At 75.8% G+C, this 57,671-nt stretch carries 25 protein-coding genes and 2 pseudogenes (2 of these 27 running past the window's edge); 13 read left to right on the top strand and 14 right to left on the bottom strand.

Going from position 1 to position 57,671, the window contains the following annotated elements; all coding sequences use genetic code 11:
- From AD017_RS25815 to AD017_RS25805, 5 genes and pseudogenes are all read right to left on the bottom strand, one after another.
- A protein-coding gene (locus AD017_RS25815; RefSeq protein ID WP_060575835.1) for a type I polyketide synthase crosses the window boundary here: on the bottom strand, nucleotides 1-738 show its 5' end (the start). 15,528 nt of this gene lie to the left of the window's left edge; 738 of the gene's 16,266 nt are visible here — the first part of the coding sequence; its start codon is at nucleotides 736-738; its stop codon lies off the left edge, out of view.
- Between the two features lie 20 nt (nucleotides 739-758).
- Nucleotides 759-22,865 carry a type I polyketide synthase gene (locus AD017_RS25810; protein WP_168172827.1) on the bottom strand — a complete coding sequence of 7,369 codons (22,107 nt, stop codon included), beginning with the start codon at nucleotides 22,863-22,865 and terminating at the stop codon, nucleotides 759-761.
- 12 nt (nucleotides 22,866-22,877) lie between these two features.
- Nucleotides 22,878-23,111 (bottom strand): annotated as a pseudogene (locus tag AD017_RS37525) (hypothetical protein); the annotation flags it as partial.
- A gap of 141 nt (nucleotides 23,112-23,252) precedes the next feature.
- Nucleotides 23,253-29,399 (bottom strand): annotated as a pseudogene (locus tag AD017_RS36565) (type I polyketide synthase); the annotation flags it as partial.
- A 139-nt stretch (nucleotides 29,400-29,538) separates the two neighbouring features.
- Complete coding sequence (locus AD017_RS25805) at nucleotides 29,539-30,573, bottom strand: GDP-mannose 4,6-dehydratase (protein ID WP_010232889.1); 1,035 nt, start codon at nucleotides 30,571-30,573, stop codon at nucleotides 29,539-29,541.
- Between the two features lie 292 nt (nucleotides 30,574-30,865).
- Between AD017_RS25805 and AD017_RS25800 the strand changes: the two genes are divergently transcribed.
- The 9 genes from AD017_RS25800 to AD017_RS25760 all read left to right on the top strand — a co-directional run bounded on the left by AD017_RS25800 (nucleotide 30,866) and on the right by AD017_RS25760 (nucleotide 42,186).
- Nucleotides 30,866-32,620 carry an ABC transporter ATP-binding protein gene (locus tag AD017_RS25800; protein ID WP_060575834.1) on the top strand — a complete coding sequence of 585 codons (1,755 nt, stop codon included), beginning with the start codon at nucleotides 30,866-30,868 and terminating at the stop codon, nucleotides 32,618-32,620.
- On the top strand, nucleotides 32,598-34,460 hold the full coding sequence (locus AD017_RS25795) for an ABC transporter ATP-binding protein (protein ID WP_060575833.1): 1,863 nt from the start codon (nucleotides 32,598-32,600) through the stop codon (nucleotides 34,458-34,460). Before AD017_RS25800 ends, AD017_RS25795 begins: the two co-directional genes overlap by 23 nt.
- A 30-nt stretch (nucleotides 34,461-34,490) precedes the next feature.
- Nucleotides 34,491-35,339 carry a metallophosphoesterase gene (locus AD017_RS25790; RefSeq protein WP_060575832.1) on the top strand — a complete coding sequence of 283 codons (849 nt, stop codon included), beginning with the start codon at nucleotides 34,491-34,493 and terminating at the stop codon, nucleotides 35,337-35,339.
- A complete protein-coding gene (locus AD017_RS25785) occupies nucleotides 35,336-36,007 on the top strand; it encodes a 4'-phosphopantetheinyl transferase (protein ID WP_010243779.1) in 672 nt (223 codons plus the stop codon). The genes AD017_RS25790 and AD017_RS25785 overlap by 4 nt, the downstream gene beginning before the upstream one ends.
- Nucleotides 36,008-36,048: 41 nt before the next feature.
- The gene (locus tag AD017_RS25780; protein WP_060575831.1) at nucleotides 36,049-37,476 is read left to right on the top strand and encodes a glycosyltransferase; all 1,428 of its coding nucleotides are present in this window, start codon (nucleotides 36,049-36,051) and stop codon (nucleotides 37,474-37,476) included.
- Nucleotides 37,477-38,593: 1,117 nt separating this feature from the next.
- Nucleotides 38,594-40,000, top strand: coding sequence for an NAD(P)/FAD-dependent oxidoreductase (locus AD017_RS25775; RefSeq protein ID WP_060575830.1), 1,407 nt, complete (start codon nucleotides 38,594-38,596; stop codon nucleotides 39,998-40,000).
- A gap of 136 nt (nucleotides 40,001-40,136) precedes the next feature.
- Nucleotides 40,137-40,919 carry an enoyl-CoA hydratase/isomerase family protein gene (locus AD017_RS25770; protein ID WP_060575829.1) on the top strand — a complete coding sequence of 261 codons (783 nt, stop codon included), beginning with the start codon at nucleotides 40,137-40,139 and terminating at the stop codon, nucleotides 40,917-40,919.
- A 59-nt stretch (nucleotides 40,920-40,978) separates the two neighbouring features.
- Nucleotides 40,979-41,722, top strand: coding sequence for a 3-oxoacyl-ACP reductase FabG (fabG, locus tag AD017_RS25765; protein WP_010234003.1), 744 nt, complete (start codon nucleotides 40,979-40,981; stop codon nucleotides 41,720-41,722).
- Entirely contained in the window at nucleotides 41,719-42,186 is a 468-nt protein-coding gene (locus AD017_RS25760; protein ID WP_060575828.1) for a MaoC family dehydratase, read from the top strand. The genes fabG and AD017_RS25760 overlap by 4 nt, the downstream gene beginning before the upstream one ends.
- 191 nt (nucleotides 42,187-42,377) lie before the next feature.
- Here the strand turns inward: AD017_RS25760 and AD017_RS25755 are convergent, their stop codons facing one another.
- Genes AD017_RS25755 through AD017_RS25725 form a run of 7 tightly spaced genes read right to left on the bottom strand, consistent with a single transcriptional unit; the run spans nucleotide 42,378 to nucleotide 52,668 of the window.
- A complete protein-coding gene (locus tag AD017_RS25755) occupies nucleotides 42,378-43,517 on the bottom strand; it encodes an ABC transporter substrate-binding protein (protein WP_060575827.1) in 1,140 nt (379 codons plus the stop codon).
- Between the two features lie 46 nt (nucleotides 43,518-43,563).
- Entirely contained in the window at nucleotides 43,564-45,309 is a 1,746-nt protein-coding gene (locus tag AD017_RS25750; RefSeq protein WP_082538303.1) for an iron ABC transporter permease, read from the bottom strand.
- 3 nt (nucleotides 45,310-45,312) lie between these two features.
- The gene (locus tag AD017_RS25745; RefSeq protein ID WP_082538302.1) at nucleotides 45,313-46,518 is read right to left on the bottom strand and encodes an ABC transporter ATP-binding protein; all 1,206 of its coding nucleotides are present in this window, start codon (nucleotides 46,516-46,518) and stop codon (nucleotides 45,313-45,315) included.
- Between the two features lie 45 nt (nucleotides 46,519-46,563).
- Nucleotides 46,564-48,690 (bottom strand): acetate--CoA ligase family protein, encoded by a 2,127-nt coding sequence (locus AD017_RS25740; RefSeq protein ID WP_060575826.1) that lies wholly within the window; start codon nucleotides 48,688-48,690, stop codon nucleotides 46,564-46,566.
- Nucleotides 48,687-50,102: an MmgE/PrpD family protein gene (locus AD017_RS25735; protein ID WP_010225721.1), complete on the bottom strand. Its 1,416-nt coding sequence runs from the start codon at nucleotides 50,100-50,102 to the stop codon at nucleotides 48,687-48,689. Before AD017_RS25735 ends, AD017_RS25740 begins: the two co-directional genes overlap by 4 nt.
- Nucleotides 50,099-51,247 (bottom strand): acyl-CoA dehydrogenase family protein, encoded by a 1,149-nt coding sequence (locus AD017_RS25730; protein WP_010225723.1) that lies wholly within the window; start codon nucleotides 51,245-51,247, stop codon nucleotides 50,099-50,101. Before AD017_RS25730 ends, AD017_RS25735 begins: the two co-directional genes overlap by 4 nt.
- Nucleotides 51,248-51,303: 56 nt before the next feature.
- Nucleotides 51,304-52,668: an MmgE/PrpD family protein gene (locus AD017_RS25725; RefSeq protein ID WP_060575825.1), complete on the bottom strand. Its 1,365-nt coding sequence runs from the start codon at nucleotides 52,666-52,668 to the stop codon at nucleotides 51,304-51,306.
- A gap of 247 nt (nucleotides 52,669-52,915) precedes the next feature.
- On the opposite strand from AD017_RS25725, the gene AD017_RS25720 reads away from it, so the two are divergent.
- Together AD017_RS25720 and AD017_RS25715 are read left to right on the top strand one after the other, a co-directional pair.
- Complete coding sequence (locus AD017_RS25720) at nucleotides 52,916-53,617, top strand: GntR family transcriptional regulator (RefSeq protein WP_010242450.1); 702 nt, start codon at nucleotides 52,916-52,918, stop codon at nucleotides 53,615-53,617.
- 9 nt (nucleotides 53,618-53,626) lie between these two features.
- Nucleotides 53,627-54,850, top strand: coding sequence for an MFS transporter (locus AD017_RS25715; RefSeq protein ID WP_010242452.1), 1,224 nt, complete (start codon nucleotides 53,627-53,629; stop codon nucleotides 54,848-54,850).
- 33 nt (nucleotides 54,851-54,883) lie between these two features.
- On the opposite strand, the gene AD017_RS25710 is transcribed toward AD017_RS25715, so the two are convergent.
- The gene (locus AD017_RS25710) at nucleotides 54,884-55,246 is read right to left on the bottom strand and encodes a cupin domain-containing protein (protein ID WP_029240046.1); all 363 of its coding nucleotides are present in this window, start codon (nucleotides 55,244-55,246) and stop codon (nucleotides 54,884-54,886) included.
- Nucleotides 55,247-55,424: 178 nt separating this feature from the next.
- Nucleotides 55,425-56,324, bottom strand: a complete 900-nt coding sequence (locus AD017_RS25705) for a LysR substrate-binding domain-containing protein (protein WP_060575824.1) — start codon at nucleotides 56,322-56,324, stop codon at nucleotides 55,425-55,427.
- A gap of 122 nt (nucleotides 56,325-56,446) precedes the next feature.
- Here AD017_RS25705 and solA point away from each other — a divergent pair, with 122 nt between their 5' ends.
- Nucleotides 56,447-57,640, top strand: coding sequence for an N-methyl-L-tryptophan oxidase (solA, locus tag AD017_RS25700; RefSeq protein ID WP_227012585.1), 1,194 nt, complete (start codon nucleotides 56,447-56,449; stop codon nucleotides 57,638-57,640).
- A protein-coding gene (locus AD017_RS25695) for an aromatic ring-hydroxylating dioxygenase subunit alpha (protein ID WP_060575822.1) crosses the window boundary here: on the top strand, nucleotides 57,633-57,671 show its beginning. It continues 1,161 nt past the right edge of the window; 39 of the gene's 1,200 nt are visible here — the first part of the coding sequence; the start codon lies at nucleotides 57,633-57,635; its stop codon lies off the right edge, out of view. The genes solA and AD017_RS25695 overlap by 8 nt, the downstream gene beginning before the upstream one ends.

Below are 57,671 nucleotides of genomic sequence, written 5' to 3'. Positions count from 1 at the left end.
GCCGGGCGTCGACATGACGTTGACGCCGCCGGCCAGCGCCAGGGAGCACTCGCCGTTCCGGAGGGACTGCACGGCGAGGTGCAGCGCGACCAGCGACGACGAGCAGGCCGTGTCGACGGTGAGCGCGGGCCCCTCCAGCCCCAGGGTGTAGGACAGCCGCCCGGACGCGGCGCTGGCGGCGATACCGGTGCCGACGTCGCCGGTCGCGTCGTCGAGCGAGCGGACCAGCAGGTAGGCGTAGTCCTGCCCGTTGGTGCCGATGAACGCGCCGGTGCGGCTGCCGCGCAGCCGTCCGGCGTCGATGCCGGCGCGCTCGATCGCCTCCCAGGCGGTGGTCAGCAGCAGCCGCTGCTGCGGGTCCATGGTGACGGCCTCGCGCGGCGAGATCCCGAAGAAGCCGGGATCGAAGTCGGCGACGCCGTCCAGGAACCCGCCCCGCATGCTGATCTCGGTGTCCCGGGCGTCGGTGCCGCCGGAGTGCAGCGCGTCGAGGTCCCAGCCGCGGTCGGTGGGGAACCCGGAGATCACGTCGGTGCCGCCGGCGACCATGTCCCACAGGGCCTCGGGCGAGTCGACGCCGCCGGGGAACCGGCAGCCCATGCCGACGACGGCGATCGGCTCGGTGGCCGCGGCCTGCAGCATGCGGTTCTGCCTGCGCAGCCGGTCGGTCTCCTTCACCGCGGCGCGCAGCGCGGTGACGACGTCGTTGCCACCGGCGGGTGCGTGGTTCTCGTTCATCGTCTGCTTCCTCACTCGCGCTACAGGTCGTCGGACCGGCCGTCGAGGGCGGCCCGCACCAGGTCGTCGACGGACATCGCGTCGACCTCGGGGCCGCCGGGACCGCTCCCGGTGTCGTCGTCGCCGGCGGGGTCCTCGCCACGGCCGGTGAGCCGCAGCAGCGGCTCCAGCACGCCGAGCTCGCGGAGCCGTTCCAGGGGCACGGTGGCGAGCGCGGCGCGGATCTCGGCCTCCTCGCCACCGGTGCCGCCGGCGTCGGGGTCGTCGCCGGCCAGCTCGTCGAGCAGGTACCGGGCGACGGCGGCGGGGGTCGGGTGGTCGAACACCAGCGTCGCCGGCAGTCCCAGGCCGGTGGCGGCGCCGAGCTGGTTGCGCAGCTCGACCGCTCCGAGGGAGTCGATGCCGAGGTCGCGGAAGGACCGTTCGGCGCCGACGTCGTCGGTGCCGGGGTAGCCGAGGACCTGAGCGGCACGGGTCCGCACCAGGTCCGCGACGGTGTCCAGCCGCCGTGCGGGCGGCAGCGCCGCGAGCGTCGCGGCGAGGTCGTCCTCCCCCGCGCCGGGGCGGGGCCCCGCCTGCCCGGCGACGAGCTCGGCGTAGCCGGGGAACTCGCGCAGCAGCGGGCTGGGGCGGGTGCCGCCGAACGCGCCGGCGAACCGGTCGAGCTCGACCTCGGCGACGACCGCCGTGGGCGCCGTCGCCGCGACCAGGCGGAGCATGGCCTCCACCGCCAGCGCCGGGTCCATCGCGCCGATCCCGGTGCGGCGGGCCGCGTCGTCGGCGGAGCCGTCGCCCGCCATCCCGCCGCCGCCCCAGACTCCCCAGGAGATCGAGGTGGCCGCGGCGCCGCGGGCCCGGCGCTGCTCGGCGAGCGCGTCGAGCACGGCGTTGGCGGCCGCGTAGTTGGCCTGGCCGGGGTTGCCGACCGCCGAGGACGCGGACGAGAAGAGGACGAACGCCTCCAGGCCGGCGCCGGCGGTCAGCTCGTCGAGCAGCAGCGCGGCGGTGACCTTGGACCGGAACACCTCCTGGTAGCGCTCGGGGGTGAGGCGGTCGAGGATCCCGTCGTCGAGGACGCCGGCGGCGTGCACGACGCCGGTCAGCGGCCGGTCGGCGGGGATCGCGTCCAGTACCGCGGAGAGCTGCTCCCGGTCGGCGGCGTCGCACGCGGCGACGGTGACGCCCGCGCCGAGCGCCTCCAGGTCCGCACGCAGCGCGTCCGCGCCCGGTGCGTCCGGGCCGCGGCGGCCGAGCAGCACCAGGTGCTGCGCGCCGTCGGCGGCGAGCCGCCGCGCCACGTGCCCGCCGAGGGCGCCGGTGCCGCCGGTGACGAGCACCGTGCCGCTCGGCGTCCACGCCGTCGTGTCCTCGCTCGGCGGGGCCGGGACGAGCCTGCGGGCCAGGATCGCGGAGCCGCGGACGGCCACCTGGTCCTCGCCCTGCTGCGTGCCGTCCGGGCCGTCCGTGCCGGCGAGCACGGCGCCGAGCGCCGCCGCGGCACGCGGGTCGGGGTCCTCGGGCAGGTCGGCCAGGCCACCCCAGCGCTGCGGGTACTCCAGCGCCGCGACCCGGCCCAGCCCCCAGATCCCGGCCTGCAGCGGCCGGGCCGGGCGGTCGGAGCCGCCGGTGGAGACCGCGCCGCGGGTGACGCACCACAGCGGGGCGTCGACGCCGGCGTCGCCGAGCGCCTGCAGCAGGCCGGTGGTGAGCCCGATCCCCTCGGGCACGTCGCCGGTGAGGTCGTCGCGCAGGGCGAGCAGCGACACGACACCGGCGACCGGGGTCCCGGCGGGCAGCTGCGCGGTGATCGCGGCGGCCACCTCGGTCCGGTCGGTGGACCCGGTCGTGACGGTCACGACCTCGGCACCGCCGGTACCGATCCCTGCGAGCACCGTGGTCACCCACGGGTCCCCGGCGGCGCCGTCGGGCAGCACGGCCAGCCAGGTGCCCTCGGGTGTGCGGCGCTGCCCGGCGGCGGGGCCGGTCAGGCGCTTCCACACGATGCGGTGCCGCCAGCGGGCCAGCCGCGCCTCGTCGGCACGGCGGCTGCGCCAGTCCATCAGCGCGGGCAGCACCGCGGACAGGGCCGCGCCCTCGACGTCGAGCTGCGACTCCAGCGCGGAGAAGTCCTCCTGGGCGACGGCCTCCCAGAAGGCGGCGTCGATCTCGTCGGGTGTGCCCGGGCCGGCGGGTGCGGCGGCGCGGGTCTCCTGGCCCGGCATGACGTCCGGCCAGAACCGGCCGCGCTGGAACGGGTAGGTCGGCAGGTCGGCCCGGCGGGTGTCGTGGCCGGCGAAGAACGCCGCCCACCGCGGGCCGGCGCCGTGGGTGTGCAGCCGGGCGAGTGCGGCGACGAGCGTCGCGTCCTCGTCGCGGTCGCGGCGCAGTGCGGGGACGGCGACCGCGTCCGGCGCGCTGCGCGGCACGAGCGCGGACAGCACGGCGTCCGGGCCGAGCTCGAGGAACGTGGTGACGCCGCGGGCGGCGAGTGCCCGGACGCCGTCGGCGAACCGGACGGTGCCCCGCACGTGCCGCACCCAGTACTCCGCCGAGCGGAGCTCGTGCGCGGCGGCGACCTCCCCGGTCAGGTTGGACACCACCGGGATGCGCGGCTCGTGGTAGTCGAGCCCCTCGGCGACCGTGCGGAACTCCGCGAGCATCGGGTCCATCCGTGCCGAGTGGAAGGCGTGGCTGACCCGCAGCCTGCTGGTGCGGCGGCCCCGATCGGCGAGGACGCCGGCCAGTGCGGTCACGGCGTCGTCGTCGCCGGAGAGGACGACCGAGCCGGGCCCGTTCACCCCGGCGACCGCGACGCCGTCGGTGAGCAGCGGGGTCACCTCGTCCTCGTCCGCCTCGACGGCGACCATGGCGCCGCCGGCCGGGAGTGCCTGCATGAGACGGGCGCGGGCGGCGACCAGCCGGCAGGCGTCGTCGAGGTCGAGGACCCCGGCGACGTGCGCGGCGGTGATCTCGCCGATCGAGTGCCCGGCGACGAAGTCCGGGCGGACCCCCCAGGACTCGACGAGCCGGTACAGCGCGACCTCGACCGCGAACAGCGCCGGCTGGGTCGCGCCGGTCTCGGCGAGCGCGTCCGCGTCGGTCCCCCACACGGTCTCGCGCAGCGGCCGGTCGAGGTGACCGTCCAGCCGGGCGAGCACCGCGTCGAAGGCCTCGGCGAACACCGGGTGCCGCTCGTACAGCTCGCGGCCCATCCCGGGCCGCTGGGCGCCCTGCCCGGAGAACAGGGCGGCGCTGCGGCCGCTGCGCTCCAGGCGGTGCGTGGCGACCTGCGGGGCGGTGCCGCCGTCGGCGACGGCCGTGAGCCCCGCGACGAGCTCGTCCCGCCCGGTGGCGGTGACCGCGGCCCGGTGGTCGAACGCGGCCCGGCCGGTCGCCAGTGCGTGGGCCAGGTCGAGGCGGCGCAGCTCCGGGTGCTCGCCGAGGTGGGCGAGCAGGGCGCGGGCCTGGGCCCGCAGCGCGTCGGCGGACCGGCCGGACAGCAGCACCGGGACGGCGGCGCCGTCGTCCGGGGTGCCGTCGGCGGGCGCGGGGAGCTCCGTGTGCGGGGGCTGCTCCAGGATCGCGTGGGCGTTGGTGCCGCTCGCGCCGAACGAGGAGATCCCGGCCCGGCGCGGGCGTCCGGTCTCGGGCCACCCGGTGTGCGCGGTGAGCAGCCGGGCGTCGCCGGCGGTCCAGTCGACGTGCGACGACGGGTTCTCCGCGTACAGCGACCGCGGCAGCACGCCGTGCTGCATGGCGAGCACCATCTTGATGACGCCGCCGACGCCGGACGCGGCCTGGGTGTGGCCGATGTTCGACTTCAGCGAGCCGAGCAGCACGGGCTGCTCGCGGTCCTGCCCGTAGGTGGCGAGCAGGGCCTGCGCCTCGATGGGGTCGCCGAGGGTGGTGCCGGTGCCGTGCGCCTCGACGGCGTCGACCTCGGCCGGGGCGAGCCGGGCGTTGGCCAGTGCCTGCCGGATGACGCGCTGCTGGGCCGGGCCGCTGGGTGCGGTGAGGCCGTTGGAGGCGCCGTCCTGGTTGATGGCCGAGCCGCGCAGCACCGCGTGGATCCGGTGACCGCGGCGGCGGGCGTCGGACAGCCGTTCGACGACGAGCATGCCGACGCCCTCGGACCAGCCGGTGCCGTTCGCGTCGTCGGAGAAGGCGCGGCAGCGCCCGTCCGGCGACAGCGCGCCCTGCGCGCTGAACTCGACGAAGCCCACCGGGGTCGCCATCACGGTGACGCCGCCGGCGAGCGCGATCGAGCACTCCCCCGCCCGCAGCGCCTGCGCGGCAAGGTGCAGCGCGACCAGCGACGACGAGCACGCGGTGTCCACCGAGACCGTGGGCCCCTGGACGCCGAAGGTGTAGGCGACGCGGCCCGACAGCAGGCTCGCGGACTGGGCGGTCTGCCACTGCCCGGCCTCGGCCGGCGGCCGGTAGTCACCGGAGCCGCCGCCGACGAACACGCCGTACTCGGCGCTGCCGCGCAGCGAGGCCGGGTCGATGCCGGTCCGCTCCAGGGCCTCCCACGAGGTCTCCAGCAGGATCCGCTGCTGCGGGTCCATGACCAGGGCCTCGCGCGGCGAGACGCCGAACGGGCCCGGGTCGAAGTCGGTGGCGTCGTACAGGAACCCGCCCTGGGTGGTGGCGCTGCGCCCGGGGCCGTCACCGGCGAGGGTGTCGAGGTCCCAGCCGCGGTCGTCGGGGAACTCCCCGACGGCGTCGACGTCGTCGGCCATGAGGCGCCACAGGTCCTCCGGCGACGCGACGCCGCCCGGGTACCGGCAGGCCATCCCGACGATGACGATCGGGTCGTCCGCGGTGGCGGTGGCGAGGGGGGCGACGGGACCGGCGGCCGCGGCACCCCCGCCGAGCAGCTCGTCGCGCAGGTGCGCGGCCAGCGCGGCCGGGTTCGGGTGGTCGAACACCAGGGTGGCGGGCAGCGCGACGCCGGTGACGGCGGTGAGCTGGTTGCGCAGGTCCACCGCGGTGAGCGAGTCGAAGCCCAGGTCCCGGAAGGGCAGGTCGGGCTCCAGCGGCTCGCCGCCGTCCGTCGTGTCCAGGCCGAGCACGGTCCCCGCCTTCGCGGTGACCAGGTCGAGCAGGATCGCGTCGCGCTCGGACTCGGGCTGCTCGGCGAGCCACTGCCCGTACCCGCTCGCGGCGGCCTCGCGGCCGGCCCGCTCGCGGGCCGCGCCGGACAGCGCGGTGCGGGCCTCGGGGAGCGCGTCGAACAGGGTGGTGGCGCGGGCGTCGTGGTGGGCCGGGGCGAAGGTCTCCCAGCGGACGTCGGCCACGGTCTCGGCGGCCGACCCGTCGGCGACGGCGCGGCCGAGCGCGGCCATCGCCGCGTCGCCGTCCATCGCGGGCAGGCCGTTCATCCGCAGGTGGGCCGCGGTCGAGCGGTCGGCGAGGTCGGTCCAGGCACCCCAGGCGACGGCCGTCGTGGGGACACCGTGGCCGCGCAGGGTGCGGGCGACGGCGTCGAGGTGGGCGCCGGCGGCGGCCTCGACGGCCCGTCCGCGCACGCCCCAGACCCCGGCGATCGAGCCGAACAGCACGACCGCGTCGAGGTCACGGGCCGCGTCCCCCGACGTGGTCGCCGTGGTGAGTGCCGTGGTGAGCGCCTCGACGGACGCGAGGACCTCCGCGAGGTCCCCGTCGCCGGGTGCCCCGCCGGCGTGGACGACGGCGGTCGGCGCCCCGGGCCCCCCTGGCGCACCGTCCAGCAGTGCGGAGAGCGCTGCCGGGTCGGCGGGATCGGCGTCCGACACGGTGACCGCCGCGCCCAGCCCCTCCAGCTCGGCGGTGACGGCGTCGGTGTCGACGTCGCCGTCGGCGGCCGGTGCGGTGAGCACCAGGTGCGTGGCGCCGTCGGCGGCCAGCCGGCGCGCGGCGCGGCGGCCCAGCTCCCCGGTGCCGCCGACGACGAGCACGGTGCCCCGCGGGCGCCAGCCGCCCGCGGCCGTCCCGGCGGAGCCACCGGCACCGCCCGAGCGGACGAGTCGGCGTGCGTAGGCGCCGGTGGCGCGCACCGCGATCTCGCTCTCCCCGCCCGGGCCGGCGAGCAGCGCGGCGAGTGCCGCGGCGGCCGCGGCGGTCACCGGGCCGGGACCCGCGGGCAGGTCGGCGAGGCCGCCGAACCGCTGCGGTGCCTCCAGCGCGGCGACCCGGCCGGTCCCCCACAGCGCGGCCTGCCCGGCGGCGGGGGTGGTGCCCTCCGCGGCGACCGCGCCCCGGGTGACGCACCACAGCGGGGCGTCGATCCCGGCCGCGAGCAGCGCGTCGAGCAGCGCGGACGGGTGGGCGACGACCGGGGGCAGTCCGGTGGTCCCGGCCGCGAGCAGCGACACCACCCGGTCCGGGGCCGCTCCGGCGCCGGCTCGCGCGGAGAGCACGGCGAGGTCGTCGCCGACCGTCACGGCGTCCCCGTCGAGTGCGGTCACCACGGCGTCGGCCCAGCCGTCGTGCCCGGCGGGCACGAGCACGAGCGTCCGCCCGGCGACGGTCACGTCCGGGGTGCGGACGGGGGTCCAGGTCTCGCGGTAGCGCCAGGACGCGGCCGCGGACTCCGCGCCGTGCCGGCGCCGCCACGCGGACAGCGCCGGGACCATCGTGGCGAGCGTGTCGCCGTCGACGCCGAGCGAGCCCGACAGGCTCTCCAGGTCCTCCCGCTCGACGGCGGCCCAGAAGGCCGAGTCGGCGGGGTCGGCCCCTCCGGTGGCGCCGGCCGTGGCGCCGGGCTCGGGCCAGTAGCGCTCCCGCTGGAACGGGTAGGTCGGCAGCTCGACCGGGCGGCCGCCGGGGAGCACGGCGGTCCAGTCCGGACCGGCGCCGTGCACGTGCAGGGTCGCCAGCCCGTCGAGCAGTGCGGTGCCGGCGTCGCGGTCGCGCCGCTGGAGCGCGACGACGACCGGTGCCGGGCCGTCGGCCGCGGCCACCGCGTCCAGGGTCTGCTGGGCCGGGGCGAGCAGCGCGGCGTCGGGGCCGATCTCGGCGAACGTCGTCGCGCCGGCGTCGTGCAGGGCGCGGACGGCGTCGGCGAACCGCACGGGTTCCCGGACGTGGCGCACCCAGTAGCCGGGCTCGCCCAGCTCCGGTCCGGCCGGGGCACCGGTGAGGGTGGAGACCAGCGGGATCCGCGGCTCGGCGACCGTGATCCCGGAGACCGCGGCGGCGAAACCGTCGAGCATCGGGTCCATCAGCGGCGAGTGGAACGCGTGGCTGACCCGCAGCCGCCGGGTCCGGCGGCCGTCGGCGGCGAGCCGGTCCGCGACCGCGGCGACCCCGTCGGCGTCGCCGGAGACGACCAGCGAGGCGGGCCCGTTGACCGCGGCGATCGCGACGCCGTCGCCCAGCAGCGGGGTGACCTCGTCCTCGGCCGCCTCGACGGCGGCCATCGCGCCCCCGGCGGGGAGCGCCTGCATCAGCGACGCCCGCGCCGCGACGAGCGCGCACGCGTCGTCGAGGGAGAGCACGCCGGCCACGTGCGCGGCGGCGATCTCGCCGATGGAGTGCCCGGCGACCAGGTCCGGGGTGCGGCCCCAGGACTCCAGGAGCCGGTACAGCGCCACCTGGACGGCGAACAGCGCCGGTTGGGTCGTGCCGGTCTCGTCGAGCCGGTCGGCCGCCGCCGAGCCGGGCTCGGCGAACAGCGCGTCCCGAAGCGGCGCGTCGAGGAGCACGTCGAACCGGGCGAGGATCTCGTCGAGTGCCTCGGCGTAGGCGGGGTGGCGCTCGTGGAGCTCGCGGCCCATCCCGGCGTGCTGCGCGCCCTGCCCGGAGAACAGGAACGCGGTCCGGCCGGGGGTGCGGGGCGCGGTGCCGCGGGCGGCCTCGCGGATCCCGTCCGGCCCGGCGAGGAGGACGGCGCGGTGGCCGAACAGGGTGCGGCCGCGGGCCAGGGTGGCGGCGACGTCGGTGGCGGTGTGCGCACCGGCGTGGGCGACCACCCGGTCGACCTGCTCCTGCAGCGCCGCCGCCGAGCGGGCGGAGACCACCCACGGCACCTCACCGGGCAGGTCGGCGGCGGTCTCCGGGGCGGGCGGTGCCTGCTCGACGATCACGTGCGCGTTGGTGCCGCTGACGCCGAACGCCGAGACACCGGCCCGGCGGGTGCCGCCGGTCTCCGGCCAGTCCCGGGCCTCGTCGAGCAGCGCGACGGTGCCGCCGCTCCAGTCCACGTGCGACGACGGCGTGCCGGCGTGCAGCGTGCGGGGCAGCGTGCCGTGCCGCATCGCCAGCAGCATCTTGATCACGCCGGCGACGCCGGCGGCGGCCTGGGTGTGGCCGATGTTCGACTTGACCGTGCCCAGGTGCAGCGGGCGCGCGGTGTCGCGGTCGCGGCCGTAGGTGGCGAGCAGGGCCTGGGCCTCGATCGGGTCGCCGAGGGTGGTGCCGGTGCCGTGCGCCTCGACGGCGTCGACGTCGCCCGGGGTCAGCCCGGCGTCGGCCAGCGCCTGCCGGATGACCCGCTGCTGGGACGGCCCGCTGGGCGCGGTGAGCCCGTTCGAGGCACCGTCCTGGTTGACCGCGGAACCGCCGATCACGCCGTGCACGCGGTGGCCGTGGCGGAGCGCGTCGGAGAGCCGCTCCAGCACCAGCATGCCGACGCCCTCGGACCAGGCGGTGCCGTCGGCGTCGTCGGAGAAGGGCTTGCAGCGCCCGTCCGGGGCGAGGCCGCCCTGGGTGGAGAACTCGACGAACGAGTCCGGCCCGGACATCACCGACACGCCGCCGGCGACGACGAGGTCGGTCTCCCCGGCCGCCAGCGCGCGGCCGGCCCAGTGCAGGGCGACCAGCGACGACGAGCAGGCGGTGTCGATCGTGACGGCCGGCCCCTCCAGGCCGAGTGCGTAGGACAGCCGGCCGGACATGACGCTGCCGGAGTTGCCGGTGGCGGCGTAGCCGGAGACGTCGTCGGAGGAGCGGCGCAGCAGCGTCGCGTAGTCCTGGCCGTTGGTGCCGACGAAGACGCCGGTGTCCGAGCCGCGCAGCGTCGCCGGGTCGATCCCGGCCCGCTCGAACGCCTCCCAGGTGGTCTCCAGCAGCAGCCGCTGCTGGGGGTCCATGGCGAGCGCCTCGCGCGGGGAGATGCCGAAGAACCGGGCGTCGAAGTCGGCGACGCCGTCGAGGAACCCGCCCTGCAGCGTCGCGGAGGCGCCGTCGCCGAGCGCGGCGAGGTCCCAGCCGCGGTCGTCGGGGAAGGCGGTGATGCCGTCGCCGCCGCCGGCCACGAGCTCCCACAGGTCGTCGGGGGTGCGGACGCCGCCGGGGAACCGGCAGGCCATCCCGACGACGACGATCGGGTCGTCGCCGGTGGCCGTCGCGGCGACCGGGCCGCGCTCGTCGGGGAGCGTGCCGAGCAGCTCGCCGAGCAGGAACCCGGCCATCTCCCGCGGGGTCGGCTGGTCGTAGACCAGGGTCGCGGGCAGCGACAGACCGGTGGCGGCGTTGAGCGCGTTGCGCAGCTCCAGGATGGTCAGCGAGTCGAAGCCGAGGTCGCGGAACGCGCGGTCGTCGTCGACGGTCCGCGGGTCGGCGTGCCCGAGCACGGCCGCGACCTGGGTGCGCAGCACGTCGAGGACGACGCCGAGGCGCTCGTCGCCGGGCAGGGCCGCGAGCCGGCCGCGCAGGCCGGTGCCGGTGTCGCCGCCGGTGGTGGGGCCGGCGAGCCGCGCGACCTCGGGGAGGTCGGCGACCAGCGGCATCGGGCGGACGGAGCCGAACGCGCGCAGGAACCGTTCCCAGTCCATGTCGGCGATCGCGACGGTGGTCTCCCCGCCGTCGGTGCTCGCGTCGACGGCCCGCAGCAGCGCGGACGCGGCCGCCTCCGGGTCGAGCGGCTCGAACCCGCCGCGCCGCACCCGGGCGGCGACCTCGGCGGCGTCGGCGACCATGCCGGAGCCGTCCCACGGCCCCCACGCGACCGACAGCGCGGGGAGGCCGCGGGCCCGCCGGTGCTCGGCGAGCGCGTCGAGGTAGGCGTTCGCGGCGGCGTAGTTTCCCTGCCCGGCGGCGCCGATCGTGCCTGCGGTCGAGGAGAACAGCACGAACGCGGCGAGCCCGGCGTCGCGGGTCAGCTCGTCGAGGTGCTGGGCCGCGACCGTCTTGGCACGCAGCACCCCGCCGTAGCTCTCCGGGGTGAGCGCGTCGAGCACGCGGTCCTCGAGCACGCCCGCGGTGTGGAACACCCCGACCAGCGGCAGGCCGGCGGGGACGTCGCCCAGCAGCGCGGCCAGCGCGTCGCGGTCGGCGACGTCGCAGGCGGCGACGGTGACGCGGGCGCCGAGCTCCTCCAGCTCGGCGCGCAGGGCCGCGGCGCCGGGGGCGTCGGGCCCGCGGCGCCCGGCGAGCAGCAGGTGCGCGGCGCCGTCGCGGGCGAGCCGCCGTGCGACGTGGCCGCCGATCCCGCCGGTCCCGCCGGTGATCAGGACGGTGCCGGCCGTGGCGTCGAACGGGGTGGAGGTGCCGCCGGTGCGGGCGGGGGCGTGCACGAGCCGGCGCAGGAAGACGCCGGACGGGCGCACGGCGACCGCGTCCTCGCCGTCGGCCGCCGCGAGCACGCCGCGCAGCCGCCGGGCGGCCTGGGCGTCGATCGCCGGGGGCAGGTCGACGGTGCCGCCGATCCGGCCGGGCAGCTCCAGCGCCGCGGTCCGCAGCAGACCCCAGGCGGCGGCCTGGTCCAGCTCGGTGACCTGCTCGGAGCGGCCGACGGCGACGGCGCCGCGGGTGACGGTCCACAGCGGACCGTCGACCCCGGCGTCGCCGAGCGCCTGGACGGCGGTGGTGGTCAGCGACAGCGCGGCGGGCACGCCGGGGTGCCCGGCGTCGCCGTCGGCGAGCGGCAGCAGCGACAGGACGCCCGCGAACGCGGGGCCCTCCCCCGCGGCCGCGGTGATCGCCGCGGCCAGCACGGCGCGGTCGGTGCCGGTCACGGTGACGCGCTCGGCGCTCCCGGCGCCCAGTGCGGCCTCGACGTCGGCGGCCCAGGCGGCCGTCGCGCCGTCGCGGTAGCCCTGCGGGACCAGGACGAGCCGGCGCCCGTCGAGGTCGCCGCCGGCCGGGGACCCGGTGCGCGGGGTCCAGGTGATCCGGTAGCGCCACCCGTCGCGGGTGGCCTGTTCGCCGCGGCGGCGGCGCCAGGCGGTCAGCGCCGGGACCATCGCGGAGACGGTGGCGTCGTCCAGGCCGAGCGAGCCGACGAGTCCCTCGACGTCGTCGCGCTCCACGGCGGCCCAGAACTCGGCGTCGGCCCCGGTGCCCTCCGGCGCCGGGCCGGCCGCCGGGACGCCCGCCGTCTCCGGCCAGTAGCGCTCGCGCTGGAACGCGTAGGTCGGGAGCGCGATCCGCCCGGCGCCGTACCCGGCGAGCAGCGCCCGCCGGTCGAGGGCCGTGCCGTGTGCGTGGGCACCGGCGACCGCGGCGAGCACGGTGCGCTCCTCCGGGCGGTCCTTGCGCAGCAGCGGCAGCAGCACGGTGCCCGGCTCGTCGCCGACGGTGTCGCGGGCGGCCGCGGACAGCACGCCGTCCGGCCCGAGCTCGACGAAGGTCCGGACGTCGTGGTCCGACGCCAGCGCGGCGACGCCGTCGGCGAAGCGGACGGTGGCCCGGACGTGCTCCACCCAGTACGCGGGGTCGGTGAGCTGTGCGGCGGTGGCCAGGGTGCCGGTGACGGTCGAGACGACCGGGATCGCCGGTGCCGCGTAGTCCAGCCGGTCGGCGACCGCGCGGAACTCGTCGAGCATCGGCTCCATCAGCGGCGAGTGGAACGCGTGGGAGACCCGCAGCCTGCTCGTGCGGCGCCCCAGCCCGGCGAGCCGGGAGGCGACCGCGTCGACCTCGTCGGCGTCGCCGGAGACGACGACGGCGGCCGGCCCGTTCACGGCGGCGATGCCGACGCCCCCGGTGAGCAGCGGCGTGACCTCGTCCTCGCCCGCCTCGACGGCGACCATCGCCCCGCCGGTGGGCAGCGCCTGCATGAGGCGGCCGCGGGCGGAGACGAGGGTGCAGGCGTCGTCGAGCGAGAGGACGCCCGCGACGTGCGCGGCGGCGATCTCGCCGATCGAGTGCCCGGCCAGCAGGTCGGGGACGACGCCCCAGGACTCCAGCAGCCGGAACTGTGCGACCTCGAGCGCGAACAGCGCGGGCTGGGCGTGCCCGGTGCGCTCCAGCAGCGCCGCGTCGGCGGAACCGGGCTCGGCGAACAGGACGTCGCGCAGCGGCGGGCCGCCGTCGGCGCCGGCGTCCAGCCGGGACAGGACGTCGGCGAGGGCGTCGGCGAACAGCGGGTACCGGGCGTACAGCTCGGCACCGGCGCCGGCGCGCTGGCTGCCCTGCCCGGTGAACAGGAACGCGGTCCGGCCGCGTCCCGCGGTGCCCCGGACGACGCCGGGTGCGGTGCCGCCGTCGCGCAGCGCGGTGAGGCCGCGGACCAGCTCGTCGCGGTCGGCGGCGACCACGGCGCCGCGGTGCTCCAGGGCGGCGCGGGTGGTGCCCAGGGCGTGCGCGAGGTCGCCGGGCCGGAGCTCCGGACGGGCGTCGAGCAGGTCCAGCAGGCGTCCGGCCTGGTCGCGGAGCGCGGCCTCGCCGCGGCCGGAGACCAGCACCGGGGCCGGGACCCCGTCCGGCGCGGGTGTGGCGGGGACATCGGCCGGGACGGCCGGGGCCTGCTCCAGGATCGTGTGCACGTTGGTGCCGCTGATCCCGAACGACGACACCGCGGCGCGCCGCGGGCGGCCGGTCTCCGGCCACGCGGTGCGCTCGGTGAGCAGGTCGATCGCCCCGGAGGACCAGTCGACGTGCGTCGAGGGCTCGTCGATGTGCAGCGAGCTCGGGACGACCCCGTCCTGCAGCGCGCGGACCAGCTTGATCACGCTGGCGACGCCGGACGCCATCTGGGTGTGGCCGATGTTGGACTTCACCGAGCCGAGCAGCAGCGGCCGCTCCGGCTCGCGGCCGTCGCCGTAGGTGGCGAACAGCGCCTGCGCCTCGATCGGGTCGCCGAGCGCGGTGCCGGTGCCGTGGCCCTCCAGCACGTCGATGTCGTTCGGCGCGACCCCGGCCCCGGCCAGCGCCTGGCGGATCACGCGCTGCTGGGACGGCCCGTTCGGGGCGGTGAGGCCGTTGGAGGCGCCGTCCTGGTTGACCGCGGACCCGCGGACGACCGCCAGGACCTCGTGCCCGTTGCGGCGGGCGTCGGACAGCCGCTCCAGCAGGACGAGGCCGACGCCCTCGGCGAGGGTCATGCCGTCGGCGCCGTCGGCGTAGGCCTTGCACCGGCCGTCCTCGGCGAGGGCGCGCTGGCGGCTGAACCCGACGAACGACATCGGGGTGGACATGATGCTGACACCGCCGGCCAGCGCGAGAGAGCTCTCCCCGCTGCGCAGCGACTGGCAGGCCAGGTGCATCGCGACCAGCGACGACGAGCACGCCGTGTCGAGCGTGACGGCCGGGCCCTCGAAGCCGAACAGGTAGTTGACCCGCCCGGACAGCACGCTGGGCAGCGTGCCGGTGATCATGTGGCCCTCGGCGCCCTCGGTGGCGGGCACCCCGGACGCGTAGTCCTGGTAGCTGGCGCCGATGAAGGTGCCGGTGCGGCTCCCGCGCTGCGCGGCCGGGTCGATCCCGGCGTGCTCGAACGTCTCCCAGGTGGTCTCCAGCAGCAGCCGCTGCTGCGGGTCCATCGACAGCGCCTCGCGGGGCGAGATCCCGAAGAAGCCGGGATCGAAGTCGGCGACGTCGCGCAGGAACCCGCCCTGCGTCGAGTAGGTGTGCCCGGCGCGGTCCGGGTCCGGGTCGTAGAGGCCCGCGGCGTCCCAGCCGCGGTCGGCGGGGAACCCGGAGATCGCGTCGACCTCGTCGAGGGCGACCCGCCACAGGTCCTCGGCGGAGGCGACCCCGCCGGGATACCGGCAGCTCATACCGACGACGACGATCGGGTCGTCCCGGTCCTGCGCGGCCGTGGTGGACGGCGCGGCGGCCGCGACCGGGGTGGCCCCGGCCAGCTCGCCGTGCAGGAACGCGGCGAGCGCCGCCGGGGTCGGGTGGTCGAAGACCATCGTCGACGGCAGCGTCAGCCCGGTGACCGACGCGAGCCGGTTCCGCAGGGCGACGGCGGTCAGCGAGTCGAACCCGACGTCGCGGAACGCGCGCTGGTCGGTGAGGTCGTCGGCGGAGGCGAGGCCGAGCACGGTGGCGGCCTCGGTGCGGACGACGTCGAGGATCCGGCGGAGCGCCTCGGCGTCGGAGAGCCCGCTCAGCGCGGCGGCGAACTCGCCCTCGGCCACCGTTCCCGCGGTCCGCTCCGCGGCCGCGGTGAGCGCCGCGACCTCGGGGACCTCGTCGTAGAGCGGCGTGGGCCGGCCGGAGGTGTAGACGGGGTGGTAGGTGTCCCAGTCGACGTCGGCGACCGCGACGACGGTCTCGGCGTCGTCGAGGGCCCGCTCCAGTCCGTTCAGCGCGAGCTGCGGGTCCATGAACACCAGGCCGCTGCCCCGGATCGCGGCCGGGTCGACCCGGCCGAGCTTCAGGTCGTCGGCCCAGATGCCCCAGGCGACCGAGGTCGCGGGCAGGCCACGGGCCCGCCGGTGCTCGGCCAGCGCGGCGAGGTGGGCGTTGCCGGCGACGTAGGCGGCGTGCGCGCCGCTGCCCCACATGCCCGCCGTGGAGGAGAAGAGGACGACCTCGGCCGGCTCGGCGGTCTGCTCGTCGAGCAGCTCGGTGAGCACCTGCGCGCCGGTGACCTTGGCGTGCAGCACCCGGGCGACCTCGTCCTGGGTGGTGGCGTCGAGGGTCGCCAGCTCGATGGTCGCGGCGGTGTGCAGGACCGTGCCCACCGTGCGGCCCTGTGCGGCGAGCCGCTCCAGCAGCCCCGCGACGGCGGCGCGGTCGGTGATGTCGCAGGCCACGGCCTCGATCTCGGTACCGGCGTCGCCGAGCTCGGCGAGCAGCTCGGCCGAGCCGGGGGCGTCGGGGCCGCGCCGGGACAGCAGGACGACGTGCTCGGCGCCCCGCTCGACGAGCCGGCGCGCCAGGTGCGGTGCGAGGGTGCCGGATCCACCGGTGACCAGGGTGGTCCCGCGCGGGTTCCACTCGCGGGCCGGGCGGGCGCCGGCGGGCTCGGCCCGCACGATCCGCCGGGTGAACACGCCGGTGGGGCGCAGCGCGAGCTGGTCGTCGGTGCCCAGCTCCCCGGCGAGGACGGCGGCGAGGCGGGCGGCGGCGCGGTCGTCGAGGGCGGCGGGCAGGTCGATCGTCCCGCCCCAGCGCTGCGGGTGCTCCAGCGCGGCGGTCCAGCCGATGCCGAGGACCTGGGCCTGGACCGGGGAGGTGACCTCGTCGGCACGGCCGGTGGTGACGGCGCCGCGGGTCAGCGCCCACATCGGCGCGTCGATCCCGGTGTCGCCGAGCGCCTGGACGAGTGCGACGGTCAGCGCGACGCCGGTGACCAGGCCGGTCTCCGGCACGGTCGTCGCGTCGGCCTCGGCGAGCACCGAGACGACACCGGAGACGACACCGGAGACGACACCGGTGGGGTCCTCCCCGTCCGTGGTCGCGGCGGTGAGCCGCCCGGCCAGCACGGTGCGGTCGGTGCACTCCGCGTCGAGGACGACGCGGCGCACGTCGGCGCCGTGCGCGGCCAGCGCACCGGCCACCTCGGCGTCGTCGACGCCGTCGGCGGTGACGAGCAGCCAGGTGCCGTCCAGGGTGCGCTGCGGCAGTGACCCGGCCGGGTTCCAGGCCACGCGGTAGCGCCAGGAGTCCAGGGTGGAGCGGTCCCGGCGCCCGCGGCGCCAGGTCGCGAGCGCGGGCAGGACGGCGGCGACCGCGCCGGGGTCGGTGTCCAGGGTGGAGGTCAGTGCGGCGACGTCGCCGTCCTCGACGGCGGCCCAGAACGCCTCGTCCTGGGGGTCGGCGGCGGCCGTGACGGCCGGCGGGACCACCCACAGCTGCTCGCGGGTGAAGGCGTAGGTGGGCAGGTCCACCCGGGACGCACCGGTCCCGTCGAACACCCGGGCCCAGTCGACGGCGAGCCCGCGGACGTACAGCTCGGCCGCGGACAGCAGGAACCGGTCGTAGCCGCCCTGGTCGCGGCGCAGCGTCCCGCCGGCGACGCCGGTGGTGCCGGCGTCGTCGAGGACGTCCTGCACGGCCATCGACAGCACCGGGTGCGGGCTCGACTCGACGAACGTGCGGTACTCGCCGGCCTGCAGCGCCTCGACGGCGTCGGCGAACCGGACCCGGTTGCGCAGGTTCTCGTACCAGTAGGAGGCGTCCATCGTGGACGTGTCGAGCCAGTCGCCCGTGACCGTGGAGAACACCGGCACCTGCGACGGCTGCGGGGCGATTCCGGCGAGGGTCGTGGCGAGCTCGTCGCGCAGGTCCTCGACCTGGTGCGAGTGCGAGGCGTAGTCCACCGCGATCCGGCGGGCGCGGACGTCGGCGGCGTCGAACGCGGCGAGCAGCTCGTCGAGTGCGTCGGGCTCGCCGGCGAGCACCGCGGAGCGGGGGCCGTTGACGGCGGCCACCGACACCCGGCCCTCGTAGCCGGCGAGGTGCTCCTCGGCCTCGGCGACCGGCAGCGCGACCGACATCATGCCGCCGCGCCCGGCCAGCGACCGCGCGATCGCCCGGCTGCGCAGCGCGACCACCCGGGCCCCGTCGCGCAGCGACAGCGCACCGGAGACGACGGCGGCGGCGATCTCGCCCTGGGAGTGGCCGACGACCGCGTCGGGCTCGACGCCGTGCGCGCGCCACAGCGCGGCCAGGCCGACCATGACGGCGAAGGTGGCGGGCTGGACGACGTCGACCCGCTCGACGGGCGGCGCCCCCTCGGCGCCGCGGAGCACGTCGTCGAGCGACCAGTCGGTGAACTCGGCGAGTGCCTCGGCGCACTCGGCGACCCGGTCGGCGAAGACCGGGGACTCGTCGAGCAGCTGCGCGCCCATGCCGAGCCACTGCGAGCCCTGCCCGGGGAAGACGAACACGGTGCGGCCGTCGACGTCGGCGACGCCACGGGCGACCACGCCGGACGGCCCGTCGGCGGCGACCGCACGCAGCCCGCCCGTCCGCTCAGCGGGGTCGGCGGCGACGACGACGGCGCGGTGCTCGAACGGCACACGCGCGGTGACCAGGGCGTACCCGACGTCGGCCGGGTGGTCGGTGGACGTCTCGAGGTGGGCGAGCAGCCGGTCGGCCTGCCCGCGGAGCGCGGCACCGCCGCGGGCACCGAGCACCCACGGCAGGGCCCCGGCGGGGCCCGGCAGGACCTCGGGGGCGACGTCCGGAACGGGAGCCTGCTCCAGGACGGCGTGCGCGTTCGTGCCGCTGATCCCGAACGACGACACCGCGGCGCGGCGCGGGCGGCCGGTCTCCGGCCAGGCGGTCTGCTCGCCGAGCAGCCGGACGCTCCCGGCCGACCAGTCCACGTGCGACGACGGCTCGTCGGCGTGCAGCGTGCGGGGCAGCACCCCGTGCCGCAGCGCCATCACCGTCTTGATCACCGAGGCGACGCCGGCGGCGGACTGGGTGTGCCCGATGTTGGACTTCACCGAGCCGAGCAGCAGCGCGCGCACCGGGTCGCGGTCGCGGCCATAGGTGGTCTGCACGGCCTGCGCCTCGATCGGGTCGCCCAGCGGGGTGCCGGTGCCGTGCGCCTCGAGGGCGTCGACGTCGCCGGGCTCCAGCCGGGCGTTGGCCAGCGCCTGCCGGATGACCCGCTGCTGGGACGGCCCGTTCGGGGCGGTGAGGCCGTTGGAGGCGCCGTCCTGGTTGATCGCGGAGCCGCGGATCACGGCGAGCACCGGGTGGCCGTTGCGCTGGGCGTCGGAGAGCCGTTCGACCAGCACGATGCCGACGCCCTCGGCGAGGGTCATGCCGTCGGCGTCGTCGGAGAACGCCTTGCAGCGGCCGTCGCGGGCCAGCGCGCGCTGGCGGCTGAACGCGACGAACGGGTTGGGCGTGGTCATGATCGTGGCACCGCCGGCGACGCCGAGGCTGCTCTCGCCGTTGCGCAGCGACTGGCAGGCCAGGTGCAGCGCCACCAGCGACGACGAGCACGCGGTGTCGACGGTGACGGCCGGGCCCTCCAGCCCGAACACGTAGGACAGCCGGCCGGACAGGACGCTCGGGCTGGTGCCGGTGACGAGGTGGCCCTCGGCGCCGTCGCCCGCGCCGAGCCCGTACTCCTGGTAGCTGGACCCGATGAAGGTGCCGGTGAGGCTGCCGCGGACGGTGTCGGGCCGGATCCCGGCCCGCTCGAACGACTCCCAGGTGGTCTCCAGCAGCAGCCGCTGCTGCGGGTCCATGACGAGCGCCTCGCGCGGCGAGATCCCGAAGAACGACGGGTCGAACTCGTCGGCGGTGTGCAGGAAGCCACCGCGGGTGGAGTAGGTGGTGCCGGGGCGGTCCGGGTCGCGGTCGAACAGCGCGGCGGTGTCCCAGCCGCGGTTGACCGGGAAGTCGGTGATCGCGTCGGTGCCGGAGGTGACGAGGTCCCACAGCGCCTCCGGCGAGGAGACACCCCCGGGGAACCGGCAGGCCATGCCGATGATCGCGATCGGCTCGTCGTCTGCGGCGCCGGTGGCGACCGGGCCGGTGACGTCGAGGGCGGCGCCGAGGATCTCCGCGCGCAGCCATCGGGCGAGCTCCAGCGGCGTCGGGTGGTCGAACACCAGGGTGCTGGGCAGGGTCAGGCCGGTGGCGGCACCGAGGCGGGTGCGCAGCTCGACCCCGGTGAGCGAGTCGAAGCCGAGGTCGCGGAAGGCGCGGGACTCGGTGACGGCGTCGGCCGAGCCGTGGCCCAGCACGGTGGCGGCCTCGCCGCGGACCAGCTCGGCGAGCAGCCGCGTCCCGGCGGGCTCGTCGAGGGCGCGGACCCTCGTGACGATCTCGGTGACGCCCGCACCGGTCTCCGGCTCTCCCAGGTCCGCGAGGCCGGAGATCAGCGCGCTCGGCCGGGCCGAGGTGAACAGCGGCGCGTAGCGGTCCCAGTCGACGTCGGCGACGGTGACCGTGACGTCGCCGTCGACGACGGCGCGGCGCAGCTCGGCCATGGCCGGGCCGGGGTCGAGCATCCCGAGGCCCTGCCGCTGCAGGGTCCCGGCGACGGCGTCGTCGGCCGCCATCCCGGACCCGGCCCACGGACCCCAGGCGACGCCCGTCGCGGCGAGGCCGCGGGCGCGGCGGTGTGCGGCGAGCGCGTCGAGATAGGCGTTGGCGGCGCCGTAGGCGCTCTGCGCACCGCTCCCCCACACCCCGGCGACGGAGCCGAACAGCACGAACAGGTCCAGCTCGCGGTCGCCGAGCAGGTCGTCGAGGTGCGCGGCGCCGGCGATCTTGGCGCCCGCGCGGGCGGCGACGCCGCCGACGTCGAGGGTGTCGAGCGCGTCGTAGTGGCCGACGCCTGCGGTGTGCACGACACCCGTCAGCGGCGCGTGGGCGGGCACGGCGTCCAGGACGGCGGCGAGCGCGTCCCGGTCGGTCACGTCGCACGCCTCGATCGCGACCGAGGCACCGAGCGCGGTGAGCTCGTCGCGCAGTTCGGCGGCGCCGGGGGCGTCGGCGCCGCGGCGGCTGGTGAGCACCAGGTGCGCCGCGCCGGAGCGGGCCAGCCAGCGGGCGACCTCCGCGCCCAGCCCGCCGGTACCGCCGGTGACCAGCACCGATCCGGTGGCGGTGAAGGCGGTGGCCGGCGGCAGCGCGTCGACGGTGTGCCGGACGAGCCGCCGCCCGGAGACGCCGGAGGCGCGCAGCGCGACCTGGTCCTCGCCGTCGGGGGTGTCCTTGTCGGCGAGGACGCCGGCGAGGCGCTGGCCGCTGCGCGGGTCGAGCTCGGCCGGGAGGTCGACGAGGCCGCCCCACAGCCGCGGGTGCTCCAGGGCGACGCTGCGGCCCAGGCCCCAGGCGGTGGCCTGCTGCGGGTGGGTGACCGGATCGGCGGGCCCGGTGGAGACGGCGCCGCGGGTCGCGGTCCAGAGCCGGCCTGTCGTCCCGTTGCCGGTCCCGGTGCCTGCCTCGCTGTCGGCGAGTGCCTGGACGAGCGCGACGGTCAGCGCGAGGCCGCGGGTCAGCGGTTCGGCACCCTCCGCGGGGCGCTCGTCCAGCGGCAGGACGGACAGCACGTGGGCGGCGGGGTCCCCCTCGTCGGTGCCCTCGGCCAGCCGCGCGGCGACGTCGGTGCGGTCGGCCGCGCAGTCGTCGTCGAGGACGAGGCGGCGGACCCGGGCGCCGTGCGCGCCGAGGGCGTCGGCGAGCCCGTCGAGCAGCGTGCCCTCGGCGTCGGCGGTCGCGCCGGTGGAGACCAGCAGCCAGGTGCCGTCGAGGACCGGGGCGGCGGGGCGCCGCAGCCGGGTCCACTCGACGCGGTAGCGCAGGGTGTCGAGCTGCGCCTTCTCCCGGTTGCCGCGCCGCCAGGTGGTCAGGGCGGGCAGCAGCGGTGTGGCGACGTCGTCGGTGTCGAGGCCGAGGATGCCGGCCAGCTCGGCGGCGTCGCCGCGCTCGACGGCGGCCCACAGCTGCCGGTCGGCCGGGTCGGCGTCGGCACCGCCGGACGCGGGGGCGGCGGGCAGCTGCGGCCAGTAGAACTCGTGCTGGAAGGCGTAGGTCGGCAGCGCGGTGCGGCGGGCGCCGGTCCCGGCGAGGAGGGCGTCCTGGTCGAGGTCGACGCCGTGGACCTGCAGCAGCCCGGCGGCCGTCGCGGCGGCGAGCTCCTCGCCCCGGTCGGCGCGCAGGAACGGCACCAGCGCGACGTCCGCGCCGTCCCCGAGGGTCTCCCGGGCCATCGCGGTGAGCGGCGCGTCGGGTCCCAGCTCCAGCAGGACGGTCGCGCCCTCGGCGTGCAGCGTGGTGACGCAGTCGGCGAACCGGACGGCCTCGCGCACGTGCCGCACCCAGTACCCGGGGTCGCACAGCTCGTCGTCGGTGGCGCGGGCGCCGGTGAGGTCGGAGACCACCGGGATCCGGGGAGCGCCGTAGGCGATCCCCTCCGCGACGGCGCGGAAGTCGTCGAGCATGCCGTCCATGTGCGGCGAGTGGAACGCGTGGCTGACGCGCAGCGTGCGGGTGCGGCGGCCCTGCTCGGCGAACGTCGCGGCGAGCGCGGCGGCGGCGTCGGCGTCGCCGGAGACGACGACCGAGTCCGGCGCGTTGACCGCGGCGAGCGCGACCCGGTCGTCGAGCAGCGGGGTGACCTCGTCCTCGCCCGCCCGGATCGCGATCATGGCGCCGCCGGTGGGCAGGGCCTGCATGAGGCGGGCGCGGGCGGCGACGAGCCGGGCGGCGTCGGCGAGGGTGAACACCCCGGCGACGTGCGCGGCGGTGATCTCGCCGATCGAGTGCCCGGCCACGAGGTCGGCGCGCACGCCCCAGCTCTCGGCGAGCCGGTACAGCGCGACCTCGACCGCGAACAGCGCGGGCTGGGTCCAGCCGGTCTCGTCGAGCAGCGCGGCGTCGTCGGTGCCCTCGTCGGCGAACACGACCCCGGCGAGCGGGCGGTCGAGCAGCGGGTCCAGCTCGGCGCAGACCTCGTCGAACGCGGCGGCGAACACCGGCTGCGCGGCGTACAGCTCGCGGCCCATGGCGGCGCGCTGGCTGCCCTGGCCGGTGAACAGCACCGCGAGGCGGGCACGGCCCGCGGTCTCCCCCTCGACGACGAGCGGGTCCGGGCGGCCGGCGGCGAGCGCGCCGAGCGAGGCGAGCAGGTCGTCGCGGTCGCCGCCGAGGACCGCGGCCCGCTGGTCGAAGCGGGTGCGGGTGGTGGCGAGCGAGTGGGCGAGATCGACGGTGCGGGTCCCGGGGTGGTCCCGGAGGTGCCCGAGCAGCCGGGCGGCCTGCCCGCGCAGCGCGGCGCGGCCGCGGCCCGACAGCAGCAGCGGCACGACGGCCGGGGTCCGCCCCGGCTCGTCGGCGGGTGCGGTCGCGGGGCCCTGCTCGAGGACGGTGTGGACGTTGGTGCCGCTGATCCCGAACGACGACACGGCGGCGCGGCGCGCGCGGCCGGTCTCCGGCCAGGAGGCGTCCTCGGTGAGCAGCTCCACCGCGCCGTCGGACCAGTCCACGTGCGACGACGGGACAGCGGCGTGCAGCGTGCGGGGCAGCACCCCGTGCCGCATGGCCTGCACCATCTTGATCACCCCGGCGACGCCGGCGGCGGCCTGGGTGTGGCCGATGTTCGACTTCAGCGAGCCGAGGTGCAGCGGCCGGTCGGTGTCCCGGTCGCGGCCTTAGGTGGCGAGCAGCGCCTGCGCCTCGATCGGGTCGCCCAGGGTGGTGCCGGTGCCGTGCGCCTCGACGACGTCGACGTCGCCGGTGGACAGCCCCGCGCTCGCCAGCGCCTGGCGGATCACGCGCTGCTGCGACGGGCCGTTCGGCGCGGTCAGGCCGTTGGACGCGCCGTCCTGGTTGACGGCCGACCCGCGGACGACCGCCAGGATGTCGTGGCCGTGGCGGACGGCGTCGGACTGCCGCTCCAGCACGAGCATGCCGACGCCCTCGGACCAGCCGACGCCGTCGGCGTCGTCGGAGAAGGCCTTGCAGCGGCCGTCCGGGGAGAGGCCGCGCTGGCGGGCGAAGTCGACGAACGCCGCCGGGGTGGACATGACGGTGACGCCACCGGCGAGTGCCAGCGAGCACTCCCCGGTGCGCAGCGCCTGCATCGCCCAGTGCATCGCGACCAGCGACGACGAGCAGGCGGTGTCGACGGTGACGGCAGGCCCCTCCAGCCCGAGGGTGTAGGCGACCCGGCCGGAGGCGAGGCTCGGCGAGCTGCCGACGCCCTGGAAGCCCTCGAACTCGGGCCCGGCCAGCACCGCGTTGTAGTCGCTGTACATGACCCCGGCGAACACACCGGTGGCGGTGCCGCGCAGCGTCGACGGGTCGATCCCGGCCCGTTCGACGGCCTCCCAGGACGTCTCCAGCAGCTGCCGCTGCTGCGAGTCGGTGGCCAGCGCCTCGCGCGGGCTCATCCCGAAGAACGCCGGGTCGAACTCGCCTGCCTCGTGCAGGAACCCGCCGGACCGGCTGTAGGTGGTGCCGGGGTGGTCCGGGTCCGGGTGGTGGAGTGCCTCGACGTCCCAGTTCCGGTTCGTCGGGAACCCGGAGATCGCGTCGGTGCCCTCGGTGACGAGCCGCCACAGCTCGTCGGGGGTGGAGACCCCGCCCGGGTAGCGGCAGGCCATGCCGACGATGACGATCGGGTCGTCGCGGTCGGCGGAGTCGGCGCCCGCGCGGTTCGCGGGCAGGACCTCGGCCTCGGTGCCCAGCAGCTCGGCCGTGACGTGGGCCGCGAGGTGCCGGACGGTCGGGTGGTCGAAGACCAGGGTGGCGGGCAGCCGCAGCCCGGTGACGGTGCCGAGCCGGTTGCGCAGCTCGACGGCGGTCAGCGAGTCGAAGCCGAGGTCGCGGAACGCGCGACCGGCGTCGACGTCGTCGGCACCGGCGTGGCCCAGCACCAGCGCGACCTGGCCGCGGACCAGGTCGAGCACGAGCTCCTCACGGCCCTCGGCGTCGAGCCGCGCCAGGCGCTGGGCGAGACCGCTCGCGGTCGCCGAGCCGGTGGCGGCGGTGCGCCGGGCCCGGGTCCGGATCAGCGACCGCAGCAGCGGCGGCACGTCCCCGGCGGCGCGCAGGGCGGGCAGGTCGAGCCGGACCGGCACGACGGCCGGGTCGGCCGAGCCGAGCGCGGCGTCGAACAGCGCCAGGCCCTGCTCGACGGTCAGGGCGGGGGTCCCGGCGCGGGCCATCCGCGCCATGTCGTCGTCGGAGACGCCACCGGTCATCCCGCCGGTCCGCTCCCACGGGCCCCAGGCCAGCGAGAGCCCCGGCAGGCCGGCGGCGCGGCGGTGCGCGGCGAGCGCGTCGAGGGCGGCGTTGCCGGCGGCGTAGTTCGCCTGCCCGGGGCTGCCGAACACCCCGGCGACCGACGAGAACAGCACGAACGAGGCGAGCTCCACGTCCTGCTCGCCGGCCACGGCGTGCAGGTTCCAGGCGGCGTCGATCTTCGGGCGCAGCACCGTCGAGAGCCGCTCGGGGGTGAGCGAGCCGACGGTGCCGTCGTCGAGGACCCCGGCGGTGTGCACCACGGACGAGACCCGGTGCTCGCCGAACAGGGCCGCCACAGCGTCGCGGTCGGTCACGTCGCAGGCGACGACGTCGGCCCGCGCGCCCGCGGCGGCGAGCTCGCCGACCAGCTCGGACGCGCCGTCGGCGGCCGGGCCGCGCCGGCTGACCAGCAGCAGGTCGGTCACGCCGTGCGCGGCGGCCAGGTGCCGGGCGACGACGGCGCCGAGGCCGCCGGTCCCGCCGGTGACCAGGACGGCGCCGTCGCCGAAGGACGGGCCGTCCCCCGCGTCGCGCGGGGCGGGCCGGCGCACGAGCCGGGTGGCCCGCAGCCCGTCGCGGGTCAGGGTGAGCTCGGGCTCGTCGGCGGTGAGCGCGCCGAGGGGCAGGTCGGCGAGGTCGGCGAGGTCGGCGTCCGCGGCGAGGTCGAGCAGCGCGAAGCGGCCCGGGTTCTCCGAGCGGGCGGAACGGAGCAGGCCCCACGCGGCCGCCGCGGCGATGTCGTCGCCGGTGGTGGCGCCGCGGGTCACGACGACCAGCCGGGACCCGTCGAAGCGGTCGGAGTGGTCGAGCCAGGTGCGGACGGCGGCGAGCGCCTCGGAGGCACACCGGTGCGCCTCCGCGGGCCCCGTCCCCCCGGCGAGGCCGAGCAGCACGACCTCGGGGGCGGGCCCGTCGGCGTCCGCGAGCGCGGCCAGGTCCGGGTGCACGGCGACGCCGTCGCGCCCGTCCGGCGCGGTCGCGGTGGCGCCGAGCCCGGGGTGTGCCGCGAGGCCGAGCACGTCGGGACCGGCGATCACGACGCTGCCGGGGGCCTCCCCGGCCGGGGTGACGGGGGTCCGGTCGAGCCGGAACAGCGCGTCCCGGGCGACCGCGCCCGCGGAGTCGACGTCGTGGTCGGCGACCCCGCGCAGCACCAGCGAGTCGACGGTGGCGACCGGCGCACCGGTCCCGTCGGCGACCGCGACGGCGATCGCGTCGTCGGCGACCGGGGTCAGGCGCACCCGCAGGGTCCCCGCACCGCTCGCGTGCAGGGTGACGCCCTCCCAGGAGAAGGGCATCCCGCCGCGGCTGCGCTCGCCCAGCTCGACGAACCCGGCGGCGTGCAGGGCGGCGTCGAGCGCGGCCGGGTGCAGGCCGAACGCGTCGGCGTCGGCGCGGCCGGCCTCGGGCAGCACGATCTCGGCGTGGACGGCGTCGTCGCGGCGCCAGGCCGCGGTGAGCCCGCGGAACGCCGGCCCGTAGCCGAAGCCGTTCTCGGAGAGGCGGTCGTACAGGTCGTCGACCGCGAGGGGCTCGGCCCCGGCGGGCGGCCACTCGGTCGCGTCGACGGTCGCCGTGGCCGCACCGGCGACGGCGAGGACACCGGTGGCGTGCGGGGTCCAGGGGAGGTCGTGCTCGGTGTCGGGGTCGGTGTCCGGCCGGGCGTAGACCGTCAGGGTGCGGCGGCCGCCCGCGTCCGGGGCCCCGACCCACAGCTGCACCGCGACCCCGCCCTGCTCGGGCAGGGCGAGCGGGGCGGCGAGGGTCAGCTCCTCGACGCGGTCGCAGCCGACCTCGTCACCGGCCCGCACCGCCAGCTCCAGGAACGCGGTCCCGGGCAGCAGCGTGGTGCCGCGCACGGTGTGGTCGGCCAGCCAGGGGTGGGTCTGCAGCGACAGCCGGCCGGTGAGCAGCGCGCCCTCGGAGTCGGCGAGCGACACCGCGGCGGACAGCAGCGGGTGGCGGGCGGCGCCGAGCCCGGCCGAGCGCAGGTCGGCGGCACCGGTCTGGATCGCCTTGGGCCAGAACCGGCGGCGCCGGAACGCGTAGGTGGGCAGGTCGGTGCGGCGGGCGCCCGTTCCGGCGAACCAGGCCGCCCAGTCGACGGCGGTGCCGTGGGTGTGCAGCGCGGCCAGTGCCGCGGTGAGGGTCTGCTCCTCGGGCCGCCCGGCGCGCAGCGCGGGCACGGCGACGGACGCGGTGGCGGCGGGGTCCGCGGCGTCGAGGCAGTCCCGCGTCATGGCGGACAGGGCACCGTCCGGGCCGAGCTCCAGGAACGCGGTGACGTCGTGGCGGGCGAGCCAGTCGACGCCGTCGGCGAACCGGACGGCGCTGCGGACGTGCTCGACCCAGTAGTCGGCCGAGGTGAGCTGGGCGACGGTCGCGAGCTCGCCGGTCACGTCGGAGACGATCGGGATCAGCGGCGCCTGCAGGTCGAGTCCCTCGACGACGGCGCGGAACTCGTCGAGCATCGGTTCCATCAGCGGCGAGTGGAACGCGTGGCTGACCCGCAGCCGCCGGGTGCGGCGCCCCTCGTCGGCGAGCCGGCCGGCGATCGCGGTGACCGCCTCGTCGGCGCCGGACAGCACGACGGCCGACGGCCCGTTGACCGCGGCCACGGAGACCCGGTCGCGGTACCCGTCGAGCAGCGGCTCGACCTCGGACTCGGACGCCTGCACCGCGACCATCGCGCCGCCGGTGGGCAGCGCGGACATCAGACGGCCGCGGGCGGCGACCAGGGTGGCCGCGTCGTCGAGGGACAGCACGCCCGCGACGTGCGCGGCGGCGATCTCGCCGACCGAGTGGCCGAGCAGGTGGCCCGGGGTGACGCCGAGCGAGGTCACGAGCCGGTACAGCGCCACCTCGACCGCGAAGATCGCGGGCTGGGCGTGGGCGGTGTCGTCGAGCAGCGCGGCGGCGGCCTCGTCGGTGCCGTCGGAGCTGTCGGGGGGGCCGTCGGCGGGGCCCCGGAGGATCTCGCGCAGCGGGCCCTGCACGTGCGGGTCGAACGCGGCGAGCACGGTGTCCAGCGCCTCGGCGAACACCGGGAAGCGGGCGGCGAGCTCGCGCCCCGCGCCGATCCGCTGCGAGCCCTGCCCGGTGAACAGCACGGCGAGCCGGTCCTCCGCGCGGGCCTCGCCCGTCACGGTGTCGCGGGCGGCCGCGGGGTCCCCGGCGGCGAGCGCGGCGAGGTCCCCGGCGAGGGCGTCGCGGTCGGCGGCGAGCAGGACGGCGCGGTGGGCGAACGCGGTCCGGGTGGTGGCCAGCGACCACGCGACGTCGGTCAGCGGGGTGCCGGGGGCGGTGGCGAGCGCGTCCTGCAGCGCGGCGGCCTGGGCCTGCAGCGCCTCGGGGGTGCGGCCGGAGAGCAGGACCGGCAGCGTGCCGGGCTCGGTACGGGCGGGCTCGTCGGCGGGCGGGCCATCGTCCCCGTCCGCCGCCTCGGGCTCGGGCTCGGGGGCCTGCTCGACGATGGTGTGCGCGTTGGTGCCGCTGATCCCGAACGACGAGACGGCGGCGCGGCGCGGTGCGCCGGTGGCCGGCCAGCCGGTGTTCCCGGTGAGGATCCGGACGGTGTCCGGGGACCAGTCGACGTGCCGGCTGGGGTCCTCGGCGAGCAGCGTGCGGGGCAGCACCCCGTGCCGCATCGCCATCACCATCTTGATCACGCCGGCGACGCCGGCGGCGGCCTGGGTGTGGCTGATGTTGGACTTGACCGAGCCGAGCAGCAGCGGGCGCCCGGCGTCGCGGTCGCGGCCGTAGGTGGCGAGCAGTGCCTGCGCCTCGACCGGGTCGCCGAGGGTGGTGCCGGTGCCGTGCGCCTCGACGACGTCGACGTCACCCGCGGACAGCCGGGCGTTGACCAGCGCCTGCTCGATGACCTGCTGCTGCGACGGGCCGTTCGGGGCGGTCAGGCCGTTGGAGGCGCCGTCCTGGTTGACCGCGGACCCACGGACGACCGCGAGGACCTCGTGCCCGTTGCGGCGCGCGTCGGACAGCCGCTCCAGCACGAGCAGGCCGACGCCCTCGGCCCAGCCGGTGCCGTCGGCGGTGTCGCCGAAGGAACGGCAGCGGCCGTCGGCCGACAGGCCGCCCTGCCGGCCCATCTCGATGAAGGTGCCGGGCCCGGACATCACGGTGACACCGCCGGCCAGCGCCAGCGAGCACTCGCCGCCGCGCAGGGCCTGGGTGGCCAGGTGGACCGCGACCAGCGACGACGAGCAGGCGGTGTCGACCGTGACGGCCGGGCCGACCGTGCCGAAGGTGTAGGAGATGCGTCCCGACAGGACGCTGCCGGTGTTGCCGGTGAGCTGGAAGCCCTCGGCGCCGTCGGCCGGGCCGACCCGGTAGTCCTGCGCCATCGCGCCGACGAACACGCCGGTCCGGCTGCCCTGCAGCGAGACCGGGTCGATCCCGGACCGCTCGAACGCCTCCCACGCGGACTCCAGGACGACCCGCTGCTGCGGGTCCATCGCGACGGCCTCGCGCGGGGAGATGCCGAAGAACTCGGCGTCGAAGTCGGGGGCGTCGTGCAGGAACCCGCCGGACGCCGTCGGCGAACCGGCGAGCGCGGCGGTGTCCCAGCCGCGGTCGGTGGGGAACGGCGTGATGCTGTCCTCCCCCGCCTCGACCATCCGCCACAGGTCCTCGGGGCTGCGGACACCGCCGGGATAGCGGCAGGCCATCCCGACGACGGCGATCGGCTCCTGGGCGGCGGACTCCAGCTCGCTCACCCGCCGGCGGCTGCGGCGCAGATCGGCCGTGGCCAGCTTGAGGTAGTCCCGGAGCTTCTGTTCGTTGTCCATCCCAACTCCACCCGTCTCGCAGCCGACGCCCACTCGACAATCGCGCCGGAATTCCGCACACGTCCGGCGGGAACCGAATCGCCGCTCCATTCCGCCGCGCGGCGGAGGAGCTCACCACCGACGATTGTGCGGACGATTCGGGCCGGAAATCCCTAGTGTGTGGCCCGCCGGTTCACCAGTTGGCGGCCAGCAGCAGGTGCCCGTACTCGTTCTCACGGGCCACGTGCTCCAGGTCGGAGTCGACCATCATCCGCATGAGCTCCGGGAAGTCGACCTCCGGCGTCCAGTCCAGCCGACGGCGGGCCCGCACGCTGTCGGCGCACAGCACCTCGACCTCGGCCGGGCGCACCAGCGCCGGGTCGACGACGACGTTGTCCCGCCAGTCCAGCCCGACGTGGTCGAACGCGATCTGCACGGCGTCGCGCACCGAGTGCATCTGCCCGGTCCCGATCACGTAGTCGTCGGCCTCGTCCTGCTGCAGCATCAGGTGCATCGCGCGGACGTAGTCGCCGGCGTAGCCCCAGTCGCGCACCGCGTCGAGGTTGCCCAGCGCGAGGTCGCGCTGCAGGCCGAGCTTGATCCGGGCGACCGCCAGGGAGATCTTGCGGGTGACGAACTCCTGGCCGCGGCGCGGCGACTCGTGGTTGAACAGCATGCCCGACACCGCGTACATCCCGAACGACTCGCGGTAGTTGCGGGTGATGTAGTGGCCGTACGCCTTCGCGGCGCCGTAGGGGCTGCGCGGGTGGAACAGCGTCGTCTCACGCTGCGGGGTCTCCGCCGCCTTGCCGAACATCTCCGACGACGACGCCTGGTAGAAGCGGATCTGTCCGTCCGGCGACGCGGTCCGCGACGGCGAGAGCCCGGAGACCATGCGGATCGCCTCCAGCATCCGCAGCACGCCCGTGCCGTTGACCTCGGTGACGAGCTCGGCCTGCTGCCACGACATCGGGACGAACGAGATCGCGCCGAGGTTGTAGACCTCGTCGGGCTGCACGGTGTCGACGGCCGAGACCAGGCTGCCCTGGTCCATCAGGTCGCCGTCGACGAAGTCCAGTTCGGACGCCAGCCGGCTGACCCGCGTCTTGCGGGGGTTGGCCTGCCCCCGGATCAGGCCCCAGACCTGGTAGCCCTGCGACAGCAGGTGCTCCGCCAGGTAGGACCCGTCCTGACCGGTGATTCCGGTGATGAGAGCTCGTTTGGACATGGGGATTCCCTTCTCGACCGTTACCGAGCCCGCCCACACGCGTCGACCGGCCGTCGGCACGGCGGCGAATACGCTGTCCGGACGAGAGACACGCCGCACGCTGGCAAGGTCCGTGAGACGGTGTCAACGAATTCTCCGGGGTGTAGGGAATTCACGAGTGCGGCCGCGGAAAATCGTGCGCGGAACTGGTGAATTCCGGGTCCGCGGTCTGGTCGGCTGTGCTGGCCGGTCTGCCACCGGCACCGTCCACCGGGCGGCCCGCGGCGGCCGCCGTGAACCGGGGTGTCCTCACGTGCTGTCGAGACTCGCGCGCGCCCAGCTGCGCGGCTACGCCGGACCGGCGGGCGTGCTCGTCGTCCTCCAGACCGTGCAGATCGCCGGCACGCTGCTGCTGCCGACGCTCGGTGCGGCCCTCATCGACGAGGGGGTGGTCCGGGCCGATCCCGGGCGGATCGCCGAGCTCGGGACGATCATGGCGGGGGTCGCCGTCGCGCAGATCGTCGCGGCGCTGGCCGCGACCGCGCTGGGTGCCCGCACCTCCACCGCGATGGGCCGGGACCTGCGCTCCGCGGTGTTCGGCCGCATCCTCGACTTCTCCGCCCGGGAGGTCGGCCGGTTCGGCACCGCGTCGCTCCTGACCCGGACGGTCAACGACGTCCAGCAGGTCCAGAACCTCGCCCGGTCCGGGTTCGGCGTCGTCGTCTCCGCTCCCCTGATGTGCGTGGGCAGCGTCGTGCTCGCGCTGCAGCAGGACGTGCCACTGGCGCTGCTGCTGGTCGTCCTCGTGCTGGTCGTGGGTGTCTGCTTCGGACTCCTGCTGGCCCGGATGGGCACCCTCTACGACCGGATGCAGGTCACCCTCGACGGGCTCGGCCGGCTGCTCCGCGAGTCGATCACCGGGGTGCGGGTGGTCCGCTCGTTCGTCCGCGACGACCACGAACAGCAGCGCTTCACCCGCACCAACGACGCGTTCCTCGACCTCTCCCAGCGGGTCGGCAGGCTGATCGCCACGATGCTGCCGCTGGTGCTGCTGCTGATGAACCTGTTCACGGTCGTCCTGATGTGGGTCGGCGCCCGGCGCATCGACGCGGGCGTCATGCAGCTCGGCGCGCTCAGCGCGTTCCTGTTCTACCTGTCGCTGATCCTCATGTCGGTCGTGATGGTCGCGTTCGTGTTCCTGCAGGTCCCGCGGGCCCGGGTGTGCGCGGGCCGGATCATGGAGGTCCTCGACACCGAACCGGGCGTCCCGGCACCGGCCGACCCGGTCCCGATGCGCGGCCCCACCGGCCGGGTGGAGCTGGACGACGTGGAGTTCCGCTACCCGGGCGCGGAACGCGCCGTCCTGGACGGGATCGGCCTGACCGTCGAGCCCGGGGAGCGGGTCGCGGTGCTGGGCAGCACCGGCAGCGGCAAGACGACCCTGCTGAACCTGGTGCTGCGGCTGGTCGACCCGACCACGGGCGCCGTCCGCGTCGGCGGCACCGACGTGCGCGAGCTCGACCCGGCGGTGCTGACCGGCGCCGTCGGGTTCGTGCCGCAGCGCCCCTACCTGTTCGCCGGCACGGTCGCGAGCAACCTGCGCTTCGGGCGTCCGGACGCGACCGACGACGAGCTCTGGGAGGCGCTGCGCGTCGCGCAGGCCGACGGGTTCGTCGCCCGGATGCCCGGCGGGCTGGACGCCGAGGTCGCGCAGGGCGGCACGACCGTCTCCGGCGGCCAGCGCCAGCGGCTGTGCATCGCCCGCACCCTGCTCCGCCGCCCCGGCGTGTATCTGTTCGACGACTGCTTCTCCGCGCTGGACCAGGCCACCGACGCCGCGCTGCGGGCGGCGCTGGTCCCGTGGACCGCCGGCGCCACCGTGATCACCGTGACCCAGCGGGTCTCCACCGCGCGCGACGCCGGCCGGGTCGTCGTCCTCGACGCCGGGCGGCTCGTCGCCGACGGCACCCACGACGACGTGCTGCGCGACAGCCCGACCTACCGCGAGATCGCGCACTCGCAGCTCACCGAGGAGGACGCCGCCCATGGCCTCGCCGGACGTCACTGAGCAGGACCCGGCCACGCCTGCCGCGGGTGCTGCGGGTGCTGCAGCACCCCCGGGGCCGGGTGACCGCCCGGCCCGCCGGCTCGTCGGGCTGCTGCGGCCGCACCGCAGCCCGGTGGCGCTCGCGCTGCTCACCGGCGTCGCCGGGATCGCGCTCAACGCCGTCGGGCCGCTGCTGCTGGGCCGGGTCACCGACCTCGTCGCGGTCGGGGTGCTCGGTCCTGGCGGGCCCGGCGGCGACGCCGCCGGCAGCCCCGGACCGGCCACCGGCGTCGACTTCGCGTCGGTCGGGCGGCTGCTGCTGGTCCTGCTCGTGGTCTACATCGGGGCGTCGCTGTTCACCCTCGCGCAGGGCCGGATCGTCGCGTCCGTGGTGTGGCGGGTGATCCACGACCTGCGGGGCCGGGCGCAGGCGAAGCTGTCCCGGCTCCCGTTGCGGCACTACGACCGGCACCCCGCGGGTGAGACGCTCGGGCGCACCACCAACGACGTCGACAACCTGCAGCAGACCCTGCAGCAGACCCTCGCCGAGCTGATCACCTCGATCCTCTCGCTGGTCGCGATGCTGACGCTGATGGTCGTCATCTCCCCGTCGCTGGCCGTCGTGATGATCCTCAGCGTGCCGGTGTCGGGGCTGCTCGCGACCTGGCTGGGGCGCCGCGCCCACCCGCAGTTCACCGCGCAGTGGGAGGCGAACGGCGCGCTCAACGCGCACGTCGAGGAGGTCTGCACCGGGCACGCCCTCATCCGCGGCCACCACCGCCGTGCCGAGGCGCAGCGCCGGTTCGCCGAGTGCAACGACGCGGTGTACCGCGCGGGGGCGTCGGCCCAGACCTCGTCCGGCGCGATGGAGCCGGTCATGATGTTCGTGGCGAACCTCGGGTACCTGGTGGTCGCCGTCGTCGGGGCCTGGAAGGTGCTCTCCGGCTCGCTCACCCTCGGCGACGTGCAGGCGTTCATCCTCTACGCCCGCCAGTTCAGCCAGCCGATCGTCGAGATCGCCTCGGTGGCCGGGCGGCTGCAGTCGGGGGTGGCCTCGGCGAAGCGGGTGTTCACCCTGCTCGACGCGCCCGAGCAGGAGCCCGAGCCGCGCACCCCGGCGACGCCCGGCGCCCCGGCCGGCCGCGTCGAGTTCCGCCGGGTGTCGTTCCGCTACACCCCGGAGACCCCGCTCATCGAGGACCTGTCGCTGCGCGTCGAGCCGGGCAGCACCGTCGCGATCGTCGGCCCGACGGGCGCGGGCAAGACCACCCTGGGCAACCTGCTGATGCGCTTCTACGAGATCGACGGCGGGACGATCCTGCTGGACGGCACCGACACGGCGACGATGACCCGCGCCGACCTGCGCTCCCGCTTCGGGCTCGTCCTGCAGGACACCTGGCTGTTCGGCGGGACGATCGCGGAGAACATCGCCTACGGCGCGCCGGACGCGACCCGCGAGGACATCGCGGAGGCGGCCCGCGCCACCTGCGTCGACACGTTCGTCCGGACCCTGCCCGACGGCTACGACACCGTCCTCGACGACGACTCCGGCGGCGCCAGCGCCGGGGAGAAGCAGCTGATCACGGTGGCGCGGGCGTTCCTCGCCCGGCCGGCGGTGCTCGTCCTCGACGAGGCCACCAGCGCCGTCGACACCCGCACCGAGCTGCTGATCCAGCGAGCCATGGCCACCCTGCGCACCGGGCGGACCAGCTTCGTCATCGCCCACCGGCTGTCGACGATCCGCGACGCCGACCTGATCGTGGTCATGGAGTCCGGCCGGATCGTCGAGCAGGGCACCCACGACACCTTGCTGCGCGCCGGCGGCGCCTACGCCCGCCTGCACTCCGCCCGCACCCCCTGACCGCTCCCCGACCGACCCGGGAGGACCACCGTGCCCGAACCCCAGCTGCTGGCCGTCGCCGACCTGCACGTCGTGCACGCCGAGAACCGGGCGCTCGTCGAGTCGCTGCGCCCGTCGTCGGACGGCGACTGGCTGATCGTCGCCGGTGACGTCGGCGAGATGTACGCCGACATCGAGGCCACGCTGCGCCTGCTCGCCGGCCGCTTCGCGCGCGTCGTCTGGACCCCCGGCAACCACGACCTCTGGACCCACCCGCAGGACCCCTGCACGCTGCGCGGCGACGCGCGCTACCGGGCGCTCGTCGAGACCTGCCGCGGCCTGGGCGTCGACACCCCGGAGGACCCGTACCCGGTGTGGGACGGCCCGGGCGGGCCGGTCGCGGTGGCGCCGCTGTTCGTGGGCTACGACTACTCCTTCCACGCCCCCGGTGCGACGACGGCGGCCGAGTCGCTGCGGATCGCGCACGACGCGGGCGTCGTGTGCTCCGACGAGTTCCTCCTGCACCCGGACCCCTACCCGGACCGCGCCACCTGGTGCCGCCGCCGGGCCGCGATCACCGAACGCCGGCTGGCGGCGGTCGACCCGGACCTGCCGACGGTGCTGGTGAACCACTGGCCGCTGGTGCGCCACCCCACGCGGGTGCTGCGGTACCCGGAGTTCGCGCAGTGGTGCGGCACCGAGCTGACCGCCGACTGGCACGTCCGGTTCCGCGCCGCCGCCGTCGTCTACGGCCACCTGCACATCCCCCGCGTCACCTACCACGACGGGGTCCGGTTCGAGGAGGTCTCGGTGGGCTATCCCCGCGAGTGGCGGCCCCGGCCGCCCCGGGAGCCGCTGCGCGCGGTGCTGCCCGCGCCGGTCGCCGGAGGTGTGCGGTGATCGAGCAGGTGCTGCCCGGCCGGGTCGTCACCGAGTGCGCCTACGACGACGAGGAGCACCCCGGCGAGGGCCTGTTCCCGCAGGAGCAGGAGCTCGTCGCGCGGGCCGTGGAGTCCCGGCGGCGCGAGTTCACCACGGTGCGCAGGCTCGCCCGCCGCGCTCTGGGGAGGCTCGGCCGCTCCCCCGCCCCGATCCTGCCGAACCGTCGCGGGGCCCCGCAGTGGCCGTCCGGCGTGGTCGGCAGCATGACGCACTGCGCCGGGTACCGTGCGGCGGCCGTGTCCCCCGCCGCCGAGTCCGCCGCGGTGAGCATCGACGCCGAGCCGGACGCGCCGCTGCCCGACGGCGTCCTCGAGACGGTCACCCTGCCCTCCGAGCGCGCCCTGCTCGACGGCCTCGCCCGGCGCCGCCCGGGGACGGCGTGGGACCGGATGTACTTCAGCGCCAAGGAGAGCGTCTTCAAGGCGTGGTACCCGCTGACCGGCCGCGAGCTGGACTTCGACGAGGCCGAGATCGTGTTCGACGCCGGCGCCGGCACCTTCTCCGCCCGCCTGCTCGTCCCGGGGCCGCTGGTCCACGGCGAGCGGGTGACCGTGTTCCCCGGGCGCTGGCACACCGGCCACGGCCTGCTCGTCACCGGGGTGCACCTTCCGGCACCGCAGCCGTGACTCCGGGGGTTTCCCGGCCCGGTCGGTGGTGGGCTGGGCCCATGGAGCAGACCACGGGCACTCGGCCGGCCGACGACGCCGCGCAGCAGGCGGACGGGGCCGGCGCGCAGCCGATCCTGTTCTGCTGCACCCATTCCACCGGGGAGGCCGCCACCAGCCTCGTCCTGGCCGGCGAGCTGGCCCGGCGCGGCGTGCCGGACCTCGTGTTCGCCGCCGACGAGAACCTGCGCGGCCCGGTCGGCGAGCTCGCCGACCGGAGCGCCGTCGAGTTCGTCTCCCTGGGACCGGTGAACCCGGACCTGGCGCTCACCATGATCGACGACGCGACCTACGCCCGGATCCACCAGCGCTCCCGCGTCCGCGGCCTGCGCGCGCGGGCCCGGCAGCTCTTCGACGTCGACCACCTCATGCAGCGCTACCAGGCGCTCGACGAGGTGGTCGAGCGTGTCCGCCCCGCGCTCATGGTGATCAACCGGTTCGCGACGCACGCCGTGCAGGTCGCGCTGACCCGCGGCATCCCCTACGTCATCACCGCGCCGTGCCTGCTCAGCAGCCTCGTCGAGCACGACCTGCCCCGCGGGTTCCCGCCGCCGTCGTCCGGGCTGCCGCTGCACCGCACCCGCCGCCAGGAGCTGGAACGGATCTGGTTGGGGATCGGCACCGGCACCCTGTTCCTCGACCGCTCGGTGTTCCGCAAGGCCGTCCGGCTGCACCGCGGGATGGGCGAGCTCGGGATCGACCCGCGCACCCTGCGCGTCCCCGTGCAGAACGCGGGCGCCCGCTCGATGCTCTGCTTCTCGGTCCCCGGGGTCGACTACCCGCTGCCGGTCCCCGACCGGGTCCGGATGGTGGGAGCCCTCGTCCCCCCGGTCCGCCACGACGAGCGCGACGCCGGCGTCGCGGAGTGGCTCGACGCGCACCCGTCCACCGTGTACCTGGCCTTCGGCTCGATCACCCGGATGACGGCGGACCAGGTCCGGTCGGTCGTCGAGCTGGCCCGCAGGCTCGGCGACGACCACGGCGTCCTCTGGGTCCTCCGCGCCGACCAGCAGCGCTTCCTCCCCGACCCCGCCGACCGGCCCGCGAACCTGAAGGTCGTGGACTGGCTCCACTCTCAGCACGCGGTGCTGGAGCACCCGCACGTGCGGGCGTTCTTCACCCACGGCGGCAGCAACAGCATCCACGAGAGCCTCTGGTTCGGGACGCCGGTCCTGGTCCGCCCGACCAACGTCGACCAGTACGACCACGCGGTGCGAGCGACCGACACCGGCATCGGCCTGGCCGTCGACCGCCCCGACCTCGTCGACGTCGACGACGTCCACGCCAAGCTCCAGCGCCTGCTCCGCGAGCCCGCGTTCACCGAGCGCGCCCGCGAGCTCGGCGACGTCCAGCGCGCCGCCGGCGGCCTCGACACCGCCGCCGACGCCGTCCTCGCCGAACTGGGGAACCGTCACCCGGCCACCCCCTGACCCCCGCCGCCACCGGATCAGAACCGCGCCGAGCAGCTGCGGTCGGCACATGCCGAGCGCCGGAGCCGCACGGTTTCCGTGGTTCCGGCGCACGCTGCCAACCTTCCGCACAAGTTGACGGTTTCCCGCACAGACTCTGTTCCGTGCGGCAGCCCCACACCCTGTGCGGCGGCCCGCATCCTGTGCGATTCCGCCTTGATCTGAGCGGCTGCAGCCGTTGTAGGGCGGGGGGTGCGCCCTGGCGGCAGCGTCCGGGCGGCACATCGACGGAATCCGCACAGCATGCCCGTACTCGCACAGGATGCGGGCCGCCGCACAGCTTGCCCCGCACCCGCACAGCTTGCCCGGCGCCCGAACAGGTCACCGGCACTCGGCACTCGGCACTCGGCACAGCTTCCCCCGCACCCGCACGGGGCACCCGGCACCCGGCACCCGCACAGGTTGCCCAGCACCCGCACGGATCCTGACTTGTGCGGTGTGTCCACGGTCTGTGCGGCCACGTCAGATCCTGTGCGGCTCTACGTACCGTGTGCCCGCGCGCTGCGCTCAACTGGCTCGTGCCCGAGCTCAATGCCGGTGCCGGAGCCGGAGCCGGTGCCGGAGCCGGGCCACGCGCCACACGCCGCCACGCCCCACGCCCCACGCCCCACGCCCCACGCCCGCACCGCACCGCACCGCACATCTTGCGCTGCGCCCGCACAGGATCTGTCCTGTGCGGTGGCCCAACCGTGTGTGCGATCAGCCCGGAGCCTGTGCGGTTCCCGCCGGGCGGCCTGCGGCACGGACGGTGCGCGCGGAGCTGCGCGCCGACGGCCGCTCCAGGGCTCGCGGTGGCGCTCGCGCCAGGCCTCGCCAGGACGGTGCGCCGCCGTCACTGCGAAGGTCCGCCCGATCGGCGGAGCCCGGCACCCCGGTCGGACCGGCCATGCTCAGGCGTCAGGGGCTCGCACGATCGCCCACACCGGGACCTCGCACGGGACCCGGCACCGGATGTGCTCCGTGGGCACAGCGGATGTGCCGGACGCGCGTCAGGTTCTCGCCTGGTGGACAGCGGAGCGGAGTCCTCGGGTGCGCCGGGCCGGCCCGGCGCGGACGAAGGACGAAGGGACACCGCACGATGACCCGTCCACCACGGTTCCCGTTCGGGCGCGCAGCCCCGGGCGCACCAGACGGCCTGCCGCACGTCGTCGTCGTGGGAGCCGGGTTCGCCGGGCACGCCGCGGCCAAGGGCCTGATACGCCGGCTCCGCGGGCGGGCCCGGATCACCGTGATCGACCAGCAGGACCACTTCGTGTACCTGCCGCTGCTGCCCGAGGTCGCGGTCGGGACGCTCGAGCCCCGCCGGATCGCGGTGTCGCTGAGCCGGTCGCTGCGCGGGGCGGAGATCGTGCTCGGGACCGTCGAGCGGATCGACGTCGACACCCGCACCGTCGCCTGGCGCGATCCGGACGGCGGTCACGGGCAGATCCGCTACGACCGTCTCCTGCTGGCCGCGGGCAGCGTCAACGCGCTGCTCCCGATACCGGGGGTGGCGGAGAACGCGCACGGCTTCCGCAGCATCCCCGAGGCGCTGTACCTGCGCGACCACATGGTCCGCCAGATCGAGATCGCAGCGACCACCGACGACGCCGCCGAGCGCCGGGCCCGGCTGACCTTCGTCACCGTCGGTGCGGGCTACACCGGGACCGAGCTCGCCGCGCAGGGCGCGATGCTGACGGCGTTGATGGCCCGCGACCGTCCGGCGCTGCGCGGGACGCCGGTCCGGTGGATCCTGATCGACCGGGCGTCGCGGGTGCTGCCCGAGCTCGACCGCAGACTGTCCCGCACCGCGGACCGGGTCCTGCGGCGGCGCGGGGTGGAGATCCGCACCGGGGAGTCGGTCGCCGAGGCCACGCCGGGACGGGTGCGCCTGACCTCCGGCGAGGTGATCGACACGCGGACGCTGGTCTGGTGCGTGGGGGTGCGGCCCGACCCGCTCGTCGCCGACCTGGGCCTCCCGACCGACCGCGGACGCCTGGTGGTCGGGACCGACCTGCGGGTTCCCGGGCGGCCCGAGATCCACGGCTGCGGCGACGCGTCCGCGGTCCCGGACGTGACCCGCGGCGGCACCCCGACCGCCATGACCGCCCAGCACGCCACCCGGCAGGGCGCGCTCGCCGCGCGGAACGTGGCCGCGTCACTGGGCTACGGCGAACCCGGCACCTACGCGCACCACGACCTGGGCTTCGTCGTCGAGCTCGGGGGCGCCGACGCGGCCGCGAACCCGCTGGGTGTCCCGCTGTCCGGGCTCGCGGCCACGGTCGTCACCCGTGGGTACCACCTGCTGTCGATGCCGGGGAACCGGCTGCGGGTCGCGACCGACTGGCTGCTCGACGCCGTCACCGGACGGCAGGCGGTGCAGATCGGGGTGATCCGCGCCGAGCACGTGCCGCTGGAGACGGCCGAACCGCACGCTCCCGACGGTCCCGCGACGGCGGCCGACGTCGAGCCGGTCGACCGTCCCGGCAGCACAGGCTCGGCGTGAGCCGCACAGGTTCTGGGCTTCCCGCACGAGACAGGACCTGTGCGGACAGCCGACGGTCTGTGCGGGAAGCCGACAGCATGTGCGGTGGCGGGAGGTACTCGACCCCACCCACCCCGTCGACTACATTCTATAGAGTGTGACACCAGCTCCCGAGGATCCGCTCACCGTCGACGGCTCGGCCGGCGTGACCACGCTCCGTCTGCAGCGCCCGCACCGCCGCAACGCGCTCGACCACACCCTGCTCGAACGCCTCCTGTCCGAGCTCGGCGCGGCGGCCCGGCGCGGTGACGCCGCCTTCGTCCTGACGGGCGGGGACTCCTACTTCTCCTCCGGCGGCGACGTCGGCTCGATGCCCTCCGCCGCCGACGGGCTCTTCGGCCCCGCCTCCCGGCTCGCCCTGGTGCACGAGGTCGTCGAGACGATCGTGCGGACCGACGTCGTGGTGGTCGCCGCCGTCGAGGGCTACGCCGTCGGTGCGGCCTGGGGCCTGGTGCTGTCCTGCGATCTCGTCGTCGCCGCCGACGACGCGTTCTTCGCCGCCCCGTTCGCCGCGCGCGGCCTCACCGCCGACGCCGGTACCGCCTACCACCTCCCCCGCCGCCTCGGCCCGCAGCGCGCGGCCCGCCACCTGCTGCTCGGCGAGCGGCTCAGCGCCCCGGCCGCGGCCGACGCCGGCCTGGTGAGCGAGGTCGTCCCCGCGGGTACGGCGACGGCGCGGGCCGGCGAGATCGCCGCGCGGCTGGCGGCCGGGCCCCGCGAGTCCAACGCCCTGACCAAGCGTCTCGCGGCCCGCACCCACGCGGGCCTGGCCGACTTCCTCGCCTCGGAGCGGGTGGCCGTGGCGCTGGCAGGCCAGGGCCCGGACGCCGCCGAGGGCCGGGCGGCCTTCACCGAGCGCCGCGAACCCCGCTTCACCTGACTCCCCCGGGTGCCGTGGCCCCGCCACGCGACCGGGAACCGACCAGAGAGAGGACCGGAATGACTGCACTGCTGGAGGGCCGCACCGCCGTCGTGACGGGTGGTGCCCAGGGCATCGGGCTCGCCATCGCGCGCACCTACGTCGAGCACGGCGCCCGCGTCGTGCTCGGCGACCTCGACGAGGCCGCCGCCCGCGCCGCCGCGAAGGAGCTCGGCGGGGAGGAGGTCGCCGTCGGCGTCCGCTGCGACGTCGTCTCCGCCGAGGAGGTCGCCGCGCTGATCGACACCGCGGTGACGACGTTCGGCTCGCTCGACGTCTTCGTCAACAACGCCGGGATCACCCGCGACGCCACGATGCGCACCATGTCGGAGGACGACTTCGACCTGGTGATCCAGGTCCACCTCAAGGGCACCTGGAACGGCACCCGGCTCGCCGCCGCACGGATGCGGGAGCAGAAGTCCGGCGCGATCGTGAACATCAGCTCGCTGTCCGGGAAGGTCGGGATGGTCGGGCAGACCAACTACTCGGCGGCGAAGGCGGGGATCGTCGGGCTCACGAAGGCCGCAGCCAAGGAGATGGCCCACCACGGGGTGCGGGTCAACGCGATCCAGCCGGGCCTGATCCGGTCGGCGATGACCGAGGCGATGCCGCAGAAGGCGTGGGACCAGAAGATGTCCGAGATCCCGATGCAGCGGGTCGGTGAGATCGACGAGGTCGCGAACGTGGCGCTGTTCTACGCGTCGTCGCTGTCGTCGTACATGACGGGCACGACGGCCGAGGTCACCGGCGGGCGGTTCATGTGACGGGCGGCCCGCTCGTCGTCTCCACCCGGGACGGGCTCGACGCCGCGATCGGCGCCGAGCTCGGCACGGGGCCGTGGACCACCGTGGACCAGGACCGCATCGACGCGTTCGCCGCGGCGACCGGCGACCACCAGTGGATCCACGTCGACCGCGAGCGGGCCGCGTCCGGGCCCTACGGCCGCACGATCGCGCACGGCCAGCTCACGCTGTCGCTGATCTCCGCGCTGGCCGGCGACCTGTACCGGTTCGAGCTGGGGACGGCGCGGCTCAACTACGGCTGGGACCGGGTCCGGTTCCCGGCGCCGGTCCCGGTGGGGTCCCGCGTCCGGCTGCACGCGACGGTCGCGGACGCCGAGCCCCGCGACCGCGGCGTCCTCGTCGCGATCGACTTCACCGTGGAGCTGGAGCACTCACCACGCCCCGCATGCGCGGCCCGCAAACTCTCCCTGATCCTCCTGGACTGATCACCGACCACGACACGCTCACCGGTTCCGCCGGCGCTCGCCCGATCGCGTGCGCGTCGACGGAACCGGTGAGCGTCCGTGGGGAGGTCGGGGAGGTCGGGTGGGGCGGGTGGGGCGGGTGGGGCGGGTGGGCGCAGATAGACGGACGCCCCGGTCCTGTCGGACCGGGGCGTCCCGTGGGGTGGACCGGGTCAGCCGTTGAAGCCGAAGGTCTGGTTCCAGCGCCGGACGATGTCGGCGCCCTCGGTCTCCGCCTGCTCCGGGCTGTAGACGACGAACGACGGGTCGTCGGCCTTCGGGAGCCGGTAGTCACCGGTCGGGACCTGTTCGATGTCGGTGCGGGCCCCGATGAACCCCTGCGCGGCGGCGAACTGCTGGCCCGACTTCGACCAGGTCCAGTTCATGAACAGCTTCGCGGCCGGGCTGTCCTGCCCGGTACTGGTCAGGCCCTGCATGTTGAAGGTGCCGGACACGCCCTCCTCGGGCACGACGAGCTTGATCGGCGCCCCGGACCGCTCCGCGCCGTAGGTGCTGTTGAAGCCGGCCGTCGCGATCTCAATCTCGCCGCGGGCGAGTGCCTCCAGCTGCACCGAGGTGGTGTCGAAGATCCGCGGCTGCTGCGCGGCGAGCCCGGCCCAGTAGTCCGGGCCGATGACGTCCTCCTGGAACGCGGCCAGGCCCTGCACGGTGCCGCCCGCCCCGGCGTTGACGACGCCCATGCGGCCCTTCCACCGCGGGTCCAGCAGGTCGTTCCAGCTGGACGGGACGTTCCCGGCCTCGACGGCCCGGTTGTTGTAGGCGAACGCGTAGGCCGAGTAGTACGACGTGTAGTAGGCCCCGCCGTCCCACGTCACGTTCTCGGTGCCGGTCAGCGTGTCGTGGGTCGGCATCTCGGTGTAGGGCACGAACACGTCCTGCTCGGCGAGGCCCTCGGCGAGCAGCGGGTCGGTGATCGTGACGACGCCCGCCGACAGCCGCCCGGCCCCGGCCTCGCTGAGCACCCGCTCGTTGAGCTTCGCCGACGGCATCCGCGTCACCTCGACCTGGACGCCGGTCTCCGCGGTGAACCGGTCCGCGGTCAGCTCGGCGCTCTCGCTGCCGGACCCGGTGAACCAGACGAGCGTGTCGCCGCGGGCGGCCTCCAGCAGGGCGGCGTCGGCGACCTGCTCGCCGTCGACGACGAGGCCGTTCGCGTCGTCCACGGCGGGCAGCGCGAGCATCCCCTCGGTGACGGTGTCGGTGCCGCCGCCACCACCCCCGCCGCAGCCTGCGAGCAGCAGGCCGCCCGCCGCGAGTGCGGCGACCAGGCCGCTCGTGCGTGTCCTCTTCATGGGTCAGCTCCTTTGCCGGGACGGACGCCGTCGTCCGCCGGTGTGACTACCGCGCGAGGCGGCGGGGGATGTAGGACAGGACGAACATGAAGGCGGTGTAGATGACGCTCATCGCCGCGGCCTCGCGCAGCGCGCCGCCGTTCTCGAACGCGTCGTAGATCGCGATCGAGAGGATCTCGGTGTCGCTGGTGTAGAGGAACAGCGGCACGGTCAGCTCGCGCATGCTGAGCATGAGCAGCAGCAGGAACGTCGACAGCAGGCCCACCTTCATCAGCGGCACCGTCACGCTGGTGACCGCACGGGCCCGGTGCGCACCGAGCATCACCGCGGAGTCCTCGAGGTCGCGGTCGGTCGCGAGGATCGAGGAGGCGACGCCGCGGAAGCCCTGCGGCGACTGCACGGCCAGGAACGCGATGACGAGGACGGCGAGGGTGCCGTAGAGCGGGACCGGCATGACCAGCCATGTCCACAGCAGGCCCATGCCGAGCACGACGGCCGGCAGCGCCAGCGGGATCATCGAGATCCCCTCGACCAGCGACCGCCCGGTCGCCCGGGTGCGGTAGACGAGGTAGCCGCACAGGAACGCCAGCACCACGCCGGCACTCGCCGCGAACACGCTGACGACCAGGCTGTGCCAGGCCGCCTCCTGGAAGCTCGACGAGACCAGCACGTCGGAGAACGAGCTGAAGTCGAGCCCGCCCGGCTCGGCGAGCTGGGTCAGCGAGGTCAGGTAGGGCGAGCTCTGACCGGCGACGGTCACGAGCGCCAGCACCGGCAGCACGATCGACAGCGCGAAGAAGCCCAGGACGGCGACGAGCGCCGGGATCCGGGCCCGGCCCAGCGCGACCTTCTTCTGCCGGACGCCCTTGCCGGTCACCGTGGTGAACGACCGCTTCGCCAGCATCCGCTGCTGCAGCCAGGTGGCGAGCAGCACGACGGCGACGAGCACGACCGCGATCGCGGCGCTCTCGTTGCCCCGCGACGGGCTGGTGTTGAGCAGCCGGAAGATCAGCGTCGGGAGGGTGTCCACGCCGCCCGGCGTGCCGAGCACCTGCGCGACCGGGAAGTTCTCGAAGACCAGGATGAAGGTCAGCATCGCCGAGCCGATGAGCGCCGGGGTGGCGAGCGGGAACGAGACCAGGCCCAGCATCCGGCGCGACGTCGCGCCGTGCACCCGCGCGGCCTCCTCCAGGTCCGGGCTCATCATCGACATCGCGCCGTGCACCAGCAGGAAGGTGTAGGGCGAGTAGTACATCGCGAAGACGACGATCATCCCCGGCACGGAGTACATGTCCAGCGGCAGGGAGAGTCCGAGGTCGGCCTGCGCGATGTTGAGCAGGCCGGCGTTGGGGCCGCCGAGCATGGACCAGGCCAGTGCGCCGACGTAGGACGGCAGGAAGATCGGCATCAGGCCGACCAGGTAGACGAAGCGCGGGACCGGGATGTCGCTGCGCGCGGCGAGGAACGCCAGCGATCCGCCGATGAGGCAGGCCAGCGCCGTCGACACGACGCCGATCACCATCGAGTTCCCGAACGCCGTCAGCGTCTGCGGGTCGGTGAACACCCCGAAGTTGCCGAGCGTGAGGTCCCAGGTGATGTTCCCGGGGCGGGGGACGTCCACGCTGAACGCCGCGAGCAGCACCATCGCCGCGGGCAGCACGATGAGCACCGCCAGCACGACCAGGACGAGCACGGTCGGCAGCCGGAGGCGGCGCCGGCCGGTGCGTGCGCGCGGCGGGGGTGCCGCGGTCTCTCCCGTGCCGGTGCGGGGCGGCTCCTGGAGGATCGCCACGGCTCAGCCCTCCCGGGTCGCGGACGCCGCGACCGGCCGGTCGTGCGACGTCCGCGGGGCCGCGTCGCCGGGGGCCGCCCGGCCGGCGTCACCGGCGGCGTCCGGCCCCGGGGCCGCGTCGGCGGGCCCGGCCTCCCGGGGGAGGACCTGGACGTGGGCGGGGTCGATCTCGACGTGCACCCGGTCGTGCTGGCGCACCGGGACCGACGCGTCCTGGGTCTGGACCTCCAGCGTCGGCCCGGCGTCGAGCGCGACCGAGCACCGGATGAAGGAGCCCTGGAACACGCTGACGGTGACGGTGCCGGGCCACGAGTTCGGGCCCGCGTCGCGCGGCTCGGTCCGCACCCGGACGTGCTCGGGCCGGATGCAGACGCTGAGGTCGTCGCCCGGCGGGACGACGGCGTCGGCGGCGATCTCGACGTCGTGACCGGCCAGCCGCAGCCGCCGCTCCCCCGCCCGCGGCGCGGCGACCGGGAAGATGTTCGCGACCCCGAGGAACTCCGCGATCGACGCCGACGCGGGGCTCCGGTAGGTCTCCACCGGCGTGGACAGCTGCGAGATCCGTCCGTGCTGCATGATCGCGATGCGGTCGGCGAGGGCCAGCGCCTCGCCCTGGTCGTGGGTGACGTAGATCGAGGTCAGCCCGAGCTCGAGCTGCAGCCGGCGCAGCTCCACCCGCAGGTCCTCGCGGAGCCGGGCGTCCAGGTTGGACAGCGGCTCGTCGAGCAGCATGACGTTCGGCTCCATCGCCAGGCTCCGTGCCAGCGCGACCCGCTGCATCTGGCCGCCGGACAGCAGGCTCGCGCCCTTGCCGGCGAGGTGCGCCAGCCCGACGAGCTCCAGGGTCTCCAGGGCCCGGGTGCGGATCTCGGCCTTCGGGCGCCGCTTCATCCGCAGCGGGAACGACACGTTCTCCAGCACCGTCATGTGCGGCCACACCGCGTAGGACTGGAAGACCAGGCCCACGTTGCGCTTGTTCGGTGCGACGTTGAGCCCGGCGGCCGCGTCGAACACGGTCGTCCCGCCGATCGCGATCGAGCCGCCGCTCGGGTCCTCCAGACCGGCGACGCAGCGCATCGTGCTGGTCTTGCCGCACCCCGACTGCCCGAGCAGCACCAGGGACTCGCCGTCGGAGATGTGGAGGCTGAGGTGCTCGACCGCGGTGAAGTCGCCGTAGGTCAGCGACAAGTCGTTGATCTTCACGTCCATGGTGTGTCCTCGGATGTGTGTCGGTTCACGGGCGGGGCGGACGGATCATGACCGGTCCGCCTCGCGGACCAGTGCGTCGAGGGCGACGGCTCCCTTCCCGCGTGGCCGGACGGCGACCGGGTTGACCTCCGCCTCCACCACGTCGGGCCGGGTCACGGCGAGCCGGGACACCGCGACGACGGTGTCGACGAGCGCGTCGATGTCCCCGGCCGGTCCGCCGCGGAACCCGCGCGCGATGCGCATGGCCGTCACCTCGCCGACCATCTCCCGGGCCACCTCGGCGGTGACGGGGGCGAGGCGCAGCGTCGAGTCGTCGTAGAGCTCGGCGTGCACGCCGCCGGCGGCGAGCATCACCAGCGGCCCCACCGACGGGCTCACCCGGTAGCCGACGAGCGCCTCCACCACCGCGTCACCGACCATCTCCTGCACCAGGAACCCGCCGAGCTCGATCGTGGGGTCGTGCGCGGCGACGTTCGCGGTGATCGTCCGGACGGCGCCGGCGAGCTCGTCGGGCCCGGTCACGCCGAGGACGACCGCACCGGCGTCGGACTTGTGCGGCAGCCGGTCCGACAGCGCCTTGACCACCACCGGCCAGGCGGGCTCCGCGGCGGGCGCGCCCGCGGCGTCGCACGTCGTGGCGGCGGGGAACGACACCCCGAGCCCGGCCAGGACGCCGGCCGAGTCGCTCTCGTCGAGCGTGCGGGCCGGGGCCTCGGCGGCGCCGGTGTCCCGGGTGCCGAGCACGGCGGGATCGACCGGGCGCCGGGCCATGGTCGCGGCGACCGCCTCCGCGCAGGCCTCCGCGGTGCGGAAGGCGGGGACGCCGGCGTCGTTCAGCATGCGGAGCGACTCGAGCGCGTCCGGCAGCGCCCAGGCGGCCAGCGGCACCTCGCCGCCGGCGGCCGCCTCGGCGATCGCGGACACCGCGAGCTCGGGGTTGAGCCGCGCCGAGGAGCCGACGACGAACAGGACGAGATCGAACTCCCCGCTGGAGCGGAGCACGTCCAGCGCGCCGAGCACGAGGTCGTGCCGGGTGCCGGCGAGCGTGAGGTCGACGATGAGGTTCTCGGCCACGTCGAGGCCGAGCGCGGCGAGCCCGCGGAACACCGCGGGGCTCGGCCGGGCCACGGTGACGCCGCGGGTCTCCAGCTGGTCGACGACGATCGCGGCGCCGCCCCCGGTGGAGGTGATCACCCCGATCCGGTCGGCACGGACCGGCCCGGGCGGGCCGATCCGCCGCTGCAGGGCCTCGGCCTCGATGAGCGCCTCGAAGTTGTCGACCCGGGCGAACCCGCAGGCGCGGAAGAAGGCGTCGGCCTCGTCGTCCTCGCCGGCGAGCGCCCCGGTGTGCGACACCGACAGGGCCGCGGCCGCGTCGCTGCGGCCCAGCTTGTAGACGGTGACCGGCCGGCCGCGCTCGGCGGCGGCCGCGGCGAACCGGGCCAGCGGGCCCGCGTTCTCCATCGACTCCACGAACAGCGTGTACGAGCCGATCTCGGGGTCGTCGAGGGTGGCCTCACAGATCTCGCCGAGGGTCAGGTCGACCTCGGAGCCGGTGGAGACGAACCCGGCGAAACCCAGGCCGCGGGCCTTCGCCCGGGTCATCAGCGCGCCGATGACGCTGCCCGACTGGGACGCGACGAACGACGGCCCGACGGGCAGGTCGGGTTCGGCGAACGCGGCGTTCGCGGTGAGCAGCATGCCGTTGCGCGGATTGACCACGCCGATGCTGTTCGGGCCGACGACGCGGACGCCGTACCGGCGGGCGACGTCGAGCAGCGCGTCGAGCCGTTCCCGGCCCTCGGGCCCGCCCTCGCCGAAACCACCGGACAGCACCGTCACCAGCGGCACCCCGGCCTCGCCGCACTCGCGGACCGTGTCGACGACGCGCGCGGTGTCGGTGAGGACGAAGACGTGGTCGGGGACCTCCGGGAGCGAGGCGATGTCGGGCCAGGCCCGCTCCCCCAGCACCGTCTCGCGGCGCGGGTTGACCGGGTAGACGCCGCCGGTGAAGCCGGCCTCGCGCAGGAACCGCAGTGGGCGCGCGGTCGTCTTCCGCGCGTCGTCGGAGGCGCCGACGATCGCGACGGAGCGGGGGGCGAACAGCGCCCGGCCCACGTCGGACCGTGCGGGCCCCTCGGCACCGGCCGGGCGGTCGGTCAGCTGGGTCATGCCGCACCCCGGCAGAGGGCGTCGGTGCGGGCGACGACGTCGAGCGAGGCGAAGGTCCACAGCTCGGCGGCGAGCCCGGTGGCGGCGTCGCGCCCGAGCACCGGCGCGGCGAGCCGGACCAGCTTCGCGGTCATCTCGTCGTCGCTGACCGGGTTGCCCGGCTCGCCGTACGGCGTCGGGACCCGCTCGGTGAGCTCCCGCCCGTCGTGCAGGGTCAGCGTCACCACGGCGGTGCGCAGCACCGGGTAGTCCGCGTCGGCCTGCTCGTCGGCGCGGACGTGGACCCGGCCGACGAGATCGAGCAGCGCCGGGTCGCGGCGGGCGCCGGGACCGAACTCGGTGAGGCCCACCTCGTCGTGGACGAGGGCGGTGGCCACCGCGAACGGGATGCTCATCTGGGCGTCGAGCAGCGAGTCCACCTCGGTGCTCGCGTGGTGCGAGGCGACGGTGTAGGTCGCGACGTCGACCCGCGCGACGTCGGCGACGGTCACCCCGTGCTCCGCGCGCAGCGCCAGCACGGCGTCGATCGGGCCGTGCAGGTGCCGGCAGGACGGGTAGGGCTTCACGTAGGAGTCGAGCACGACCCACCGCTCCCCCAGCCCGTCGAGCAGGGTGCCGGCGTCGAAGCCCCCGTCGGCGAACGCCTCGACGTAGCCGTGCCGGGTCTCCAGGATCGGGCGCGGCCCGGTCACACCGGCCTCGGCGAGCTCGACGCTGACGATCGCGTCGCGCGCGGCCTTGCCCGGGTGCACCCGCTTGACCTCGGCGTTCTTGCCGAGGAACGCGAACAGCCCGCCGGCGTGCGAGGCCGCGACACCGAGCGCGTCGTGCAGCCGGTCGGCGTCGAGGCCGTGCAGGACGGCCACCCCGCAGGTGGCGCCGACGACGCCGGCGAGCGGGGTGTTGTGGAAGTGGTTGCGCCACGTCGCGGGGTGCCCCGCGGCGGCGAGCCGGGACACCGCCTCCAGGGCGACGGCGAGCGCCCGCATCGTCGTGGTGGTGTCGCTGCCCCGGGCCTCCGCCGCGGCGAGCACGGCCGGGAAGCAGACGCTGCTCGGGTGCACGCTGCCGGGGGTGTAGCCGTCGTCGACCTCGAGGCTGTGGGCGCTCGTGCCGTTGAGGAACGCGGCACCGGGCGCCGAGACCGGCCCGAGGCCGATCGCGGTGGCGGTGCGGCCGGTCGTCCCGTAGGTGCCGGCGACGTGGGTCGCGACCGCCCGCGCGACGTCGGTCGCCGAGCCGGGGACGACGGCGGCGACGTAGTCGACGAGCAGGCGGCGCACGTGGTGCTCGACCTCGGCGGGCAGCGGCGCCGCGGCCGCGGCGACGACCCAGTCGACGAGGACGTCGGTGGCGCCGTCGAGCCCGCGCTGCGCCTGCGGTGCGGTGGTGCCGGTTCCGGTGATGCTCACGCGCCCGCCCCCGCCCGCTGGTCGAAGCGGCGCCCGAAGACGGAGCCGGCGATGGTGTTCTTGAGGATCTCGACCGAGCCGCCGGCGATCATCCAGCCGCGGGTGCGGCGGACGATGTACTCCAGCGGGTACTCCTGGCTGTAGCCCGAGGCCCCGAAGACCTGCATCGCCTCGTTGGCGACCTGGAAGGCCGTCCGGTTGGCGTGCAGCTTCGCGATCGCCGCCTCGGTCGCGTCCGGTGCGCCGGCGTCGGCGTTGGCGACCGCCCGCAGCAGCAGCATCCGGGCCGCGTCGAGCTCCACCCTCATGTCGGCGAACTTCCACTGCAGGCCCTGGAACTCGCAGAGGTCCTTGCCGAAGGCCTTGCGGACCTTCGCGTGCTCGACGGCGCGCTCGTAGGCGGTCTCGGCGAGCGCGAGCGCCCGCGAGGCGTTGCCCATCCGCTCCACGCCGAAGATCGACAGCATGCTGCGCAGCGCGCCGCTGTCGGCGAGGACGTACTCCTTCGGCACCCGGCAGCCGTCGAAGAACAGCTGGCAGTGCGACTCGCCGCTCATGTGCAGCTCACGCTTGCCCCGGGTGAAACCGGGGGCGTCGAACGGGACGAGGACCGCCCCGATGTCGCGCGACGACGGGCCGAACCGGCACCAGACGACCGAGTGCGTCGCGTCCGGGCCGTGCGAGTTCCAGCACTTCTGGCCGTCGAGCACGACGTGGTCGCCCTCGTAGCGGGCGGTCGTGCGCAGGTCGGTCAGCGCGCTGCCGGCGTCGGGCTCGCTCATCCCGGCGGTCACGAGCGCCTCGCCCCGCAGCAACAGCGGCAGCACCTCGCGGCGCACGTGCTCGGAGCCGAACTTCGCGACCTGGCGGATCGCGCCGAAGTTGCTCGCCTGCAGCGCGTCGGCGCTGTGCGGGCAGACCTTGGTGATCGCCATCATCACGAGCACCGCGTCGAGCAGCGAGGCGCCCTGCCCGCCGACCTCCACGGGCAGGGTGAGCCCGGTCAGGTCGTGGTCGGCGAGGACCTTGAGGGAGTCCCAGGCGAATCCGTCGCGCTGGAAGGCCCGCGCGCCGAACTCGCGTTCGGCGAGCTTGGAGACGGACTCCACGAGCGTGGTCTGCTCGGGGGTGAGGCCGAAGTCCATGGTGGTCGTTCCCTCTCGTCGTACGTCGGTGCTGAACAGCGGGGTGCGGGCCGGGATCAGGCCGGGCCGGTCCGGTCGGTGACGGCCGCGGCGGCTCCGGCCGCGTCGAGGCCGGGGAGGTCGGCGGCCAGCTGCCACAGGCGGTCGGCGGCGGCGCGGGCGTCGGGCACCGCGGCGACCTCCAGGCAGCCGAGTAGCTTGCGGTCGACGGCGTCGCGGCCGGGCCGGGCCGCGCCGGCGCCGGGCATGGCGGCCTCCGCGACGTCGTGGACGCCGTCGGTGGTCTCCAGCTCGACCCGGGCGCCGGACATGACGGCGCTCTCGGGGAGGTCCTGGCGGACCTCGACCAGGGCGGCCGCGGCGGCCACGTCGGCGCGGCCGAGGTCGCGGCGCAGCGTGCCGAGGTCGTAGCGGCCGGTCACCCAGAGCGCGGCGAGCTGCCACGGCAGGGAGAACTGGACGTCGACCAGCGGGGTGCCGCGGTCCTGCCACGGCCGGGCCACCAGCTCGTAGGCGGACCCGGCCGGCAGGTGCGCGACGATCCGGCGCACCGTGTCCGCGCCGGGCCTGCGGGCGTGCAGCTGCTCGGCCGCGGCCAGCGCGGCGTGGGTGTAGCGGCAGGCCGGGTACGGCTTGAGGGCGACCGCGTCGAGCTCGGCGGGCCCGGCGAGCAGGCCGGACAGCGTCAGGTCGGAGCCGGGCAGCACGCCGAACGTCCCGCCGAGCCAGCCGGCCGGTCCGGCGACACCGGCCCGGGCGAGCGACGCCGCCGTCAGCCCGTGGGCGGCGGCGAGACCGGGCTGGAGCCGCTTCGCGACCGACCCGTCGACGACGGCCTGCCGGGTCGACGGCGCGAGCGCCGCCCCCAGGCACAGCCCGATCGCGTCGCCGGTCGCGGCCTCGTCGAGCCCCCAGACCGTCGCCGCCGTGGCGGCGGCGGCGAGCGCCCCGAGGCCGGCCGTGCGGATGACCCCGTGCCGTGGGCCGGTGAGCCGGGCCAGCCGGGACAGCAGCTGGACGCCGGTGGCGAGCCCGTCCAGGACCCGCTCCCCCGGCGCCGGTGCGGTCGCCAGCGCGGCCAGCGCCGCCGGGACGACGACGGCGGCGGTGTGCACGACGGCCTCGTCGTGGGTGTCGTCGAAGTCCCAGGCGTGGATCAGCGTGGACAGCGCGGTCGCGGCCTGCGGCGCGGCGAGGCGCAGGTCCGTCCACGGCACCGCGACGGTGCCCGGGGAGACGGCGGCGAGGCCGTCGAGCACCCGCCGGGCGTCGTCGTTCGCGGCGCCGGCGGCGGCGAGGCCGAGCGCGTCCACGAGGAGGTGCAGGAGCTGGTCCCGGTGCTCCGGTGTCAGTCCGGCCCACCGGCCCGGTGTCGACGGTGTCGACGTGGGGACGGGTGTGCTCACCACGGTGCGGGTCACCCTGCTGCCTCCTGCGCTGGTCGGCGGGCCTGTCAGCCGGTGATCGGGGTCACCCGGCCGGCGGACAAGAGGCAAACACGACCATGGAACGCGGGTCAATAGATTCTATAAAATCTAGTCACCTGACCATGGAAAGTACCGACGTGCTACGTTCACCCCGCGCCGCGGTCCGTCCTGCGGAGCCGTGCCGAAACCAGGCCGAACCCGGGCCGAAGCCTGCCGACCGACACCAGGAGCGCCGCAGCCGATGAGCGAGATGGACGCGCCCCCGAAGTCGCGCACGGCCTACGTGCTCGACCGGCTCAAGGCCGATCTCCAGCAGGGCGTCATCAACCCCGGCGACCAGCTGCGGCAGACCGCGATCGCGAAGCGCTACGGCGTCAGCCCCACCCCGGTCCGCGAGGCGCTGCGGATCCTCGCCGCCGACGGCACGATCGAGTACACGAGCCACCGCGGCGCCACCGTCCGCGACTTCACGCCGGAGATGGCGCAGGACCTCTACCGGATGCGCGCCGAGCTGGAGGGCCTGGCCTGCGAGGTCGCGGCCGAGCGCATGACCGACGAGGGCTACGCGGCGATCGTCGCCGCGAACGACCGGCTGGTCCGGGCCACCGCCGAGGGCACCGAGCCGGCGACGCTGTCACTGCTCAACAAGGACCTCCACTTCACCATCTACGAGAGCACGTCGTCGGTGATGATCGAGGGCATCCAGCTGCTCTGGGCCCGGTTCAAGCCCTCGGTGACGCTGTGGGGGGTCACCGAGTTCAGCCGGGCGCTCGACCACGACCACGACGCGATCCTGGAGGCCCTCGGCCGCCGGGACGGGCCCGCCGCCCGGGCCGCGATGCACGCCCACGTCATGCACGCGTGGGAGCTGCGCCAGACCAGCGAGGAACTGCGTGCCACCGGGCCGGTGAGCGGGGACGCCCCCGGCTCCGCGGCCTCCTGACCACCTCCGGTGGAGCGTCCCCGGCCCCGCTCGCTGCGCGCGCACTGGTTCCCGTGCCTGGTACTCGCCACGCTGCTCTCGCACGCCGTGCTCGCCGGCGTCCGCACGCTGATCTCCTACCGGGCGCTCGCGCTCGGCGGTGACGCGGTCACCGTCGGCCTGATCACCGGCGCGTTCGCGCTCCTCCCCCTCGTCGTCGCGCTGCAGATCGGGCGCGCGGTCGACCGCGGCCGCGGGGTCCTCGTCGTCCGGCTCGGGCTGGTGCTGACCGTCGTCGCGGTGCTCGTGGCCGCGGTGAGCCCGTCGGCGGCGTTCCTGATCGGTGCCAGCGCGGTCCTCGGGCTGGGCCAGATCCTGCACACGGTCGCGTGCCAGAGCCTGATCCCGCTGTGGTCCCCTCCGGAGAAGGTCGACGCCCGGTTCGGGCAGCTGACGCTGGGGGTCTCGGCCGGGCAGCTGGTCGGGTTCCCCGTCGCCGGGTTCGTCGCGACCCTCACCAACGGCGGGACGACGACCGGCGAGCAGCTCGCCACCACCCCGGCCCTGCTCGTGATGGCCGGGCTCGCCGCGCTCGCCGTGCCGCTGGCGTTCTGGTTCGTCCCGGCCGAGCGCATCCGGGTCAGCCGCGCCGAGGCCGCGGCCGCCCGGCAGAGCACCCTGGCGATCCTCGGCACCCGGGGCATGAAGCCGGCCGTCTACTCCAGCCTGACCGTCCTGACCGGGATGGACCTGCTCATGGCCTACCTGCCGCTGCTGGGGCAGTCGATGGGCCTGGGCGTCGGCACGGTGACGATGCTGCTCACCGTGCGCAGCGTCGCGTCGGTGGTCTCCCGGGCCGCGATGCCGCTGCTGCTGCGGACCGTCCCGCGGCGGGCCCTGCTGGTCTCGGCCACCCTCGCCTCGGGCGTCCCGATGGCGCTCGTCCCGCTCACCGCCGACGTCGTGCTGCTCACCCTGATGATGCTCGTCGTCGGCTTCTTCTGGGGGCTGGGCCAGCCCCTCACCATGTCCTGGGTGACGACCGTCGCCGACCCGCACAACCGCGCGGCGGCGCTGTCCGTGCGGCTGGCGGGCAACCGCATCGGACAGGTCGTCGTGCCGCTCGCCGCGGGCGGGCTGGCCGGCCTCACCGGCGTCGGCGCGATCTTCCACGCGGGCGGGCTGCTGCTGCTCTCGTCCGCGGTGTGCACCCTGGTCACCACGCGCGAGCCGCCCGCCGGTCCGGGCGGGTGACGCGCACCCGCCCCGGACCTCACCCCGCGGGCGTCACTGCTTGGCGTAGTCGGCGAACCCCTGCCAGTCGATGACGACGCAGGGCTCCTCGCCGAGCACCCACGCGTCGTGCCCCGGCGGCGCGATCATGAAGTCCCCCGGGCCGTAGGTCTCCTCCTCGCCGTCGTCCATCCGGACCGTGATCCGGCCGGAGATCACGTAGCCCATGTGGGCCGCCTCGCAGCTGTCGGTCCCGGCGATCGGGGCGACGTGCTGCGACCAGCGCCAGCCCGGGTTGAACGTCGCGCGCCCGACGCCGCCGGCGGCGACGTTGACCAGCTCGAGCCGGCCCGAGTCCCCCTCGAACGGGCGGACCTCCTCGGGGTCGTCGAGGCTCATCCTCACGAGTCGTGCCATGACAGTCCCTGCCTCTCGATCGTGGGATCCCGGGGCGGCGGATGCGCGGCGGGAGATCTCCCGGCCGTCGCCGGAGGGATCGGTGAGCACGCCCGGGGTCCGGGGGCACGTCGGAGGAGTGCGTCCGACGCTACGCCGGTGGGCAACCGCCGATCGGCCCATCGACCGGCGACGGCGGTCAGCCGGCGCCGTCGCCCGCGCACACCCGGGCGGCCTCGACGAAGTGCCCGACGGCCGCCGAGCGGTCCCGGCGCCGCCACGCCACCTGCAGCGCCACCGTCGGCACCGCACCGGACAGCGGCCGGAACTCCACCCCCGGCGGGCGCAGGTTCGCGTAGTACGACGGCTGCAGCGACACCCCGATCCCGGCCGCGACGAGGCTGAGCTGGGTCTCGATGTCGGCGCCCTCGGCGACGATCGTGGGTGAGAACCCGTGGTCGCGGCAGTAGCCGGTGATGATGTCGAAGAACTCGGCCCCCAGCGGGCGCGGCCACAGCACGAACGACTCCCCCGCCAGATCGGCGGCGTCGACGGTGTCGTGGACGGCCAGCGGATGGTCGCCGGGAAGCACCACCAGCAGCGGTTCGGCGACCAGCTCCTCCACGGTGACCGCGGTCGTCGGGGCGGCCGCGCGGACCAGGCCGACGTCGAGGCGCTCCTCGGCCAGCGCGACCATCTGCGCGGCGGTGTCGTGCTGGGACACCTGCATCTGCAGGTCCGGGAACCGGGCACGGACCGTCCGCAGGATCCGCGGCGCGATCGAGGCCAGCGCGGTGCCCACCGAGCCGACGGCGAGCAGGCCGGTCGACCCCTCGGCGGCCTGCACCACACGGGTCCGGGCACGCTCGGCCTCGAACAGCACCCGCGGCGCGGCCTCCAGCAGCACCCGTCCGGCGGGGGTGAGCTCGGTGGCGCGGCTGGTGCGGTCGAACAGCGGCGTGCCGAGCGCCTTCTCCAGCGTGCGGACCTGCTGGCTCAGCGCCGGCTGGCTGACGTGCAGGCGGGCCGCCGCCCGACTGAAGTGCAGCTCCGAGGCGACGGTGAGGAACATCCGCAACTGACGCAGCTCGACGTCCATCGACCGATCATAAGGTCTTCCTTATCGGAGCATCGCGGCCCGCGATCACGGATCCGCCCCACGGCCGGGCACGTCCGGTCACGGTGGACGGTGTCTCCCGCACCCCGGCCCAGGAGCACCGCGTGAACTCCGATCATCCGTTCGTCGTCGTCGGCTGCGGCGGCCTCGGCTCCGCCGCCCTGTTCTGGCTCGCCCGCGCCGCCGCGCCCTATGCCCGGGTCCTCGGCCTGGAGCGGCACACGCTCGGCCACGACCACGGCGCGAGCCAGGACCACAGCCGGATCATCCGCCTCGCCCAGCACCAGGACGCCTACGCCGCGCTCGCCCCCGCCGCCTACGACGCCTGGCACCAGGTCGAGTGCCTCTCCGGCCAGACCCTGGTCACCGGGACCGGCGGGCTGGTGATCGAGGACGTCGAGGCCCGCCGAGGACTGGCCACCGGGGGCCGCGACATCGACGGCTACGTCGACGTCGCCGCCCGGCACGGCGTCGAGCTGGAGGTCCTCGACGCCGACGCGCTCACCACGCGCTGGCCGCAGTTCCGGCTGTCGGGCTCCGAGCGCGCCGTGTACCAGCGCCGCTCCGGGATCGTCGACGCCCGCCGCGCGAACGCCACGCACGTCGCGCTGGCCCGCGGGTACGGCGCCCAGGTCCGCGAGCACACCCCGGTCCGGGCGGTGCACGACGCGGGCGGGCACGTCGAGGTCGTCACCGACGACGAGGTCTACCGCGCCGAGCACGTCGTCGTGACCGCGGACGCACGCACCAACGAGGTGCTCGACGGCCTGCTCCCGGCACTGCCGCTGACCGTCACCCAGGAGCAGGTGACCTACTACGCGACGCCGAACCTCCTCGAGTTCTCGCCGGAGCGGTTCCCGGTGTTCATGTGGCACGGCGCGGAGAACTACTACGGCTTCCCGGTGTACGGCGAGGTCGCCACCAAGCTCGGCCAGCACATGGGCGGCCCCGAGGTCACCGCCGACACCCGCACCTACGAGCCGGACCCGTTGCGCCGCAAGCGCCAGGAGGAGTTCCTCGCCGAGCACGTCCCCGGGATGCTCGGGCCGGAGCTGTACACGAAGACCTGCCTGTACACGATCCCGCCCGACCAGGACTTCGTGCTGGACACCGTGCCCGGCTCGCCGCGGGTGAGCGTCGCGGTCGGGGCCGGGCACGCGTTCAAGTTCGCCTCGCTGCTCGGCCGGATCCTCGCCGAGCTGGCCACCACCGGCCGCACCCGGCACCCGGTCGGCCGGTTCGCGCTCGACCGGCCCGCCCTGACCGAGCCCGGCCACGGCAGGACGTTCCATGTCTGACGCCGCACTCCTGACCCGCCGGCCCGGGCTG

It is taken from the genome of Pseudonocardia sp. EC080619-01 (assembly GCF_001420995.1).
Classification (GTDB): domain Bacteria; phylum Actinomycetota; class Actinomycetes; order Mycobacteriales; family Pseudonocardiaceae; genus Pseudonocardia.
This window is presented reverse-complemented; position numbering and strand designations above follow the sequence as displayed.

Bases quoted from the DNA above. Each gene is read 5' to 3' on its own strand.
- AD017_RS25720 (WP_010242450.1), top strand. From the start codon at position 52,916: ATGAGCGAGATGGACGCGCCCCCGAAGTCGCGCACGGCCTACGTGCTC.
- fabG (WP_010234003.1), top strand. From the start codon at position 40,979: ATGACTGCACTGCTGGAGGGCCGCACCGCCGTCGTGACGGGTGGTGCC.
- AD017_RS25810 (WP_168172827.1), bottom strand. From the start codon at position 22,865: ATGGTGCAGGCCATGCGGCACGGGGTGCTGCCCCGCACGCTGCACGCC.
- AD017_RS25795 (WP_060575833.1), top strand. From the start codon at position 32,598: ATGGCCTCGCCGGACGTCACTGAGCAGGACCCGGCCACGCCTGCCGCG.
- AD017_RS25710 (WP_029240046.1), bottom strand. From the start codon at position 55,246: ATGGCACGACTCGTGAGGATGAGCCTCGACGACCCCGAGGAGGTCCGC.
- AD017_RS25805 (WP_010232889.1), bottom strand. From the start codon at position 30,573: ATGTCCAAACGAGCTCTCATCACCGGAATCACCGGTCAGGACGGGTCC.
- AD017_RS25705 (WP_060575824.1), bottom strand. From the start codon at position 56,324: ATGGACGTCGAGCTGCGTCAGTTGCGGATGTTCCTCACCGTCGCCTCG.
- AD017_RS25745 (WP_082538302.1), bottom strand. From the start codon at position 46,518: ATGGACGTGAAGATCAACGACTTGTCGCTGACCTACGGCGACTTCACC.
- AD017_RS25775 (WP_060575830.1), top strand. From the start codon at position 38,594: ATGACCCGTCCACCACGGTTCCCGTTCGGGCGCGCAGCCCCGGGCGCA.
- AD017_RS25740 (WP_060575826.1), bottom strand. From the start codon at position 48,690: ATGACCCAGCTGACCGACCGCCCGGCCGGTGCCGAGGGGCCCGCACGG.
- AD017_RS25755 (WP_060575827.1), bottom strand. From the start codon at position 43,517: ATGAAGAGGACACGCACGAGCGGCCTGGTCGCCGCACTCGCGGCGGGC.
- AD017_RS25730 (WP_010225723.1), bottom strand. From the start codon at position 51,247: ATGGACTTCGGCCTCACCCCCGAGCAGACCACGCTCGTGGAGTCCGTC.
- AD017_RS25780 (WP_060575831.1), top strand. From the start codon at position 36,049: ATGGAGCAGACCACGGGCACTCGGCCGGCCGACGACGCCGCGCAGCAG.